The 56677-nt window shown below is 33.2% G+C and carries 55 protein-coding genes, 1 pseudogene and 3 riboswitches; of the genes and pseudogenes, 11 read left to right on the forward strand and 45 right to left on the reverse strand.

Annotation, left to right across the window (positions count from 1 at the left end; genetic code table 11):
* Positions 1-135 precede the first annotated feature (135 nt).
* From BUB32_RS10130 to BUB32_RS10170, 9 genes are all read right to left on the reverse strand, one after another.
* Positions 136-822, reverse strand: a complete 687-nt coding sequence (locus tag BUB32_RS10130) for an anaerobic ribonucleoside-triphosphate reductase activating protein (protein ID WP_072969281.1) — start codon at positions 820-822, stop codon at positions 136-138.
* Positions 819-2897: a ribonucleoside triphosphate reductase gene (locus BUB32_RS10135; protein ID WP_072969282.1), complete on the reverse strand. Its 2079-nt coding sequence runs from the start codon at positions 2895-2897 to the stop codon at positions 819-821. The genes BUB32_RS10130 and BUB32_RS10135 overlap by 4 nt, the downstream gene beginning before the upstream one ends.
* A gap of 106 nt (positions 2898-3003) precedes the next feature.
* A riboswitch (cobalamin riboswitch) is annotated at positions 3004-3222 on the reverse strand.
* Positions 3223-3625: 403 nt separating this feature from the next.
* Entirely contained in the window at positions 3626-4087 is a 462-nt protein-coding gene (locus BUB32_RS10140; protein ID WP_072969283.1) for a Fur family transcriptional regulator, read from the reverse strand.
* Positions 4088-4200: 113 nt separating this feature from the next.
* Positions 4201-4803, reverse strand: coding sequence for a DUF1847 domain-containing protein (locus BUB32_RS10145; protein WP_072969284.1), 603 nt, complete (start codon positions 4801-4803; stop codon positions 4201-4203).
* 180 nt (positions 4804-4983) lie between these two features.
* Positions 4984-5400, reverse strand: coding sequence for a tRNA (N6-threonylcarbamoyladenosine(37)-N6)-methyltransferase TrmO (gene tsaA / locus BUB32_RS10150; protein WP_072969285.1), 417 nt, complete (start codon positions 5398-5400; stop codon positions 4984-4986).
* Positions 5401-5511: 111 nt separating this feature from the next.
* Positions 5512-6264, reverse strand: coding sequence for an ABC transporter ATP-binding protein (locus BUB32_RS10155; protein ID WP_072969286.1), 753 nt, complete (start codon positions 6262-6264; stop codon positions 5512-5514).
* Positions 6261-7322 (reverse strand): FecCD family ABC transporter permease, encoded by a 1062-nt coding sequence (locus tag BUB32_RS10160; RefSeq protein ID WP_072969287.1) that lies wholly within the window; start codon positions 7320-7322, stop codon positions 6261-6263. The genes BUB32_RS10155 and BUB32_RS10160 overlap by 4 nt, the downstream gene beginning before the upstream one ends.
* Before the next feature lie 65 nt (positions 7323-7387).
* A complete protein-coding gene (locus BUB32_RS10165; RefSeq protein WP_072969288.1) occupies positions 7388-8530 on the reverse strand; it encodes an iron ABC transporter substrate-binding protein in 1143 nt (380 codons plus the stop codon).
* A gap of 247 nt (positions 8531-8777) precedes the next feature.
* Positions 8778-10118, reverse strand: coding sequence for an FAD-dependent oxidoreductase (locus BUB32_RS10170; protein WP_042833969.1), 1341 nt, complete (start codon positions 10116-10118; stop codon positions 8778-8780).
* A 200-nt stretch (positions 10119-10318) separates the two neighbouring features.
* Here BUB32_RS10170 and hydE point away from each other — a divergent pair, with 200 nt between their 5' ends.
* The gene (gene hydE, locus BUB32_RS10175; protein ID WP_072969289.1) at positions 10319-11368 is read left to right on the forward strand and encodes a [FeFe] hydrogenase H-cluster radical SAM maturase HydE; all 1050 of its coding nucleotides are present in this window, start codon (positions 10319-10321) and stop codon (positions 11366-11368) included.
* An 18-nt stretch (positions 11369-11386) separates the two neighbouring features.
* Here hydE and BUB32_RS10180 read toward each other — a convergent pair whose 3' ends face one another.
* The 8 genes from BUB32_RS10180 to BUB32_RS10215 form a co-directional block, all read right to left on the reverse strand.
* A complete protein-coding gene (locus BUB32_RS10180; RefSeq protein WP_072969290.1) occupies positions 11387-11845 on the reverse strand; it encodes a 4Fe-4S binding protein in 459 nt (152 codons plus the stop codon).
* Between the two features lie 17 nt (positions 11846-11862).
* Positions 11863-12198, reverse strand: a complete 336-nt coding sequence (locus BUB32_RS10185; RefSeq protein WP_072969291.1) for a NifB/NifX family molybdenum-iron cluster-binding protein — start codon at positions 12196-12198, stop codon at positions 11863-11865.
* Between the two features lie 19 nt (positions 12199-12217).
* Positions 12218-13036 carry an MBL fold metallo-hydrolase gene (locus tag BUB32_RS10190; protein ID WP_072969292.1) on the reverse strand — a complete coding sequence of 273 codons (819 nt, stop codon included), beginning with the start codon at positions 13034-13036 and terminating at the stop codon, positions 12218-12220.
* 19 nt (positions 13037-13055) lie between these two features.
* Positions 13056-13400 (reverse strand): NifB/NifX family molybdenum-iron cluster-binding protein, encoded by a 345-nt coding sequence (locus BUB32_RS10195; protein ID WP_029688253.1) that lies wholly within the window; start codon positions 13398-13400, stop codon positions 13056-13058.
* Entirely contained in the window at positions 13397-14272 is an 876-nt protein-coding gene (locus BUB32_RS10200) for an ATP-binding protein (RefSeq protein ID WP_072969293.1), read from the reverse strand. Before BUB32_RS10200 ends, BUB32_RS10195 begins: the two co-directional genes overlap by 4 nt.
* Entirely contained in the window at positions 14269-15117 is an 849-nt protein-coding gene (locus tag BUB32_RS10205) for an ATP-binding protein (protein ID WP_072969294.1), read from the reverse strand. The genes BUB32_RS10200 and BUB32_RS10205 overlap by 4 nt, the downstream gene beginning before the upstream one ends.
* 14 nt (positions 15118-15131) lie before the next feature.
* Positions 15132-15494, reverse strand: coding sequence for a NifB/NifX family molybdenum-iron cluster-binding protein (locus tag BUB32_RS10210; protein WP_003870835.1), 363 nt, complete (start codon positions 15492-15494; stop codon positions 15132-15134).
* Between the two features lie 193 nt (positions 15495-15687).
* Positions 15688-16047 carry a DUF5320 domain-containing protein gene (locus BUB32_RS10215; RefSeq protein ID WP_072969295.1) on the reverse strand — a complete coding sequence of 120 codons (360 nt, stop codon included), beginning with the start codon at positions 16045-16047 and terminating at the stop codon, positions 15688-15690.
* Between the two features lie 415 nt (positions 16048-16462).
* Between BUB32_RS10215 and BUB32_RS10220 the strand changes: the two genes are divergently transcribed.
* On the forward strand, positions 16463-17092 hold the full coding sequence (locus tag BUB32_RS10220) for a class I SAM-dependent methyltransferase (protein WP_072969296.1): 630 nt from the start codon (positions 16463-16465) through the stop codon (positions 17090-17092).
* Positions 17093-17109: 17 nt separating this feature from the next.
* On the opposite strand, the gene BUB32_RS10225 is transcribed toward BUB32_RS10220, so the two are convergent.
* From BUB32_RS10225 to BUB32_RS10300, 17 genes are all read right to left on the reverse strand, one after another.
* Complete coding sequence (locus BUB32_RS10225; RefSeq protein ID WP_072969297.1) at positions 17110-17535, reverse strand: hypothetical protein; 426 nt, start codon at positions 17533-17535, stop codon at positions 17110-17112.
* A gap of 27 nt (positions 17536-17562) precedes the next feature.
* Complete coding sequence (locus BUB32_RS12855; RefSeq protein WP_159428541.1) at positions 17563-17712, reverse strand: hypothetical protein; 150 nt, start codon at positions 17710-17712, stop codon at positions 17563-17565.
* A gap of 213 nt (positions 17713-17925) precedes the next feature.
* The gene (locus tag BUB32_RS10230; protein ID WP_072969298.1) at positions 17926-18900 is read right to left on the reverse strand and encodes a LacI family DNA-binding transcriptional regulator; all 975 of its coding nucleotides are present in this window, start codon (positions 18898-18900) and stop codon (positions 17926-17928) included.
* Positions 18901-19056: 156 nt separating this feature from the next.
* On the reverse strand, positions 19057-20025 hold the full coding sequence (locus tag BUB32_RS10235; protein WP_072969299.1) for a carbohydrate kinase family protein: 969 nt from the start codon (positions 20023-20025) through the stop codon (positions 19057-19059).
* Between the two features lie 66 nt (positions 20026-20091).
* Positions 20092-21567, reverse strand: coding sequence for a glycoside hydrolase family 32 protein (locus tag BUB32_RS10240; protein ID WP_072969300.1), 1476 nt, complete (start codon positions 21565-21567; stop codon positions 20092-20094).
* Between the two features lie 19 nt (positions 21568-21586).
* Positions 21587-22414: a carbohydrate ABC transporter permease gene (locus tag BUB32_RS10245; protein ID WP_072969301.1), complete on the reverse strand. Its 828-nt coding sequence runs from the start codon at positions 22412-22414 to the stop codon at positions 21587-21589.
* Positions 22414-23298: a carbohydrate ABC transporter permease gene (locus tag BUB32_RS10250; RefSeq protein ID WP_072969302.1), complete on the reverse strand. Its 885-nt coding sequence runs from the start codon at positions 23296-23298 to the stop codon at positions 22414-22416. The genes BUB32_RS10245 and BUB32_RS10250 overlap by 1 nt, the downstream gene beginning before the upstream one ends.
* Before the next feature lie 80 nt (positions 23299-23378).
* Complete coding sequence (locus BUB32_RS10255) at positions 23379-24698, reverse strand: ABC transporter substrate-binding protein (protein WP_072969303.1); 1320 nt, start codon at positions 24696-24698, stop codon at positions 23379-23381.
* A gap of 138 nt (positions 24699-24836) precedes the next feature.
* Complete coding sequence (locus BUB32_RS10260; protein ID WP_234949272.1) at positions 24837-25109, reverse strand: hypothetical protein; 273 nt, start codon at positions 25107-25109, stop codon at positions 24837-24839.
* 64 nt (positions 25110-25173) lie between these two features.
* Complete coding sequence (locus BUB32_RS10265; protein ID WP_072969304.1) at positions 25174-25584, reverse strand: HEAT repeat domain-containing protein; 411 nt, start codon at positions 25582-25584, stop codon at positions 25174-25176.
* Positions 25581-25910, reverse strand: a complete 330-nt coding sequence (locus tag BUB32_RS10270) for a hypothetical protein (protein WP_003870821.1) — start codon at positions 25908-25910, stop codon at positions 25581-25583. Before BUB32_RS10270 ends, BUB32_RS10265 begins: the two co-directional genes overlap by 4 nt.
* A complete protein-coding gene (locus tag BUB32_RS10275; RefSeq protein WP_072969305.1) occupies positions 25903-26559 on the reverse strand; it encodes a DUF6062 family protein in 657 nt (218 codons plus the stop codon). Before BUB32_RS10275 ends, BUB32_RS10270 begins: the two co-directional genes overlap by 8 nt.
* A gap of 52 nt (positions 26560-26611) precedes the next feature.
* Positions 26612-26671, reverse strand: a riboswitch (Fluoride riboswitch).
* A gap of 64 nt (positions 26672-26735) precedes the next feature.
* On the reverse strand, positions 26736-27722 hold the full coding sequence (locus tag BUB32_RS10280) for an ABC transporter ATP-binding protein (RefSeq protein WP_072969319.1): 987 nt from the start codon (positions 27720-27722) through the stop codon (positions 26736-26738).
* Positions 27723-27739: 17 nt separating this feature from the next.
* Complete coding sequence (locus BUB32_RS10285; RefSeq protein ID WP_072969306.1) at positions 27740-28741, reverse strand: ABC transporter ATP-binding protein; 1002 nt, start codon at positions 28739-28741, stop codon at positions 27740-27742.
* Positions 28742-29674 (reverse strand): ABC transporter permease, encoded by a 933-nt coding sequence (locus tag BUB32_RS10290; protein WP_072969307.1) that lies wholly within the window; start codon positions 29672-29674, stop codon positions 28742-28744.
* Between the two features lie 11 nt (positions 29675-29685).
* Positions 29686-30696 carry an ABC transporter permease gene (locus tag BUB32_RS10295; protein ID WP_072969308.1) on the reverse strand — a complete coding sequence of 337 codons (1011 nt, stop codon included), beginning with the start codon at positions 30694-30696 and terminating at the stop codon, positions 29686-29688.
* A gap of 47 nt (positions 30697-30743) precedes the next feature.
* Entirely contained in the window at positions 30744-32300 is a 1557-nt protein-coding gene (locus tag BUB32_RS10300; protein WP_072969309.1) for an ABC transporter substrate-binding protein, read from the reverse strand.
* A gap of 83 nt (positions 32301-32383) precedes the next feature.
* Positions 32384-32518, reverse strand: a riboswitch (cyclic di-AMP (ydaO/yuaA leader).
* 183 nt (positions 32519-32701) lie between these two features.
* Here BUB32_RS10300 and BUB32_RS10305 point away from each other — a divergent pair.
* On the forward strand, positions 32702-34309 hold the full coding sequence (locus BUB32_RS10305; protein WP_072969320.1) for a peptidoglycan D,D-transpeptidase FtsI family protein: 1608 nt from the start codon (positions 32702-32704) through the stop codon (positions 34307-34309).
* Positions 34310-34325: 16 nt separating this feature from the next.
* On the opposite strand, the gene BUB32_RS10310 is transcribed toward BUB32_RS10305, so the two are convergent.
* The 4 genes from BUB32_RS10310 to BUB32_RS10325 all read right to left on the reverse strand — a co-directional run bounded on the left by BUB32_RS10310 (position 34326) and on the right by BUB32_RS10325 (position 39374).
* On the reverse strand, positions 34326-35639 hold the full coding sequence (locus tag BUB32_RS10310; RefSeq protein WP_072969310.1) for an ABC transporter substrate-binding protein: 1314 nt from the start codon (positions 35637-35639) through the stop codon (positions 34326-34328).
* Positions 35640-35735: 96 nt separating this feature from the next.
* Positions 35736-36386 (reverse strand): fructose-6-phosphate aldolase, encoded by a 651-nt coding sequence (fsa, locus tag BUB32_RS10315; protein WP_042833519.1) that lies wholly within the window; start codon positions 36384-36386, stop codon positions 35736-35738.
* 119 nt (positions 36387-36505) lie between these two features.
* Entirely contained in the window at positions 36506-37831 is a 1326-nt protein-coding gene (locus tag BUB32_RS10320; protein ID WP_072969311.1) for an ATP-binding protein, read from the reverse strand.
* A gap of 130 nt (positions 37832-37961) precedes the next feature.
* The gene (locus BUB32_RS10325; RefSeq protein WP_072969312.1) at positions 37962-39374 is read right to left on the reverse strand and encodes an ATP-binding protein; all 1413 of its coding nucleotides are present in this window, start codon (positions 39372-39374) and stop codon (positions 37962-37964) included.
* A 421-nt stretch (positions 39375-39795) separates the two neighbouring features.
* Between BUB32_RS10325 and BUB32_RS10330 the strand changes: the two genes are divergently transcribed.
* From BUB32_RS10330 to BUB32_RS10340, 3 genes are all read left to right on the forward strand, one after another.
* Entirely contained in the window at positions 39796-40695 is a 900-nt protein-coding gene (locus BUB32_RS10330; RefSeq protein WP_072969313.1) for an acetamidase/formamidase family protein, read from the forward strand.
* A 13-nt stretch (positions 40696-40708) separates the two neighbouring features.
* Complete coding sequence (locus tag BUB32_RS10335) at positions 40709-42070, forward strand: APC family permease (protein WP_072969314.1); 1362 nt, start codon at positions 40709-40711, stop codon at positions 42068-42070.
* 529 nt (positions 42071-42599) lie between these two features.
* Positions 42600-43970 carry an SEC-C domain-containing protein gene (locus tag BUB32_RS10340; protein WP_072969315.1) on the forward strand — a complete coding sequence of 457 codons (1371 nt, stop codon included), beginning with the start codon at positions 42600-42602 and terminating at the stop codon, positions 43968-43970.
* A 180-nt stretch (positions 43971-44150) separates the two neighbouring features.
* On the opposite strand, the gene BUB32_RS13375 is transcribed toward BUB32_RS10340, so the two are convergent.
* The 3 genes from BUB32_RS13375 to BUB32_RS10355 all read right to left on the reverse strand — a co-directional run bounded on the left by BUB32_RS13375 (position 44151) and on the right by BUB32_RS10355 (position 45736).
* Positions 44151-44306 carry a stalk domain-containing protein gene (locus BUB32_RS13375; RefSeq protein WP_143152809.1) on the reverse strand — a complete coding sequence of 52 codons (156 nt, stop codon included), beginning with the start codon at positions 44304-44306 and terminating at the stop codon, positions 44151-44153.
* Between the two features lie 101 nt (positions 44307-44407).
* The gene (locus BUB32_RS10350; RefSeq protein WP_234949273.1) at positions 44408-45442 is read right to left on the reverse strand and encodes an ABC transporter permease; all 1035 of its coding nucleotides are present in this window, start codon (positions 45440-45442) and stop codon (positions 44408-44410) included.
* A 63-nt stretch (positions 45443-45505) separates the two neighbouring features.
* Positions 45506-45736, reverse strand: coding sequence for an AAA family ATPase (locus BUB32_RS10355; RefSeq protein ID WP_234949274.1), 231 nt, complete (start codon positions 45734-45736; stop codon positions 45506-45508).
* A gap of 37 nt (positions 45737-45773) precedes the next feature.
* Between BUB32_RS10355 and BUB32_RS12735 the strand changes: the two are divergent.
* The 3 genes and pseudogenes from BUB32_RS12735 to BUB32_RS10370 all read left to right on the forward strand — a co-directional run.
* Positions 45774-45914: pseudogene (locus BUB32_RS12735) on the forward strand (acetamidase/formamidase family protein); the annotation flags it as partial.
* A gap of 217 nt (positions 45915-46131) precedes the next feature.
* Positions 46132-46455 (forward strand): DUF4258 domain-containing protein, encoded by a 324-nt coding sequence (locus tag BUB32_RS10365; protein WP_084727012.1) that lies wholly within the window; start codon positions 46132-46134, stop codon positions 46453-46455.
* Positions 46448-46681 carry a type II toxin-antitoxin system MqsA family antitoxin gene (locus BUB32_RS10370; RefSeq protein WP_004403501.1) on the forward strand — a complete coding sequence of 78 codons (234 nt, stop codon included), beginning with the start codon at positions 46448-46450 and terminating at the stop codon, positions 46679-46681. The genes BUB32_RS10365 and BUB32_RS10370 overlap by 8 nt, the downstream gene beginning before the upstream one ends.
* 140 nt (positions 46682-46821) lie before the next feature.
* On the opposite strand, the gene BUB32_RS10375 is transcribed toward BUB32_RS10370, so the two are convergent.
* Positions 46822-49053, reverse strand: coding sequence for a glycoside hydrolase family 2 TIM barrel-domain containing protein (locus BUB32_RS10375; protein ID WP_072969316.1), 2232 nt, complete (start codon positions 49051-49053; stop codon positions 46822-46824).
* A complete protein-coding gene (locus BUB32_RS10380; protein WP_072969317.1) occupies positions 49046-51247 on the reverse strand; it encodes an alpha-galactosidase in 2202 nt (733 codons plus the stop codon). The genes BUB32_RS10375 and BUB32_RS10380 overlap by 8 nt, the downstream gene beginning before the upstream one ends.
* Positions 51248-51614: 367 nt before the next feature.
* On the opposite strand from BUB32_RS10380, the gene BUB32_RS13140 reads away from it, so the two are divergent.
* Positions 51615-52031, forward strand: coding sequence for a transposase (locus BUB32_RS13140; RefSeq protein ID WP_234949276.1), 417 nt, complete (start codon positions 51615-51617; stop codon positions 52029-52031).
* Positions 52032-53224: 1193 nt separating this feature from the next.
* Here BUB32_RS13140 and BUB32_RS10395 read toward each other — a convergent pair.
* Entirely contained in the window at positions 53225-54100 is an 876-nt protein-coding gene (locus tag BUB32_RS10395; RefSeq protein ID WP_084727013.1) for a carbohydrate ABC transporter permease, read from the reverse strand.
* 450 nt (positions 54101-54550) lie between these two features.
* Here BUB32_RS10395 and BUB32_RS10400 point away from each other — a divergent pair, with 450 nt between their 5' ends.
* Positions 54551-55792 (forward strand): IS110 family RNA-guided transposase, encoded by a 1242-nt coding sequence (locus BUB32_RS10400; protein ID WP_072969318.1) that lies wholly within the window; start codon positions 54551-54553, stop codon positions 55790-55792.
* Positions 55793-55949: 157 nt separating this feature from the next.
* Here the strand turns inward: BUB32_RS10400 and BUB32_RS10405 are convergent.
* A partial coding sequence (locus BUB32_RS10405) for a Mu transposase C-terminal domain-containing protein (protein ID WP_143152808.1) occupies positions 55950-56677 on the reverse strand: 728 nt, incomplete at its 5' end.

Genomic DNA, 56677 nt, shown 5'->3' on the forward strand with positions numbered 1-56677 from the left:
TTCTGTGTTGTTTTGTTTTCCATAATCTATTTTATCACAGGGGTTGTCTCTTGTTTTTTTTCACTTAAAAAATCCTACGATAATTTTACACTATCATTTAGTTTTACAAAAATAAAAAAGAGAGAAGCACCTCTCTCATACTCTTATTAATATTTCGCCAAAATTTTCATTCAGTTTTTCTTTTATTTTTTTTAAAAAGTTAACATCACATTCTTGAATTCCACTTTTCTCCTTATCTAATACTCCTTCATCATACTTGTACATTTGTAAAACATACCTTTTCGCAGGAAAAATCCAATCAGCTAAAGCCTTAAAATCTTCTAAAGTAAGTAGTTTATCATTTACAGTAGTTCTAAATTCGTAATCTATATTAGAATTTTTAACTATCTCTACACTTTTTTTAACATTATCTATATCCTTTTTGTTTTTTAAAAATATGCCATATTTTTCTATTGGCGCCTTTATATCCATAGCTATATAATCGAGCAATCTTTCATATAATAAATTTTCTAACACTTGTGGCCTTGATCCATTAGTGTCAAGCTTAACCTCAAAATTTAAGTCCTTTATATTTTTTATAAAATCTTTTAATCCTTTCCAAAGAGTAGGTTCTCCGCCTGTAATACATACTCCTTCTATCAAATTTGCTCTCTTTTTAAGGTAGTCAAAAAACTCCTTTTCACTCCGTATACCTTCCCTTATTTGAATTAAATAAGAGTTATGGCAGTAAGGACACTTAAAATTGCAGCCACTTACAAAAACAGTGGCTGCAATTTTTCCTGGGAAATCAGAAAAAGAAACAGGCATAAAATCGTACATCATATAACAAATTCCTTTCTGTCCTTAAACTCTTTTTTCTTCCCTTCATTCCAATTCTTTACTGGCCTATAATATCCAACTACGCGGCTGTAAACCTCACATTCTTTCCCACAGTAAGGACATTCAAAATGTTCCCCAGAAATATACCCATGGTCTTCACAGATTGAAAAAGTTGGAGTTATAGTGTAATAAGGAATTCTATAATTATAAGCTATTTTTTTGACTAGAGCTTTGCAGGTAGTAACATCATTTATACTCTCTCCAATAAATCCGTGAAATACTGTACCTCCTGTGTATTTTGTTTGTAACTCTTCTTGTAAGTCTAAAGCAGTAAATATATCTTCCGTAAAGTCTACAGGAAGCTGTGTTGAATTTGTATAGTAAGGCACATCGCTACCTGCAGTTATTATATCGGGGAATAATTCTTTATCTTTTTTAGCCAATCTATAGGAAGCTCCTTCTGCAGGGGAGGCTTCTAAATTATACATGAAATTAGATTCTAATTGATATTGTTCTAATTTATGCCTCATAAAATCTAATACTTCAAGTGCAAATTTCCTTCCCTCTTCACTGACTATGCTCATTCCTATGAAATTTAATAGTGCTTCATTCATTCCAATGAGTCCTATCGTGTTAAAATGATTTTGCCAGTAAAATCCAAATCTCTTTTTTATATCTCTTAAGTAAAATTTTGAATAAGGATACAATCCCATTTCAGTCATCTTCTCTAAAATTTCTCTTTTTATTTCAAGGCTTGTTTTTGCAATATCCATAAGTTTTTCTAACCTTTGGAAAAACTCTCCTTTTGATTTGGATAAATATCCAATTCTTGGCATATTTATTGTTACAACTCCTATTGATCCTGTAAGAGGATTCGCTCCAAAAAGCCCTCCCCCACGCTTTCTTAATTCTCTGTTGTCCAACCTCAACCGACAGCACATACTACGCACATCATTTGGATCTAAATCACTATTTACAAAATTACTAAAATAGGGTAAACCATACTTCGCAGTCATTTCCATTATTTTATTTATGACAGAACTATCCCAGTCAAAATTTTTAGTTATATTATAAGTTGGTATTGGAAAAGTAAATATCCTGCCACTGGCATCTCCTTCCATCATAACTTCTGCAAATGCTATATTTAACATGTCCATTTCTTTTTGAAATTCTTTATACGTTTTATCCATCAATTGACCGCCAATTATAACAGGTTCATCTGTCATAATCTCCGGTACCACAAGATCCATAGTTATGTTTGTAAAAGGAGTTTGAAATCCCACTCTAGTTGGAACATTTATGTTAAATATAAACTCCTGTAAAGCCTGTTTGACCTCTTTGTAAGAAAGATTATCGTAATATATAAAAGGTGCTAAATAGGTATCAAAATTAGAAAAAGCTTGTGCACCGGCTGCTTCCCCTTGAAGTGTATAGAAAAAATTTACAATCTGTCCAAGAGCGGACCTAAAGTGCTTTGGAGGTTTGCTTTGAACTTTCCCCTCTACCCCTGTAAATCCAGAAAGCAGTAAATCCCTTAAATCCCATCCACAGCAATACACAGATAAAAGGCCTAAGTCATGAATGTGCAAATCTCCATTTACATGGGCATCTCTAACTTCTGGAGGATATATTTTGTTTAACCAGTAATGAGCTGTTATCGTACTGGAGATATGATTATTTAAACCTTGAAGTGAATAACTCATATTGCTATTTTCATTAACTCTCCAATCTTGTTTCCCTATGTATTCATCCACCATTTTTTCAATGTCCATAAACATTTTTTTAAATTCTCTTATCTCTTGATGCTGTTTTCTGTACAAAATATAGGCCTTTGCCGCTTTAGCATGACCATGCTTTATTAAGTATTGCTCTACAATATCTTGAATCTGCTCTACACTGGCTATTCCTTCTAAATTATTTTCTACGTACTCTGTTACTTCATCTGCTATTTCAAGGGCATCTTTGTATTCCCCTTCTTCCACTGCCTTAAAAGCTTTGTATATAGCATTTACAATCTTTATCTTATCAAACTCAACTTCCCTTCCATCTCTTTTTATAACCTTCATAGCAATTTTCATGATTTTAAACCTCCATTCTTTTGTAAAAATAATTAACCCCCTTAACTTCTACGTCAAGTTAAGAGGTGTACAAAAGTACCTCACCTCCTCTATCAACCGTAGAGCAAGTGTAATACAAATACAGGCAGGTCTCCTGACTTAGGTTCATCACTCTTTACGCCTTCCCACCTTTCAAACATCGGGGACAGTTCCTTTTGTTTGAGCAGACAGTGGCATATTGTAAAGAGCTCACCATCACAGTGGCGGGACCGTGCAGGATTCTCACCTGCTTCCCTTTTAACCCAATTCCCCTTTGAAATTGGGCACCTGTATCTGTGTATATTCTATTTTGCACAAAATCTAGTATATTATTTATTAATACCATCAATATATAGTATACCACTGCTTTCTTGCATTGTCAATATAAAAAATAAAATAGGCAATTATTTTTGCCCATTTCAAACTGTAGACAAACTTTCGTAAAGGAGATATTTTGCAATCGATGCGACTTGTTACAAAGCGGCAACAAAACTTAGCAAGACCGAGGGTGGAGGCAGGGCCGAAGCCACGGATGGCGAAGGCGGGCACCTTAAGGCATGGATGCCGATTGTGCCCGGTACCCTGCCGGAGCTCGAAGGTCGAGCGTTAGTTTTGTCGCTTTTGAACATCGGAGCGACGATGCAAAATATCTCCTTCGAATATTTCTTAACTTTATCAACAAACTGAAATAGACAATTTTTTTGCCTATTTTAAATCATTTTTACAGTCCTTTTACAATTACTGCATATTCCATAAAAATTCAATTCTCCATAATATACTTCAAAGCCATATTTTTTATCTATCATTTTTATATACTTTACCAAATCTGGACTGTAATATTCGTCTATATTACCACAATATTTGCAAATTAAATGAGCGTGAATCTTTTTTTTGTTAAACATTTTAAGTTCATAGTATTTTTTGTTTCCTATTATATTTTCTGATAATATTCCCTTGCCTACCAAAATTCTTAAATTCCTATAAAGAGTTGCTACACCATAATGGGACCATTCTTTCCTAACTTCCTCAAGGAGTGTATCAAAATCAAAATGAATATTAGGGCTCTTCAAAAATACCTCTATCAAAATTTGGCGTTTCTCAGTTATCTTTAAGCCATTTGCTTTCAATGTTTTTATTATTAATGACATCAAATCGTTTTTGTTTTTATCCATCATAGACCACCATATTTTTAACATATGTTCAATTCAAATATACACCTTTTATTGACATATGTCAATAAAAAAAGAGGCTTCATACAAAAAGCCTGATGCCTCTTTCCACTAAATTACACATTAACAGCTTCTAATCCTTTTACAGGACAATGAGCGTATTTTCTGTCCTTTGCCACCAGTGTTGTAACTAGTCCTTTAGAATATTTATTAAAAAGTATATCATGGCCTACGCAAAGACCTATTACTACATTGAGTTCTGTGTTTTCTTGGTTCATTATCTCTGCCTGTGTTATAGGATTGCAAGTAGCAACAAATCCCTCTTTATCTTTTTGAATGTCTATATCTTCTATATCAATAGAACCGACTTTACAACAAACAGGAACAATTTTTAAATCATACTGTTCTAATAATTTTACAAATTGTTTCGCCTCTTTACTCGTAGAATAACAAAATGCAACGCCAATATTTTTAAATCCCATCTGCTTAATAAACTCTATTATTTCTTCAGCTCTACTTCTCAACTCTCCATTTTTCTTTTTAGGAAGAGTATTGGCAAAGTTCATTATTTTATGAACCATTTCATCTTGTTTATATATTGCTACTGATTGTTCTACTATATCCCTTCTTTCAACGGTAGGACAATTTTTGGGAAAATTAGTCTCTCCTTTAGCACAAGGCTTTTTTGGACATACTCCACAAGTATATATTGATTTCATTTAATTCACCTCTTGTATACTGTATACAATATTCGCTAAAAAAATTATAGCATATCCCTCTCCCCTGTGCAAGGGGGTTATTCTTCAAAGCAATCTCTACAGACCTTTTTCCCTTCCTTAAATCTTATCTCATTCTCCACAACATATTGCTACATATTTCACATTATATTAAAGTGTATATTACAATGTATCCTCTGGACCTTCTATGCTGTCAAGTTCATAAACATAAGGCTTTATATCTAGTATAGGACTTCCATCTAAGGCATCCACACCTTTTACATAAAGTTTATTACCTTCCACCTTTACAAGGTCTGCCACACAAAAGGCTATAGGATTGGGTCTATTAGGCGAACGCGTAGCAAAAACTCCCTTTATCTCCGGTCCCCACGGAGTAGCTGTTTTTATCACGTCTCTTCTCCCTAAATGGCACCAGTAAAGAACTATTATGTGCTTCTTCTCTTCTATATTTTGAATTCCTTCCTGAAACTCAGGATATATTTCCAGTATAGCTTCCTCATTCATAACCCTTCCTTGATGAGGAGCTTCCCCTTTTCTTTTATAAGGACTGTGTATCACACCTATAGATATCAATTCCACGTCAATTACCCCTTCCTTTCTGTTAAAGTAGAATAAAAATTCAGACGGGAGGGACAGTTCCTCCTGTCTGAAAACTCAGACGGAAGGAACCGTCCCCCTTGTCTTAAGCTGTTAAAGTGGAATGACAACGGGTACTCCTCGGCAGGTTTCTACTGCAACAGGAATCCCATATACAGCCTCTATGTTTTCTTCAGTCATAACTTCCATTCCACCATAGGTAAAAATGGTATTGTCTTTTAAAAGCAAAAATTTATCTGAAAATCTCAAAGCCAAATTCAAATCGTGAATTATTACAATTGCGGCGATATTCTGCTCTTTTACAGTATCTTTTATAATTTTTAAAACCTCAATCTGGTTTTTTAAATCCAAATTATTCGTAGGCTCATCTAATAGCATAACAACTGGTTGCTGCGCCAAAGCCCGCGCTATAACCACTTTTTGCAATTCTCCACCGCTTAACTCATTTAAGTATCTCAAAGCAAGTTTTTCTAAATCAAACTTTTTTAAAACCTCATTTACAATTTTTATGTCCTTTTCAGTAATGTCCCACTTTATATAGGGCTTTCTCCCCAAAAGCACAGCATCAAATACTGTAAACCGAGCATTTTCATTTTTTTGAGAGACATATCCAATTTTCTTTGCGATTTCCACTCTGCTGAGTTTTGAAACCTCGTATTTTTCAATATATATGGTGCCTTTGTGGGGCTTCAAAATCCTGTTTATACACTTTAAAAGAGTAGACTTCCCAGCTCCATTATTCCCCAAAATAGACAAAACTTCTCCTCTTCCAAGATGAAATTTTACATTTCTTAACACAGGAACGCTGGTGTAACTAAATTCTATACCATCTATGTTTAAAATCACCTTCTATACCCCCTAGAAAGTACATACAGGAAAACCGGGGCACCTAAAAAGGAAGTGATAGCTCCAACGGGCAGAACTATCGGAGATATTATTGTCCTGCCCAGAGTATCTGAAGCAAGAAGTATCAGTGCACCTATTGCAGAAGACGCAGGAATTAAAAACCTGTGGTCTCCTCCAATTAATCTTCTCATTATGTGAGGTCCAACAAGTCCAATAAAGCCTATTATGCCTACAAAAGATGTAATCACTGCAGCAACAAGAGAAGACATAAACATGCCATAAAGCCTTATCTTCTCAACTTCTACGCCTAACCCCTTTGCCGTCTCCTCTCCGCTGTCTAAAGCATTGTAATTCCATCGGTTTAACATAAAATATACAAGTGAAATCCCTACCACAACAGACATTATAGTTAAATCTCTCCAGGAAGCCCTTCCCAAATCGCCAAAAGTCCAGAAAACTATTGAAGCAACTTTTACATCATCTGCAAAGTACTGCAAAATCATTGTAATAGCAGAAAATAAGGACCCAAGTGCAACGCCAGCGAGGACCATCGCTTCAGGTGTAACTCTAAAATTTTTCGCCAGAATAAGCACAACTAGAGTGGAACCCATAGACCCCAAAAAAGCAAAGATGACCACAAGATAGGGGTTGTTTATTATTACAGAATCAGGATTTGTAGTGCTTCCTGCCCCAAATAAGATAATGGCAACTGCCGCTCCAAAAGCTGCACCCTGTGATATGCCTAAAGTAAAAGGTGACGCCAAGGGATTTCTTAATATGCTTTGCGTAACACACCCAGCTACAGAAAGACCTATTCCAGCCACCATCGCCGACAAAACCCTTGGCATCCTTATATTCCACACAATTATCCTGAATCTTTCTTCCCCTTGTCCTACCAAAGTTTTTACCACATCCTTCACACTAAGTCCTGCAGAGCCAGCATTTATGGCATATAAAGCAAGGAGAAAAATTACTAATATGGTAAGAAGTATTATCCATATTTTTCTTCTTATATAACGATTGTAACTTTCAGGTACCGCCTCTAATATCAACTTCAAGACTTCATCCCCTCATCTTTATAATTCCCCCACACAACGTGGGGGAATTTATCTTTGATTATACCCTAAAATTTAATTTTTTCAAAACCGCCATATACTTCTTTCATCTTATCATATAGAATTTTCCCTTTATCTCCAAAAAACTTGCTATATATTTCTGTAGCTTTATTCACAGGATCTATATCGCTAAATTTCTCCGGGTATAATACCTTACCAACCCAATAAGCATCAACCAAAGCAGTATCTATGTTTGTATTGTATTGATTGTAAGGAAGAATTCCATATATGTTGTCGCTTTTAAAAGCCTTTAAGCTTTTATAAAAATCGGGATTTTTCTGATAATCTTGCTTGACCAAATCAAGATTTCCCTCATCAATGAAGATTATATCTGGATTCCAAGCCAATAACTTCTCTTTTTCTATCATTACACTACCTTTTTGCCCTAAAGTATCAGCTACATTTTTAGCATTAACCGCCATAAAAGGGGGATAATTTCCTTGGGTGCTTTCTACACCGTGACCGCCTTTAAATCCTAACGCCCCTACATAAACTGTTGGTTTTTTATCATCAGGAATATCTTTAGTTCTGTCCTGCAAATCCTTTTGTACTCCCTTTATATAATCAACCAGCTCTCTTGCTCTATCCTCTTTCCCTAAAACTTTGCCTATGATCTCTAGGGATGTATATACATCTTCTTCAAAAGTTCCTAATTTGCCATAACTTAAAACAATCACCGGAATGCCTGTTTTTGCTTGTAAGTCATCGGCTTTTGATTTATCCAGCAAAGAAATGACAAAAATTACATCGGGACTTACCTGTACCAACTTTTCCGCATCCGGTGTAGAATCAGGACCTCCCTGCCCAATGGTGGGAAGCTTCGCAAACTCTTCCTGGAAAAGCATATTGTAGGTTCTACCGTTAGCCAATTTTTTGTCTATGTTTTCAACCCCTGCAATTCTGTCAATACCATCAACATAAGTCACAAGCCTTAAAGCTCCAGGACCAATAGCAACTACTTTATGTACAGGAGTCTTTATCTCTACCTGTCTTCCGATTAAATCTGTAACTGTAATTGTTTGAACTGTTTCATTGGAAATTTGGGAAGTTTGAAATTGATTTTGTGAAGCTTTACTACAAGCTGTCAAAGAAATGATAATCACTAACAAAATAGTAACTATCCACTTAAATTTTTTTAATTGTTTTGGCATTAATTATCCCTCCATTAATAAATTTTTATTATTATCAGCCCATGTATAAAGTATACAAGTACATAATGTGGTGTTTGTTGACAAAAGCAAAAATTTTTAAATACCCTATTTTCAAAATTTTGTCTACAGCCTGCAAGTAGCACAACGTGGTGTTACTTTTTTAAAAATTATAACACGAAAAAAGAAAGAAAACAATAGTGATAAAAAAACAGGCCAAATTTGGCCTGTTTTTTCATTCTTAAAATTCTCATATTTTTGACATAGCATCTAAAGCCGCTGAATTTATTGGGTATGACACAGGAGAAGATGTGAGTAATGGATGTGTCGCCACTTGGAAGGTATTTAATTCTGACGCTGTTGTTCCTTTTTGTATCGCAAGACTTAAAATATTTATCATTTCACCAACATTTTCTCCACCTGCTATTTGAGCTCCTAATATAACTCCAGAATATCTAGAAAAAATCAATTTTATCTTCACACTTTTCGTATTAGGCAAAGTTCCAGGATGCTTGTCCATTGTGCTAAATTCTCCGATTACTATATCAAACCCTTCAGCTTTAGCTTGCGTTTCTGTAAGACCTGCAGCAGCAAAAACAGTATTGTATATCTTTGTAGAAAAAGCACTTATTGTGCCTTTATTTTCCCTAACCAATCTTAGTTGAAATACATTTACACCTGCAATTTTTGCTTCATTAGCAGCAATAGAGGCAAGAAGTATAGGTACATTCTTTCTTGTGAAAAAGCATTTCTTTTCTGCACAGTCACCAACAGCAAATATGTCTGGATCATTAGTTCTCATGTATTCATCAACTGTTATTGCTCCTTTTTCATTAAGTTTTATACCTGCAGCTTCAGCTAACTTAGTATTTGGTTTTACGCCCATAGCTAATATGACAACATCAGCTTTTATTTTTTCACCTGTATGCAGTTCTACTTCTTTTACTTTTGTATCCCCTATAAGTTTTGTAACTTTTGTATTTGTTTTTATTGTTATACCATGTTCTTTTAATGTAGCTTCTGCCATATCACTGTATTCAGGGTCAAAGGCTTGCCACAAAAGCTTGTCAGCAACCTCAATTATTGTTACATTTTTGCCAAGAAGTTGCACCTGCTCTGCCATTTCAACACCAATAAATCCGCCTCCAATTACTACAACGTCCTGAGCCTCGTTAATCTTTTGCTGAACAAATTTTAAGTATTCTTCGTCTTTTTTTATTGTAAATACATTTTCTAAGTCATGCCCTGGTATAAAAGTAGGAACTATTGGCAAAGAGCCTGTCGCTAAAATTAGTTTTTTGTAGGAAATTTCTCCACTCTTTTTAGCATTAACTTTTTTGTTTTCCCTATCAATTGAAAGAACTTCATCTATTATTACATCAATACCAGCATTGGTAAGCATTGCATCTGGTATAACATTTTTAGACGTGTCTTTTAATGTTCCAAAAATGTATGGAATACCGCAAGGAACCATTACCCGCTCTCCCATTCTTACAACAGTAACTTTCTTATCTTTGTAAGTTTTTTTAGCAGATAAAGCTGCTAAAATTCCACCCGCACTTCCTCCAATGACCAAAACATCAGTTTCCATCACTTCTATTACCTCCTATATTTTGCATTTTGCTAGATACTACCCCCTACCCTGTAGGGTACCTCTACGTAAATTATAGGATTATAATAAACTTATGTCAATAAAATATCAAAAATTTGTTAAGAAAATAGTTTAACAATTTTATTGATTTTTTATTAACAATTGTTTTATACTAATTAGGGAAAGAGAGAGTGATATTCATGATAAAAGAAAAAGATATTGAGGAATTAATTGAAAAATTAGAAGCACATCACAACATTGATAAAGAAGAACTTGTGACACTTTTAGCTTTAGAAGATCCTTCCAAGATTTATCAAGCTGCGGATAGAGTTAGAAAAAAATATGTAGGAGATGAAGTACATTTAAGAGGTCTTATAGAATTCAGTAACTACTGCAGCAATACTTGTTTTTATTGTGGCCTTCGAGGTCCTAACAGGACAATTAAACGATACAGAATGGAACCCGAGGAAATCTTACAATGTGTAAAATATGGAGCGTCAGTTGGACTAAAAACAATAGTCCTTCAAAGCGGCGAGGATAAATATTTTAAAATAATTACTTTATGTAAAATAATAGAAGAAATTAAAAAATTAGATATTGCAGTAACTTTAAGTATTGGGGAACTTCCCACTAAAGACTACGCTGAATTAAAAAAAGCAGGAGCCGATAGATATCTACTCCGCATTGAAACTACAGACAAAGAGCTTTATCAAAAATTACATCCCGGCATGAGTTATGAAAATCGCGTAAGGTGCCTTATGGATTTAAGAGAATTAGGTTATGAAGTCGGAACAGGAAGCCTTGTAGGCCTCCCGGGACAAACTTTAGAAATGCTGGCGCAAGACCTCATATTCTTTAAAAAAATAGATGCAGATATGCTAGGAATAGGTCCTTTTATACCTTGTGAAAACACACCTTTAGAAGGGGAAAAAGGCGGTAATGTGGAAATTGTATTAAAAATGTTGGCTTTATCAAGACTAATATTGCCTGACATTAACATACCTGCTACTACTGCTTTGGCTGTTAAAGACAAAGCAGGTTATATTAAAGGACTAAAATGTGGAGCTAATGTAATAATGCCAAATATAGGTATAGATGAGTATAAAAAATTATATAAACTTTATCCTGGAAAAGTGCCCGACAATCCATCTGAAGCTGTAAATAACATTGAAAATATCAAAAAGCTTATTTTATCGCAAAATAGGACAATTGGAAAAGATAAAGGCTATCGCAAAAAAATATTAAATTGATATGCGATAGCCTTTTTTCTATGAAATTGCTCCTACAGGGCAAATATCAATACATCTGCCACAGTCTCTGCACTTGTTAGAGTCTATATAGGCAACTCCATCTTTTAACTCTATAGCATTAAAAGGACATATTCTTACACAATTGCCGCATCCAATGCAAGCCGATTCATCCACTTTAGGCTTATGTGGTTTTGTGTATTTGACATTGCTATCTTTCTTTTCTTCTGTTACAGGTCTATTAGCAGTAGGAGAATTACGATAAGTTCCACCATAGCCTGCAACTTTTCTTATCATTGGACCACCGCATACAGGACACCTTAGAGTATAACAAGGTACACCTCTTTGATGAGGCACTTCATGGCCACAGTTTTCACACACACAACTACCATCAGGTCCGAAACCTGCTCCTCTTCCAAAACCACCTCCGCCGCCAAATCCTCCGCCTCTACCTCCAAATTCTCTTCCAAAACCAGGCATAACAATCGTTCCTTTCTTTACAAAAACTTTTTAGAATAAAGTTCTATAGCTTCCTCAACAGTGTCTACATCTTTCGCTACTATAGGAGTTTTATTCCATTCTTCTTTTATTCTCCTTTGGCTCTCCTTACCCATTGCCTTGCCAATAAAAACTTGACAGTCATTTAAAACTTCCATTATCTCATCTGTCTCAGCATGTTTATGTTTATCTCCCCCGTAGGGATTTTCCCTTTCTTCAACTTTTTTGTAGCTATTATTTTCATCTACTTCAAAGATTATAAAATACTTGCTCATGCCAAAATGCTTATCTGATAAATGTATCTTGTCGTTAGAGCCTATTGCTACTTTTATCACAAAAAGTCCTCCTCTTCTGTTAAACAATAATTGATGAACTGGTAGTCAAATAAGATAGTTTGTCTTTTAAAACAGATTTTAGGATTCCATATTCGTCTATTCCCGTGCAATGACCTGTATATATTTTCTTTATTCCATAGCTATCTATTTTTTTGGCTATTTCTATGATTTCTTCTTCTGGCATACCTCTTAAATGAAAACCTCCAATTAATGACTTGAGAGAACTTCCTTCAAAACGTCTTTTTGCCGTTCCCAAAATATTTAATATACCTGCATGGGAACATCCTGTAATTACATTAATTCCATCTTCTTCTTTTACTACCACAAAAACCTCATCTAAAAAATCATCCTTTATTTTTTCTCCTTTTTCTTCAATTAAAAAATTCTTAGTAGTGAATTCATTGTCATAAACTATGTCAGTGCTTGTAATCACAAAAAAATCTTCTTCTATCTCTGTATCCTCATCTATTAACAGGAAATTGTCTTTATACTTATTATAGACCGTCAAACTAAACCCTATCTCATCTATATTTCCATTTTTCCTCAATACATATTTTTTATCTAAAATCCTCTTATGAGCATATATTTTTACATAGGGATTCTTTTCAAGCAAACCTTTGAGCCCACCAATATGGTCATAATGCCCATGAGTGAGAACCACTTTTTGTATTCTTCCCACATCTATACCCATTAAACCGCAATTTTTTATAAAGTTTTCACTCTGGCCGGTATCTACCAAAACTTCTTTATCATCTTTTTTTACTAAAATTGATAATCCATGTTCTGCTACAAAATTTTTATTAAAAACCACATTTTCTATAAGCACTTGTATTTCCAATTATTCTCTCCTCCCTTCTTTAATGGTGATGTTCGTGTTTTTCACAAGGGCTGTTAGAAGATATCAAAGTACCATTGATGTACTTCTCTGCCACTTCTGTAGCATTTCCTTCAGCGCCAGTTATTACATCTATTCCATAACTATTAAAAAGCTCAATAGCACTGGTCCCCATTCCTCCAGAAATTATACAATCAACTCCTTTGTCTTTTAAAAACTCCGGAAGAAATCCTGGCCTATGACCGGGATTAGGTAAAAAAGTAGAGTCTTTTATTTTACCATTCTCCACATCAAAAATCCAAAAACCTTCACAATGTCCAAAATGCATTGAAACTTCTTCGCCTTCTGAAGCAACAGCAATTTTCATTTACCTTCCACCCCTTCATCTAAAATTTCTTTAATCCTAAGCCACATTTTATAAATTTGCTGGTAAGCAGTGCTGTCAGGATAACTACTTAAGCTTTGTAAATTTTTTAAAGCTTTTACAACCGTTTCATCAAAATCTATTTTCCCAACAACCACAAAGTTGTTTTCCTCACAATATTTTTCTATTTGTTGTGATACTTCTTTATTTAAATCCCATTTATTGACACACACCACAGAAGGAACTTTAAAGCTTTCTATCGCTGACAATACTCTCTTCATGTCAGCAAAACCAGAAAGTGTAGGTTCTGTAACAATTAATACCAAATCAACACCCGTAGCAGAAGCAAGGACAGGACATCCTATTCCTGGAGTGCCATCAATTATCAAATACTCATCGTTATCGTCACTTACTTCCTTCGCCTTCTTTCTCACCTCTGTCACCAATTTCCCTGAACCATCTGCTCCAGGAAAAAGCTCTGCATATACTACTTTTTCTCCCGACTTTGTCTTGGCATATACTACATGGCCTGTTTTTTCCTCTACCAATTTAATCGCTTCAACAGGGCATTTATACATGCAAAGGCCACAACCTTCACAATAATAAGGATTTACTTCAAAATTAGAAATCGCATTAAAGCGGCAAAGCTCTTCACACATCCCACATTCTATGCACTTGTTTTTGTCAATCACAGCCGTCTCTTTACCGTAAAAGTCTTGCTTTTCTATTATTTCTCCTTGCAAAACTATATTTAGGTTAGGAGCTTCTACGTCACAATCCGCCATAATCTTATTTTTAACAATGGTGCTCAAAGTAGTGGCAACTGTTGTCTTCCCTGTACCACCTTTCCCGCTTAAAATTGCTAACTGCTTCATTTTTTTATCAACTCCAATGCATCAGTCGTCAATTTCTCAAATATTCCTTTTACCTCTTCATTAACCTCAATCAACAATTTACCTTTTGAATAGGCCTCTGCAAACTCTTTTTTAAAAGGAATCTTCGCTAAAACTTTTATGCCTTCTTTTTCGCAGTATTCCTCGATAATATTGTCCCCTTCCCCAGCTTTATTAATGACGGCGGCCATAGGAATGCCCATCTGTTTTACAAGCTGTACCGCTAAATCAAAGTCGTGCAGACCATAAGGGGTAGGTTCTGTAACCATAATGCACAAATCACTTCCTTCAATAGAATGTATAACTGGACAGGAAGTCCCTGGCGGGCTATCCACTATTACAGGTTTATCTACATTCTCAATCAATTTATTAATCTCTTTTAAAATAGGCACTCCAGTCGCTTCTCCATAATTTAATTTTCCGTCTATAAAATCTACGCTTTGGGCTTTGCCCTTCCTTATCGTTCCAATAGGTTTGTATTTTTCTACTATGGCATCATAAGGACACATCTCAAAACAAGCTCCGCAGGAATGGCATAAGTGGTCAAACACGAGAATTTTTTTGATTAATTTTGTCAAAGCTCCAAATCTACACGCTTTTACACACTCACCACATAATGTGCATTTGTCGTAGTTTATTTCAGGTATTATGACTTCAACCGTTTTTTCATCTTCTATTTGAGGATTTAAAAATAAATAGCCGTTAGGCTCTTCTACATCGCAATCAACATACAGGCTATTATTAAAAGTTTTGGCAAGGTTAACAGAAACAGTTGTTTTTCCTGTTCCACCTTTACCACTCAATACAGAAATCTTGACTCTTCTCATCTTCAATGCTCCTTTTAATGATGGTGATGTCCTTGATTTGTCGCTTCTGTTATCTTTTCAAGGCTTCCATTTTTAAAAAGCTCTATGTTTGTTTTTACATCTCCTTCTATTGCTTTATATACTGGAATTTCTGCTGCTTTAAATACTTCCATAGCGTTTGGTCCTACACTGCTTGAGATGAGAACTTGTACACCTTCATCTATAAGAGTCTGTGCCGCTTTAGTGCCCGCACCACTGCTTTGGGCTACCGCAGCGTTGTCAATAACTTTATAATCCATTGTCTCACTATCAACTATAATAAAATATTGAGCTCGTCCAAATCTTGAATCCACCTTAGCTTCAAGAGTTTTTCCTTCTGAGGAAATAGCTATTTTCATATTGCATCCTCCATTTCATTATTGACATATGTTACTTACATTTATTAATATATTATTATTTTTGTCATATGTCAATAAATTTATTAAACAAAAAGCACATTAATCTGTTTTACTATAACACTTTAGCCAAATTATATCAGATTAAAGCATAAAAATAAGCAGCCACTTGCGTGACTGCGACTTTTAAAACTAATTATTCCTCTTTTTTATCGTCTTTTTTCTCTAATTGGTCCATTCTTTCTTTTATATATTTTAATTGGTCTTCCAAATATTTTGCTTCGGCACTTAAAACATCTTTTTCATTTATATTGTAGCCAGGATATTGAGGATACCCATAACCATACCATCCTCTTGCCCAACCAGGAAGTCCTGTTAAATAGTACATATGTCTAAATCCTCTTCCTCTACCGAACCAACCGAAGCCTCTGCCAAATCCCCAGTATGCTCCTACAGGATTTAAATAACCAGGTACATTATATCCTGAACAATATCCTAAGCCTCTTCCTGTTCTTGGGCCTAAACCCATTGGACCTGTTCCATCTCCTCTTGGCATATCAATCCCTCCTCTTTTATTTTGGTCATATGACCATTACCTAGTTATATAATATCACTGTTATGGACTTATGTCAATAATATTTTACCCAAAAAAATATTTTTTATTGTTGAATTTTTAAATTCTTTTACTTTCAAAATCTTATCTATCTAAAACCCTTTTAAAATAATTTTACTGTTAATTTTTTTAAGTAAAAGACAGTAAAATATCCATTATAAAATTTTGTAAGATAATAAAAGTTAAAAGTTAAATGATATATGCACAGTATATTACTATATTATATGATATAATAAGGTTGGATAAGATTTATTAAATAGTATATTTGACTTTTAAGGTATAACTTTCGAAGAATAAATATGAGTTTTGAAAAACAAAAAGAAAAAGTAGAAAAAAGTTTCAGAAGGGATGAGAAATTATGCCTAAAATATCTGCTTTTGAAAAACATTTTGACAGATATGAAGAATGGTTTGAAAAAAATGAATACGCCTATCAATCGGAATTAGATGCTGTAAAATTGCTTATGCCGAAATTTGAAAAAGGGTTGGAAGTAGGAATCGGAACTGGAAAGTTTGCAGTACCTCTAGGTATAAAAAGCGGAATAGAACCTTCTTATCAAATGAGAAAAATTGCTTTAGAACGGGGTCTTAATGTGGTAGATGGAGTAGCAGAAAATCTTCCGTTTGAAGACAATTCTTTTGACCTTGTTTTAATGGTGACGACTGTATGTTTTGTAGACGATGTGCTAAAATCCTTCAAAGAATGTTTTAGAGTACTTAAAAATAGCGGTACGATTTTAATAGGCTTTGTAGATAGAGAGAGCACAATTGGCAAAATATATCAAGCAAATAAAGAAAAAAGTCTATTTTACAAAGAAGCAATGTTTTACTCTACAAGTGAAATAGTTGAATTGCTTTACAAAGCAGGATTTAAAAATTTCAATTTCTCACAGACCATTTTTAAAAAACTTGATGAAATAAAAGAAAAAGAACCTGTAAGATATGGCTTTGGCAAAGGCTCCTTCATAGTAATAAGCGCTAAAAAATGATATTTGAACTACACTTTTTAAAACAAAGCTTTTATTACGTTGTCTAAAAAATCCCCTTCTTTGGGTTGCGTATCCTCTTTTGATTCTATTTTTTCTACCAATGTACCTGATAAAACAATTTGCACATTTTGATTTCTATCCACAATTATTGAGATAGGTTCCAAAGCTCCACTAAGTATGCCTAAAATAACCATTATCTGTGAAGGAGTTAAGACTCCCTTCTTTTTTTCATCTCCTCCTTTTCCACCTGTATTATCTTTTTCACCATTTTCCCCATTCCCTTTATCACCATTCCCTCCATCTACATCAGGATGTTCTCCACCTTCTTCATCTTTATCCTCCTCCTTATTTTCTTTTTGGCCATTATCTTCGCTATTTTCCCTTAATCCTAGCTTTAATAGCAAATCTTTCAATTGGGATTCTAAATTATCCGATGAAAACATGTATTTTCTCCCCCTATAACTTTTATGTCATCTTATTGGCAGTGGAAAAATTATTATTGCTGGCTCTTCAGGTCTTGCATAACCCAAACCGAAATAGAGAATCAACGAAAGTACAATTACAAGCAAATAAGCATTTAATCCTTCTTTTTCTTCTTTCATATCGATCACTCTTTTCATAAAATTTTATATACTCATTTTTATATATGATTTTATAGTTTGTCTTGTGCTTGTACTGAATAATAAATATAGGCCTCCACATTAGTATGGAAGCCTTTGCTTGTTGGCAAAATCAGAAATTTATAAATAGGGTATATTCCATTTAAGCCAATATTTAGGCCATCACATAGAATTATACATTTAATTGAATAAAAAAGTCAAGAGAGGTCAAAATTACGTAGTCTCCCTCTCTATCAAAGTTACAGGCAAAATATTTTCTTTTTCCACCTTTTCACCATCTATTTGGCGTAACAAAAGTTCAATAGCTTTTCTTGCTATTTCTTTAATTGGTTGTCTTACGGTTGTTAAAGAGGGAACTACCAAATTAGCAACATTTATATCATCATAACCTACAATTTTCAAATCCTGAGGTATTTTTTTATTTAACTCTTTAGCCACACTTATTACAGAAGCAGCGATTAAGTCACTGCTGGCAAATATACCATCAATGTCTGGATGTTCTTTAAAAAGGCCTCTTACTATTTTTTTATATTCTTCTATTTCAAATCTATTTAACTTTGTTTCTACAACAAAATACTCAACATTCTCTTGTGTTGCTACCTCTTTAAACGCTTTATAACGGTTATTAGCCGGTGTATTCAAAATCAATGGTCCGCTTATGTGAGCGATTTTTTTACATCCCTTTTGTATCAAAAGTTTTGTAGCCAAAATTCCACCTTTATAATTGTCTGAAGCTACATAAGGTATATTGGAATAATATCTATCAATTGCCACTATAGGAAGTTTCACATTTAAATATTGCTCTGCTTCTAAGGTATGACTGCCAATAATTATACCATCAACTTGATGTCTTTTCAGCATATCTATATATCCTTTTTCTTTGCTACTATCTTGCCCAGAATTACACAGTAAAATCTTATAACCTTCTTGATAAGCATAATATTCTATATAACCGGTCAATTCTGCAAAAAAAGGATGTGATACATTGGGAATTAATAAACCTATTAAATAGGATTTTTTTCTGTATAAGGACCTTGCTAATTCGTTAGGCTGGTAATTTAATTCTTTCATCGCCTCATAGACTTTTTTTCTCGTTACCTCGCTTATATAACCTCTGTTATTTAAGACCCTTGATACAGTCGTAACAGTAACTCCTGCTTTTTTCGCTACGTCTTTTATAGTTGGCATGTCTATCACCTTCTATTACTACTTTTTATCTCCTCTTCTATTATACCTTTATCGTCATTACAATGAAAGTTTTCTTTGAGACAGTATGTGTATTAAAATCGCTTTTCTTTCGTTTAATTTAGCCTACAAAATTTTTATATGGACTAATGGCATATTTTACAACGATTTTACACCATGTACTAGTAAATATTTTACTTCTTCTAATGTTGGCATTGCCGGAATTGCTCCTCTTTTAGTTGTGCATAGTGCACCGGTAGCATTAGCAAAGTCAATAATTTTTTCGAGTTCTTGAGCTTCCAATTTCTCTAGGGAATAATCCATTTTTGATATATTATAAAGAACTGCTCCTAAAAAAGCATCTCCAGCTCCTGTTGTATCTACCACATTTACACGATATGCAGGTATATGTCCTGTGCCCGATGTATGTCTATAATAGCAACCTTTTGCTCCTAAAGTTACTAAAACTAGTTTTATCCCCATATCAAATAATGTTTTACTGCCATATTCCAAGTTTGATTCTCCAGTTAGAAATTGTAGTTCGTCTTCAGATAATTTCACTATATCTGCATATTGTAATCCCAAAACCATTTCTTTTTTCGCAACAGTTTCATTTTCCCATAAAGGTGGTCTCCAATTTGGGTCATATGAAATAATTTTTTTATTTTGTTTTGCATATTCAATAGCTTTTAATGTGGCACTTTTTGAGGGTTCATCTGTCATAGATAAAGACCCAAAATGAAATATTTTTCCTTTTTCTATTAAATCCAGTTCAATATCCTCTTCTTCCAACATTGTGTCAGCTCCCGGATTTCGATAAAAAGTAAAGCTTCTGTCTCCTTTGTCATCAAGATGTACAAAAGCAAGAGTTGTATTTGCTTTTGTAGCAAATTTTAAACCGTCAGTATTAATTTGATTATTTTCAAGCACTTTTTTTAAAAAATATCCAAATTGGTCATCACCTACTTTACCTATAAAAGCACCTTTTCCTCCTAATTTTGTAACAGCAGTTAACACATTTGCAGGTGCTCCCCCAGGATTCATTTCAAATAGTGTATTTCCATTATCAGAAAACCCTGCAGGAGTAAAATCAATCAGCAACTCACCTAAAGCTATAACATCATACATTATAATCACCCCACACAGATTTTATTTTACACTGTGGTAACGCTAACTTTAAATTTATCAATAAATTTAATCTACAACAATATCCCATTTATTTAAATAATTAATTTTGCATTCCCCTTTGGAATATACAGATATATTTACCGAATTTTTGCTAGGATATATCCTTCCACTCATTACTTTTTCCCCATCATTAATAAATATCTCAACCGAACTTACATCTACAAATACTCTGAGTTTAAGTTTATTATTTTTTAAAGCTACATTTATTTTCCTTTCTCCTTTAGGCCCTATACCTGATTTATTGCGGTCAAATATAAATAATGATTCATCTCTTTTATATGATAAAATAGTTTCTTCATTGTCTCCTTTTCTTATTTTTAAACCAAATTCCTCTGCTTTACCCCCCTCAAACTCAACTTCAAGTTCATAACAGTCACCATATGTGTCTAAGTTTTTTTCTCCATCTATCTTTAAGTTTATAAGCTTATAATGATTTTTTCTGTAGTTTTCTATTTCTTTAATCGGCCTAAAATATAATTTACCATTAACCATTAAAATTTCCCTTGGTAATATCATGGCTCCAGCCCAATTATGGCCTCTTTCTTGTGTTGGCATAACTTCCCCCCACATATCCATCCATGCAACTATAAGCCTTCTTCCCAATTTATCACTAGTAGTTTGTGGAGCATAAAAGTCAAATCCATTGTCAATCTGTTGATAATCATCAATATCAAACTTAAATATCCCTTTGTTTATGTCTAAATCTCCAATAAAATATATAGATGAGTGAGTACTATTAAAATCATTCCCTCTAGTCTTTATATGTTCTGCAGATACCATTAGTACATACTTACCTTGTAATTCAAATAAATCGGGACATTCCCAATTGTAACCTGTGTTTTCATTCCCTCTCGCAAGTATATTTACAAAATCCCAATCTTTTAAATTTGTTGATTTATACAATAATACCTGCCCGTGTTCATTTCCATCATTTGAACCCAACATCATGTAATAATATTGTCCGTTTTTAAAAACTTTAGGATCTCTAAAATCCTTTTTACTTGCTTCTTCTGGAATTTGTTTTTCCCCAATTACAGGATTTTTACTGTATTTTATGAAATTAATGCCATCTTTCGAGTAAGCCAAATTTTGCACCTGCTTATAATCTTTACTCTTATCAGGTCCTGTATATATGTGTCCAGTATACAGTAAACATAACATATCGTCTTTTTCAATGGCACTACCTGAAAAACACCCATCTTTGTCAAAATCATCTCCCGGCACTAACGCTATTGGAAGATAAGACCATTTAACCAAATCCTTACTAATCGCATGCCCCCAATGCATTGGACCCCAAACTGCTTCATAAGGGTTGTGCTGATAAAACAAATGGTAATTACCTTTGTAATATATAAATCCATTAGGGTCATTAATCCAACCATATTCACCCATTAGATGGTATTTCAATCTATACTGTAAATTTAATCTACTCTTATTTGCTTGAATATACTTATTTGCATCATTTATATTTTTAAGTTCCAATTCTACTACCTCCAGACCTTTATTTTATTGAACCCTTTAAAACGCCTTCTATAATCTGCTTTTGCATTAGTAAATATGCAATTATTACAGGAATTGTAGCTAACATAAGAGCTGCCATAGCAGGCCCATATTCAATCGTGTAAGTTCCATAAAAATAGAAAACAGAAAGCGGTAAAGTTCTCTGCTCTGGCGCCATGAGTACTAAATATGGCAATAGAAAGTCATTCCATATCCACAAAATATCCAATATAGCTATTGTTGTTGTTACTGGCTTCAAAAGCGGAAAAACAATTTTAAAGAAAGTCTGAAGCTGGCTGCACCCATCAATAGTAGCAGCCTCTTCTAATTCCAATGGTATACTCTTTATAAAACCGTGATACATAAATACGGCCAAAGATGCACCAAAACCTACATACATATAAATCAATGCCCATTTGCTATTCATCATGCCGATAGAACCATATATTTTTACAAGGGGTATCATTATCCCTTGGAAAGGAATAATCATAGATGCCACCATAAAAAAGAACATAAACTGATTAAATTTCCACTTTTTTCTTACAAAAATATAAGCAGTCATTGATGACAGCAATGTAATCAAAAATACACTAAAAGCAGTTATAATCAAAGAATTCAAAAAAGCATGTAGATAATTCATTTTTGTAAAAGCATCAATATAATTGCTTAAATTCAGCACCGACGGAAGCTTGAGTGGGTTTTCTAGGATTTCCTTTCTCTCTTTAAAGGAATTAATTAAAACTATAAAAAATGGAAATATATAAAGTACCAAAAAAATACTTAAAGCAAAAAATTTTATTCCACCAAGTAGGCGATTTTTCTTTTCCATCAATTTTCCACCTCCAGCTTTTTGCTAAAATACACCTGAAGCAACGTGACAGCCGCTACCACAAAAAAGAGAAAAAACGCCTCTGCTTGACCAATACCATACTGCTGACTTAAAAAAGCAGTGTTATATATGTGAAGTGATATGAGTTCGGTGCTTTTATATGGTCCTCCATTTGTCAAAGCCAAGTTTATATCGTAAACCATAAACCCTCTTTGTAAAGTCAAAAAAACACTTATAGTAAAAGAAGGCACCATTAATGGAAGTATCACGTTTTTTAATCTTTGATAAGTATTTGCTCCGTCTATACTTGCTGCTTCTAACAAATCTCTCGGTATATTCATAAAACCTGAAATATATATCACCATCATATAACCAGTATACTGCCAGACTGTAACAATCACCAAAGCCCAAAAAGCTTTGTCAGGATCTGACAACCAAGAGCCTGACAAAATTGGTATATTATACGATTTTCCTAAATATACTAAAATGTTTGAAAAAATAAATTGCCATATAAAGCCTAACAATATTCCGCCTATCAAATTGGGAGTAAAAAAACCTGCTCTAAAGAAATTTTGGCCTTTTGCGCCACTCGTTAACATATAAGCCAAGAAAAAAGCTATGATATTAATTAATATTACTGTGAAAAATACATATTTTAATGTCAATAAAAAAGATGTCCAAAATATTTTATCTTTAAATACTTGTAAATAATTTGAAAAACCTACAAAAGCATGTGTAGCAGAAATACCATTCCAATCAGTAAAAGTTAAATATATTCCATATAAAAACGGTAATATTATTACTGTGAGAAAAGCAAAGGTAGTAGGTCCTGCAAATATCAAGTACGTTTTGAGTTTAGCCAACAAAGTTTTTTCTTGTTCCACACCCATATCCTCCTTCACTTTTATATTGAATAACGGATAGGCAATAACATTCTATCCGTTATTCAATCAAATCTTACGTATTATTGAACATTTTTCCAATAATTTTCTATTTCATTAATCAAGCCTTTTCTGTCAATTTTTCCTGCCAAATACTTTTGCATTGAAGCTCCTAACTTTGACCAGTGGTCAGGCGGCAATGTAGTCATAAACTCTAAAGTATTACCACTCTTAACATACTGCAGAATAGATTTAGCAAGGGGATCTTGCGGTTGTAAAGTTATATTTTTAAATGCAGGTATAATGTTAAGTTTGTTCACAAGCATATCTTGACCTGTAGAGCTGTATACCAACCAATCTAAAAATTTCTTAGCTGCACCTTGCTGCTCAGCACTATTTTGTGTTTTATCTATGCCGATAAATTTTGTTACACCTACAGGTATACCTGAATTACCATAGTCATCTTGGCTATTGCTGATTGGTACAGGTATAAAGCCGTATTGTCCATTTGCAGTATCAAATTCTTTTATCTGTGGCCATGCCCAATTTCCCATAAACCAAAATCCAACTTCACCTTTACCAATAAGCTCTGGTCCTCTATCATAAGTCGGAGATAATGGATCATTTTTATCTATGTTATGCTTTTTCATCATGTCAAAAGTATCCATTAAGCCATTAAACACTTTATTATTTGCTAAATCAACTTTTCCCGCTTTTAAGTCTGATAAAAATTGAGCTACTTGAGCAGGATCTTTAGATTGATCCGCATACGTTATTGAAAGGAAATGGGCGCCTAAAGACCAATCCATTGGAGAAATTTCTAGTGCTTTAGCACCTGTTGCTTCTACTTTTTTAAATGCTTCTTCTAAAGCATCTCTCGTCTTTATAGAACTCGGATCAAAGTTTCCACCATAAGCCTTGTCCAATACAGCCTTGTTGTAAATAAGTCCATATCCTTCAACAGCAAATGGGAACGCTATAACCTTTCCATCCACTGTAGCTGCATTTAAAGCACCATCTATTGCATCTGAAACCCATTTTTCACTGCTTAAATCTAAGAATTTATCTTTGAATTTTGCTATATCACCTGGATCTAACATTGCCATTGTTGGTGCATTACCAGATGCATACATGGATGTAACCTTTTCAAAAGGTGACTGACCGGCTGCTGCAGGAATGACTTCTACAGTAATATTCGGATTTTCTTTTGTAAAAGCTTTAGCTGCATCTTCTAATTGAGCCTGAATTTCCCCTTTAGAATTTAGCAAAGTAATTTTTACACTCTTTGTTGCCGTGGCAGTACTATTACTTTCTCCATTATTGCTGCTTTTTGTACCACAGCCTGCCATGAGCGAAAAAACCAATGCAAACGTCAACATAATGGATAAAATTTTTCTCTTCATGACAATCCCCTTTCTTTAAATTTTTTGATTACTCTTATTATACTTGATTAATTTTTATGTGTCAACCGTTTGACATAAATTTTTTGATAAAATGTCAACCGTTTATAATGCGGTTGACATTTTTGAAACTTATTAATATTATAATAGATTGTATCTTGCTATTTTATTAATTTGTTCAATCAATCCTTCTACCTTCTCCTTTTGGGAAGATTCAAATCGTGACTTAAAAACATTAGAGCCAGATACATTAATAGATAAATTTAAAAACCCAGTTTCTTCCTCATCAATGTACGCATTTAAAATCTTATGTATAGGAATATAAATCCATATACCACCATATTTTACATCTTTTATAGACTTTGCATTTTCTTCTTGTAATATTATTAATTCTTTATTTGTAAATATAATCATATGAGAAGTGGATTTTATTCTTGTAAAAAATTTTAGGTATGGTACTATGATTTTGTTTCACAATTTACATCTCCTTATTTACCACTTTTGTTTTAATCTTCTCCAAAGAATTTTTAATGATATTTTTTGTTAAAACTGAGAATTTATCTTTGTTTTCTAAAAGAAAACTGTGAGACTCTTCTCCACCAATCTCTCCAAGAGCCCAAACAATAATCTGTTCAATATATGGGTCCTTTTTACCCCCATTATTGCGTAAATGTTCTATCAATACTTTTTCTGCTTTTTTTATTTTAAGTTCTCCAATTATTTTTGCTGCCATATAAGCGACATTATAATCCGGATGATTTATGGCTTTTATAAGTTTTTCACTGTAATCATCATCTGATATATTTTTAAAATCATATCCGCAATTTGAGCACTTTTCTTCTCCAATTTCAGCTATTTTAAAACACACAGGACATATATATCTCATCATTCATCAACCCTTATACCTAAAGTTTTTTTAAGATATCTATTTTCAGATTCATAACCTTTTAATCTTATTTCAAGTGTTTGGTTGTCACGCATCAACTGGAAATTTTTAAATTTCATTGCAGAGTATTTAGACGCCATAGAAATCAGCTGTCTTCTTAAATCATCTTCATTAGGATTATCCCTTTCTATTTGATATGCTTTAATCCCCATTTCAAAAATAGCTCTATATGCGTCTTCTTCTGTAAAACCATCTTTTTCAAAGTCTGCAACTAACTCTTTGATTTCTTCAAAGCTTTCATCAGTAATTTCAAAAGAAATCCTAATCATAATAGCCACCTCTCAATAATTTCAATGCTCTTTCAATCGAATCCTTGGAGTCATACCATGGTTCATCATGAAATCTATAATCAAATTTTGTTATAAACCATTCGAGGTCAGTAATATTTTTTTCAATTGCAGCTTCATTTATTTTAAATATTTTCTCAATTTGTGGTGTAACATCCTTTGCACTTTCCATAAGCATATTTAAGTGGTGGAAACATAATCTAGACAAGCCTTCAATGTGCCTTTCAACAAAATCTTTATCAGCATGTAAGATATCTATCAATATATGCATCTGGTATTTATCCCTTTCACTTAAATAATCACAAACAAGGCATTTGTTTTTTGTTTCTTTCCCTCTTTTTTTCTTTAAAGATTTACGTTTGTCTGCAATTTGCTGCAATTTATAACTGATATTTGCTTTTAATGCAATTGCCAAACCTAATTTATCATATGAGTTATTCAATAATTCCAAATGATAATGGCAAAAACTTGTCTCTCTTATTTTGACATACATTTCAGGGTCTTTTAAAACCTCATCTTCAAACAAATGCTCACAATAGGCTTTTTCTTCGTCTTTTATAATCTTACATATTGGACAACCTCCCTTATATTTTTCAAAAACCTCATACAATGGAATAAATTCTAACTTCATGCAGATTCCCATCCTCTCTTTTTTGTCAAATAAACAAAAATGGCTTCCACGAAAGTACGTAGAAGCCATTAGCCTTCACGGCAATAAGGTGAGCTTCATCACCCTTAAATATGCTTTTTTCCAATTTTCAATATTATTATACTATTTCTTTGGAGAAAATACAAGTATCAAATCCATTAATACAGATGACAAGCTATAAAATGTCCATTTTCAACTTCTTTTAGTTCTGGTTCTACCTCTTCGCATATTTTCCCTTTTTTCATAAAGCATCTGGTACTAAATCTACAGCCTTTTGGCGGATTCGCAGGAGATGGTACAGTACCTTCTAATATTATTCTTCCCCTTCTTTTTGATTTATCAATAGAGGGAATGGCAGAAAGCAAAGCTTTTGTATAGGGGTGAAGGGGGTTGAAGAAAATATCCTCAGTTTTTCCCATTTCTACAATTTTTCCTAGATACATCACCGCAACTCTATCGCTTACATGATATACAACACTCAAATCATGAGCTATAAAAAGATACGTCAGGTTTAATTCTTCTTTCAGTTCCTCTAGAAGGTTTATAATTTGCGCCTGTATTGACACATCAAGGGCTGAAACTGGCTCGTCAGCAACTATAAATTCAGGATTCATTGCCAAAGCTCGCGCTATTCCTATCCTCTGCCTCTGCCCACCTGAAAACTCATGGGGATATGAGTCCATCTGCCTAAAATTCAGTCCAACTCGATCTAAAAGATATTTGATTTTTTCTTCTCTTTCATGAAGATCTTTTATGCCAGAGGCAATCAAAGGTACTGACAAAATCTGCCTTACTGTCTTCCTGGGATTTAAAGAAGAATAAGGGTTTTGAAAAATTATCTGAGCTTTCTTCCTGTATTCTTTTAACTTTTCTCCTCTTGCCTCTGTTATGTCTTCCCCTTCAAATATTATCTTTCCCTCTGTAGGTTCATAAAGCCTTACAATTGTACGCCCTAGTGTAGTTTTCCCGCAGCCACTTTCTCCAACCAGCCCCAGAGTCTCCCCCTTGTTTATGTCAAGGCTTATATCATCAACAGCTTTCACAACCCTTTTCTTTTTCTTAGCTACAAGCTTCATTAACAAGTCTGGCTCTTCTATGAAATATTTCTTGAGATTTTTTATTTGAATAAAAGTGCCATTTTTCATATCTAACACCCCATCTTTTAGAGGTACTTTATACACCTCACAAATTCTCCATCTGAAACCTCAATTAAAGGAAGTTCAGCTTCTTTGCATTCTTCCACTGCTTCTTCACACCGCTCATAAAAAGGACAGCCTTTAGGTGAAAGAGAAGCCAAATCTGGGACATTTCCCGGTATAGCGTAAAGTTTTTCTTTTTTTCGGGTTATTTTAGGTATAGACTTTAAGAGCCCTTTTGTATAAGGATGTTTTGGCTCTTCTATTACTTTGTCTACAGGTCCTTTTTCTACTATTTGCCCAGCGTACATAACTGCTATTTCATCACAAAATTCTGCTGCTATTGCTAAGTCATGAGTTACAAAAATTATAGAAGTACCGTTTTTTTCATTAATTTGTCTTAATAAATCCAAGATTTGCGCCTGAATTGTTACATCAAGTGCAGTTGTAGGTTCATCTGCTAAAAGTATCTTAGGATTACATGAAAGAGCAATAGCAATTATGGCTCTTTGCTGCATTCCACCGCTAAATTGATGTGGATATGAAAAGTATCTTCTTTTAGGATACGATATTCCGACTTTTTCCATAAGTTCTACCACTTTTTCATATTCTTTTTTTCTTCTTTCTCTTTCCCTTCTAGAACCAAAAAATCTGCTTTTTTCAAGCTTTATTATATTGTGAACCCTCAAGGATTCCCTTATCTGTTCTCCTACAGGAAACACCGGATTTAATGTGGTCATTGGGTCTTGAAATATCATGGCTATGTCCTTTCCTCTTATTTCCCTCATCTCTTGAGCCGATTTTTTAAGAAGGTCCTCTCCTTCAAAAAGAATTTCCCCTTCTACAATTTTGCCCGGATAAGGGACAATCCCTAAAATAGAAAGCAAAGTCATGCTTTTTCCTGAACCTGATTCTCCTACTAAACCTAATATTTCTCCTCTTTTAAGTGTAATGTCAATTCCATTTACCGCTTTAACTATTCCCCTGTCTGTCTCAAAAGTCACTTTCAAATTTTTAATCTCAAGCATTTACTCACTTCCTTCCACTTTAAGCCTTGGGTCCAATATATCTCTTAATCCTTCTCCAAAAAGGTTAATACTAAGTACCAGTATTACTAAAGCTATACCTGGTAAAGTAGATATCCAATAAGCGTCAAATATGTAGTTTCTTCCAGAGTTTATTAAAGAGCCCCATGTAGGAATATCTGGCGGTACCCCTAACCCTAAATAACTTAATGATGCTTCCATTATTATCATGTATCCTATTCTAAGTGTTGAAAGAACAAATATAGATTGGAATATATTTGGCAGGATTTCTGATATGATTATAGCACTGCTGCTTCTTCCTAAGGCCTGAGCAGCTTCTACATATTCTTTATTCTTCTCCTCCAAGACTTCACCTCTTACCAGCCTGAAAAATTCCACCCAGCTTTTAAATGTCAAAGCCAAAATCAAATTCCAGAATCCGGGCCCTAAAACTGCCATTACTCCAACTGCAAATATTAAGAAAGGAAAAGAAAGCAAAAAATCAGCGAAACGTGAAAGTATTGTGTCGATAGTTCCTTTATAATATCCTGCAATTGCTCCTAAAATTGTTCCAATCAATGCTGAAATTAAAACAGTCAAAAAACCTATCATTATTGATATTCTAGAACCATATATGATCTGAGTGAGCAAGTCTCTCCCTATTTGATCAGTACCTAAAGGATGTGACCATGTCCCTCCATTCCATACAGGTGGCATTAGTCTTTCTGAAAGGTCTGAGTATTTAATATTGTATGGTGAAATAAAAGGTGCAAATATAGCCATTAAGATATATGCTATAATTATAAGCATTCCTACAAAAGCTGTTGGATGCTTTTTAAACTTTCCAAGAATACTTAAAATATTAGTAATTAAATTTGGTTTTTTGTACAATAGGTTATAATAGTCTGTAGGTACTATCCCATTTTTTATAGTCATAAAAACACCTCCTACAGCTCAATCTTGGGATCTAGATAAGTATAGAGTATATCTACTAAAAGATTTGCCATAACAAATGTGAAAGCATAAAACATCACTACTCCCTGGACCAAAGGATAATCTCTGTCAAATATCGCTTTAACCACAAGTCTACCTATCCCCGGCCATCCAAATACATTTTCAACTATCATATTGCCTCCCAAAAGTGCACCCACCTCCATACCTAATACTGTAACTGTTGGAATTAAGGCATTTCTAACAGCATGTTTAAGTATCACCAGTTTTTCAGGAACACCCTTGGCCCTTGCAAAGACTACATAATCATTTCTTAAAACCTCCAACATGCTAGACCTCATAACCCTTGCCAAAACAGCCGCTAAAGGTGCCGATAAAGTAAGGGCTGGTAAAAAAAGGTGCCTTATACTACTTACAAAAGCTTCCCAATTTCCAGCAAGAAGTGAATCAATCGTATAAAAACCAGTTACTTTAGGAATGGAAATTAAAAAATTTATTCTACCTTGACTTGGTAACAAATTTAAGTTGGCAGAAAAAATTAAAATAAGTATTAAACCTAACCAGAAAGATGGCATTGAAATACCCGTAAAAGATACTGCCATCATAGTTCTATCAACCCAGGAATTTTGTTTGACAGCAGATATAATTCCTATAGAAATACCTATTAACACACCAAGAACCAATGCTGCCAATGCAAGCTCAATTGTAGCAGGTAGGGTCTGTTTAATAAGGTTTATTACTGGGACATTTTTAGTTATAGATTTTCCTAGATCTCCTTTTAAAAAATCTATAAGAAAAATGTAAAGCTGAGTATATATAGGCTTGTCAAGGTTAAACTCCTCTTTTAATAGTTCTATATCCTGCTGTGATACCATACTCTCTTTTCCCATCATTATATCAACGGGGTCTCCTGGAGTAAATCTCATAAAAATAAACACTGTTATAGCTATAGCCAGCATAATCGGAATCGTGTATAATATTCTTTTTAAAACCTTCACTTCCCTCATAAAAATTCCCCCTTATATTTTAGAATAAAAAGGGGTATTACCCCTTTTTATTCATTAGAAAGTTTTACTCTGTGCATATTTTCTCTGCCATCCATACTTGGTTGCCAATTTTCTACATTTTTAGTCGCTGCTTCTACAGTCTTCAGAGAATATCCAAATACCCATGGAGCATCGTCATATATTATCTCCTGAGCCTTGTAATAAAGCTCTTTTCTTTTAGCATTGTCGGTTTCTTTTGCAGCTTCATCTAAGAGCTTATCAACCTCTTTATTGCTGTAAAAAGAAAAATTACCTCTTTCACCTGTCTTGAGCTTTGGATTTAAGAAATCAAATGGGTCAAGATATGCATTTCCCCAGTCAGTAAGGTATAGCTGCCTGGTACCTTTTTGTATTTCAGACTGCAAAACTCCCCATTCCCATGTCCTGACAGATGATTTTATACCTACTTTTTCAAGCATATTCGCTATAGCTAAAGCCTCCCCTTCCCTAAAAGGCTGTGTATCTATGACAACTTTCAAATCAGAAACTCCAGCCTCTTTTAAAAGCTCTTTTGCCTTGTCAGGATTGTACTCATAGGGTTTTAAATCTGTATTTGCAGCAAAGGCATATGGTAGCATTGGACCTGCCAGCCTTACACCATAACCTCTATAGATTTCTTTTACAATAGAATCCATATCTATTGCGTAATTTAAAGCCTGCCTAACTTTTGGATTATCAAAAGGTGGCATTTTATTATTTATCTCAAGAATATATACCCTTGTTCCTTCATTTTCTTTTACTTGTACATTTTTATTATTTTTTAATTTATCAATCATATCTGACGGTATGTATTGGACTATATTTACTTCTCCTTTTTCTAAAGCAGCTATCGCAGTAGAAGGTTCTGGTATCATCCTAAATATAACTTTTTTTAAGCTTGGTGGCCCAACAGGGGGAATGTCTGGAGAACCGCCGTAATATCCATCATACCTTTCTAAAACTATCTGCTCATCCAATTTTCCAGATACATATTTAAAAGGTCCTGCTCCTATAGGATGTTTTAAAAATTCCTCGTATCCCACTTCTTCATAATACTTTTTAGGTATTATTTGCTGATGAACTAATGCTTGGAGTAAAACTGGAAAAGGCTCTTTTAGTATAAATCTAACCGTATAGTCATCGACCTTTTTAACATCTTCCACAGGTCCCATTAAGCCTTTTCTTGGAGAAGTTTTCCCTTCAAGTCCCCCCTCTTTTATTATTCTATTAAATGTAAATACCACATCGTCTGCTGTAAGAGGGTCTCCATTTTGAAAAGTTACACCTTTTCTTATTTTAAATTCCCACTCAGTAGGTGATATTATCTCCCAGGACTCTGCTATCTCTGGAACTACTTTTCCATCATATGTCCTTGTAACTAATCCATCAAATATGTTTCTTAAAACTGTTTCGGTTTCTCTATCTCTGTAATCAGCAGGATCCAATGTTACAATGCTATCTTTATTTAAAGCTATTACAATGGTTCCTCCATCTTTTTCTGAAGTTACTTTCTTAGAAGATGTACATCCCCCTAAAGCGAGCAAAAGCGATAAAAGAAGTGCCAAAAGGATAGCAGTTTTTTTCATAATAAAATATACCCCCTTTAAATGTAAAATTATGGTAAGGACGGGGATATAAAAAGGCCGCTGAAATATCCAGCGGTCCTGGATATTTCTCCTTCCCACGCTTGCGAGGTTAGCTGACGGGCTCGGGTCGAAGGAGTAACCCTACTCTTCCCGTAGGAAGAGATTCGCCCCAAAAGTGTGGGTCCCCCGCCCCTTTTCGGGTTCAGCGATAACGATTAAGTTGTTTATTAAATTGTACCATAAATTTGCCAGTGAGTCAAATTAGCTTATTCTCAATCTCAAAAAATTTATGGTATAATTATATCAGTTATTATCCTAATTCTTTAATAAAAAGGAGTTAGAAAAAAGTGACAAAATCTTTGAAAAGAAGGACTTTCATTGTCCTTATCTTTTTCTTTATCATGACCTTCGCTTTAATTGGGAGACTTATATGGATACAGAGTATAAACTCTGAAAAACTTGCCATGGCAGTCGAAAGACAAAGTACTGCTGATATCATATTAAAGCCTCAACGGGGCAATATTTATGATGTAAATGGGAATATTCTAGCCTGTAATGTTCCAGCAGGAGATGTGTTTGCTGCCCCTAAATTTATAAAAAACCCACAAAAAGTTTCAGAAGAACTCTATAAATACTTAAATATGGACAAAGACTCTCTTTATAAAATTCTTTCAAATAAAGACTCTGAATGGGCTGTACTTGGTAGGTCCATTCCTTTAGAAAATATAAACAAAATAAAAAGTCTTAACATACCAGGGATATATATAGAAGATACTTTTATGAGAAACTATCCCAACGGTAAAATGCTATCACAAGTATTAGGATTCACAGGAATTGATGGCAATGGCTTGTATGGCCTTGAATATTCTTTAGATAAATATTTAAGTGGTATCCCTGGTCGTGAAATCTCTCTTGTAGATGCAGAAGGTAGAAAAGTAGGAGTCCCAAGCAAGCTTTACAAACCTACAAATGGTGATAATATTGTCCTTACAATTGATTCTGTAATACAAAGTTATACAGAAAAAGCTATAAAAAATGCTTATGAGAAATATAAACCAGAAAATGGTATAACAGCAATAGTCATGAATCCCAAAACAGGTGAAATCCTAGCAATGGCAAATATACCTGATTTTGATCCTAATAACCCTCAAAAAATATCCTCACAAGACTATTGGTCAAACCCGGCAGTCTCTAGCATTTATGAGCCTGGTTCCGTCTTTAAAGTAATTACTGCTTCTGCTGCTTTAGAATCAGCGGTAGTAACACCTGATGAACAATTTGATGACCCCGGTTATTATATTGTATCAGGGCATAGAATTAATAGCTGGACAAAATTAGGTAAGATAAACTTCGAAGAAGCTATAGAAAAATCTAGTGACACAGTTTTTATGCAGGTAGTAGAACGATTAGGTGTCGATGCCTTTTATAAATACATACAAGCTTTTGGTTTCGGTACTCCAACAGGAATTGAGCTTCCTGGAGAAGCCAGTGGAATGATTTTGCCAAAATCAAAGATATATCCTGTAGACCTTGCTACTATGTCCTTTGGCCAAGGAATCGCTGTAACTCCAATCCAAATGATTACAGCTTTTTCTGCCGTGATAAACGGTGGAAACCTCATGGCTCCACATATTATAAAATATATCGAAAACGGCGATAAAATAATTAAAGAATATAAGCCTCAAATAGTTAGACAAGTTATCTCTAAAAAAACTTCCGATACAATGAAGTATATACTTGAAAAAACAGTAACAGAGGGTACCGGCCAAGCGGCACAAGTACCTGGATATACAGTAGGTGGAAAAACAGGTACAACGGAAAATTATGCTCCAGGAAAATACGTAGCATCATTTGCTGGATTTGCACCAGTTGAAAACCCAAAAATTGCCGTATTAGTTCTTGTTAAAAATCCAACGCAAAATGGTCATATGGGAGGAGAAGTAGCCGCACCAATAGCCCAGGAAATATTAGGAAATACTCTTAGATATTATGACACAGTAAAAAAGTAAAAAATAACAATACCCGTTATTTGTACTGCACCAACTGACTTACACTATTTTTTATTTCCTCTATTATATCAAAGGCATTTTTGCTATTTTTTATTCCTTCTTTTATTTTTGCCATCACTGTGTTGTTTATTTTTCTCCATCCGCCAAATTGTGGGATGATATTTGTATAATTAATAGCTAATTCAATTCTTTTCATTTTATCGTCTTCAATAATTTTGTCTTTTTTAACTGGTACATAACCTAATTCAATCACCTTTTGTTGGTCTTCTGTAATAAACTTTATAAATTTATACTCCATCTCAAGCTTTTTTTCATCTTTTTCCTTCTTTATGCCATAGGCATATATTTTAGGTGATAATGTCAGTGGTATGCCACTTTCACCTTCAGGGTACATAGCTACATCAAACTCAAACAGCTTTCCTTTTGACTGTAAATTTTTAAGCTGTGTTATTTTATAGCTTTCTTCTACTAAAACAGCAGTGTTTTTAGTAGTAATAAAGTCTTGCCATAATTTTTCTCTGTCTCCCTCAAGTGAAACAGGATTTACCACCTTATATTTATTGAATAAATCCAAAACTTTTTGCACCCCTGAAACTGCTTGAGGGCCAAAAAAAGAATACCTTTCTTTGTCAAAAGCCCTCGCACCATCTAAAAGTAAAAATCCCCATAAATTATAGCTATCAGGCGCGAGAGAAAGACCTAATCCATAAAAATATTTTTTATCCTTTTTTCCTTCAGTGTAAGTGAGTTTTGTCATACTATCAACAAATTCTTCGTAATTCCATTCCCCATTTTCAGGCAATTGAATTTCTTTTTCGGCAAACATATCAACATTTAAAAAAAGAACATTAGTATATATTCCTAAAGGCATTCCATAAATATTGCCTTTATAACTTATAGCGTCAATAACGCCTTCCTTGTATTGCTTCTTAAACTCTTCATCTACATATTTATTGATAGGACTTAAATAATCCTTTGAAATAAAATAAAAGTCTGCCCCAACAGGTAAAATATCTGGCAAAGAGCCATCTTTAGAAGAGTTAATCAGTTTTTCATATCCGTCTTTGTATGAAAGAGGCTCAAAATCTATTACCACACCCGGGTATTTGTACTGAAATAATTCTATTTTCTTTTTTATAAATTCAAATCCTCCTGGGTCTTTAATTGAAGGATGAGGGAAATCCCAAAATGTAATTATTCCTCTAAACTCCTCTTCTACCTGATTTTTTTCTTGTATTTGTTCTTTTTCATAAAGATTCATATAGTAAGGCCAATATATAAGAAAAAATATCACTAACAAATATAACAAAATAGTAAAAGGCTTTCTCACATTAACCACCTCTTACTATCTATATTCTCAAAATTACTCTTAAATAACTTAAAAAGCAGGATAGAATTCCTAATTCTACCCTGCTTTTTTATCAATTTATATTTTAAGCCCTGCTTTTCTCCAATCCTCTTTGAATCTTTCTATTCCCGCATCTGTAAGCGGATGTTTTACCATCTGCATGAGCACTTTATATGGTACTGTCGCTATATGTGCCCCTAGTTTTGCTGCCTGTAAAACATGTATAGGATGTCTTACACTTGCAGTTATTATTTCTGTATCTATGTCGTAATTATTGAATATCGTAACAATATCCTCAATAATCTGCATCCCGTCTGTATTTATATCATCAAGCCTTCCTACAAAAGGACTTACATATGTCGCACCTGCACGAGCTGCAAGTAATGCTTGATTTGCTGTAAATATTAACGTCACATTTGTTTTAATCCCTTCTTTTGAAAGAACATTTACTGCTTTTAGACCTTCAGCCGTCATAGGAATTTTTATTACTATATTTTTATGTATCTTTGCCAATTCCCTTGCTTCCTTAATCATACCCTCATGGTCATCGCTTATAACTTCTGCACTTATAGGACCATCTACAATTTGAGTAATTTCTTTTACTACCTCAATAAAATCTCTTCCTTCTTTAGCAATAAGAGATGGGTTTGTAGTAACACCTGCTATTACACCTAATGCATTAGCTTCTCTTATTTCGTCAACATTTGCAGTGTCAAGAAAAAATTTCATTATTTCATCCCTCCGTTATCAATTTACTTACCTTTATTATATATCTAATTTTCAAAAATTAAAAGCCATGCTTTATAGTTATGCAATTTTATTTTATTTGTAAAACAAGCTTCAAAAACTCAAACAGTATTCTTAGATAATTCATACCTTAAATGGTCTATAAATTGTTTTGCACTTCTTGGAGACCTTCCATTATGCCATATAGCCCATTGCAACGCTTTTTCTTTTAAAAAATTCCATTCTATTTCTATATTGTGCTTTTGAGCTAATCCTTTAACAATTTTTAAATACTCTTCTTGGCTGGGTGAAACAAATGTAACAGTTATTCCAAATCTATCACTTAAAGAAAGTTTCTCTTCTCTTGCATCTGTATTATGAAGTTCATTGTCTTCTATATTCTCTGTGACAATATGCCTTCTATTTGACGTCGCATAAATTACCACGTTTGAAGGTAAGACCTCTACTCCACCTTCTAATATCGACTTAAGTTCTTTATACTGCACTTCACTTTCATCAAAAGATAAATCGTCAAAAAACAATATAAATTTCATTCCTCTGTCTTTAATTATATCAATTATGTATGACAAATCACCTACATCATTTTTGCTAATTTCAATAAGCCTCAAGCCTTCTTTGTAAAATTCATTGAGCAAAGCCTTAACAGTAGAAGACTTTCCAGTACCTTTATCGCCGTATAAAAGCACATTATTTGCAGGAAAACCTTTTAAGAGAGCTTTCGTATTTTCTATAACTATTTTGTGTTCTTCTTCATATCCTATCAAATCCTCAAAGGTTATAGGGTCAATATTTTCTATTCCTTTTAATTGTCCTGACCTATTTTCTGTAACCCAGCGAAAAGCTTTATACTTTCCAAAAATGCCACATCCGTTTGAATGGTAATAATCAGACAGATATTCAGCAAATTTATCTTCTCTCAGTTCCCATAAATCCTCTAATGTGTGACTAGTGTTGACAATTTCCGTGAAACTAATCTTTGACTTGAAAAAGCTCCCATCAATATACCTCTCAAAGTCAGGCAATTCCGTATTTAATGAATTATTTACGCTTTCCGCTATGTTTATAGAGCAAAATTCCTTTAAAATCCCTATTTCTTTTTCGACAGCCTTAATCATTAAATCGCTTACGGCATCAAAACCATATTTTTCTGAAATACGGCTAAAGGGGTTTTCATCGTAAGCAATTTCTTCTGCTAAAAAAGTAGGCCAAATGTTTTTATAAATTCTCCTTTTAAAAGCATATCTAGTAATATCTTTGTAAAAACTGCTATATTCAGCATAAATAAACTCAATAGAAGGTTTTTCTTTCGAAAGCTCTTGTAAAATTTTAATTGCTTTTCTTATCAGACTATGATTAATGATATTTCTATAAATCACTATTTTATTTAGCCTATTTAAAATATTTCTTAATTCTTCTTTACTTTCCAATTATATCATCTCCTATACCGTACTTTGAAAAATTTCTACTTTATCTCTTTATTTTATTAAATTATATCATAAAAAGATATTTTCTAATCAACATTACAAAATAAAAAAGGCTTAATTAAGCCCTATAACTTCAAAAATTGAAAATTGTTCTTTCAGGAAAAGTGATAAGAATCAAATTTTCAATTTCTTCGGCAAAACTCAAGAATCTTTCTGTAAATCCTGATTTACTAAATATAATATAATACTCCTCGGCTTTATTTTTTGCATTTACTTTACTTGCTTTTTGCTTTAGAGAGTAGAACAAATCAATATCTACTTTAGAATTTGTATATTTGCATTCGCCATAGAGAAGAGAGCCAGTTGTTGTATCTATTCCTACAATATCAATTTCATTGTTTTTATCCCACCACTTTCCGATTTTGCTTATCTTCAAATGTAGCTCTCCTTTTTGTGACAATTCCCAAACATATTCCTTGCAGATATCTTCATATACGAAACTTATGTGCTCAGTTATAATTCTTTTCTTTATGTTTTCTAAAACAAATTCCACATTATCAAGTTCTAGTTGTTCCTTGAAAGGATAAACAAATTTAAACCAGAAATTCAAAAAATTATCATTTATAAAATATAATCCTTTTTTGCTTTTTTCAGGATATTCTTCTGTTACAGGAGTATCTCTCCGCAGTATATCCAAGTCTATCAGTGTATTTATATATTTTGTCAGTCTTGTCTGAGGAACGGAAAGGGTTTGAGCTATTTGTTGAAGTTTATGATTGCCCAAAGAAATACTCTTAATGAGAGAGAAATAAGTACCAATGTCTTGAATCTCCCTTTCAAGCAAAAACAAAGGTTCTTCATATAAAAAACTTTGCCTATTTAGCATATTTTCTCTTATAGCCTCATAAATATCACCTTTGTAATTAAATACTTCCAAATACCTTGGAACTCCACCCAATATAGCATAAAGCCAGATAAGTTCATCCTCTGTCGACTGTGGGAAAAACTCTTTTAAATATTTAAATTTTAAGGGCTTTAATTTTATTTGACCAGTTCTCCTTCCATACAATGGGCTTGAATAATTTAGAACATGCTGTTCCATCATATTTACTAATGAACCGCAAACAATAAAAAAGATATTCTTTCCTTTTAACTTTTCATCCCATATCTTCTGCAAAATTGATGCAAAAGATGGATTTACTTTGCAAAGATATTGAAATTCATCAATAACTATGACCAGCTTTTCATTTTTTACGTTATTAGCTATAAATTCAAAGATTTCATCCCACATAATATTTTGGGCTTTTTCTAGTAAGCTATTATTAAAAAACTTTGCCACCAAAATTTTAAAATTATTAATATTTTGACTCTCTATTTCTTCAGTTGCTAAAAAATATATAGCTTTTTTGTCTTTTATAAACTCCTTAATGAGCGCAGTTTTGCCTACTCTTCGCCTTCCATAAATAACAACAAAAGAAGACCCTTCTTTAGAGAATTGAGTTTCTAGAAATTGAATTTCAGCTTCTCTATTAACAAATTTTTTCACAATTTTTCACCTCAATATTATTATACCACAAATTATTATACTTAAAAGTATAATAATTAAGATATTACATATGAAAAGATATTTTTCAGTTTCTTATCTGGTACTGTTTTATATGTTTCATAAATTTCTAAATACATCTTTTCTACCCCTTTGTAAAAAGTCTCCATCTTTTTACTATCCGCGTTCTTTATTATTCTTTTATAGTTTTTATTATACTATAAATTACCATATTCTTTTATAAAAATATAAAAAATATTTACGCATTTGAAAGTTTAAAAAATTTTATTTTTTAATAGAAATCAACCAAACACTCTATAATTAAAAAATTTTAGTAATTTAAAAACTTTAACCTTGAATAACAAATTTTTAGGTAGTATAATGGTCTAAAATTCACTCTAAAACGAAAAGGGGGATTGAGAATATGATACACAAATTATCTAAAGAAAACCACATATTTAGTTTTTCCAAAGATAATACACCTGTACTTTTTGTAAAAAACGGAGATGAAATAGTAATTGAGACTTTGGATTGCTTTTCAAATCAAATCCAAACAAATGAGGATAAATTAGAACAAATGGATTGGAACAAAGTAAACCCTGCAACAGGCCCTATTTATGTTGAAGGTGCTAAAGAAGGAGATGTTTTGGAAGTCACAATTAAAAAGATTGAAATAGCTGATAAAGGTGTAATGGCCACAGGTAATGACCTAGGAGTATTGGGTGATTTAATGAATGGACTGTATTCCCGAGTGGTTAATATAAAAGAGGGGAAAATTATTTTTGATGAAAAAATTTCTATTCCAATTAAACCTATGATAGGAGTAATTGGCGTTTCACCAAAGAATGGTAATATAAACTGTGGAACACCTGGTTCTCATGGTGGAAATATGGACACTACACTTATCGGTGAAGGTTCAAAACTTTTTTTGCCAGTATTTGTAGATGGTGCTTTGTTAGCTTTGGGAGATTTACACGCTGTAATGGGAGATGGAGAAGTAGGTGTATCAGGTGTAGAAGTATCGGGCTCAGTTACAGTAGAAGTTAGAATTGTAAAAAATTTGAAACTTATAAATCCTCTTGTAAAAACACCAGAGGTAACAGCAACAATAGCATCAGATGAATCTTTGGATAAAGCAGTAAAAATAGCAGTTCACGATATGGCAAACTTATTTCAAAGTTTTACCAAATTATCAATAGAGGAGATAGCTACACTTTTTAGCATAGCAGGAAATGTACAGATTTCACAAGTAGTAGATCCACTTAAAACTGCACGCTTTAGTTTGCCAAACTGGGTATTGGATAGCTATAACATTGTGTTCTAAGGGAGGAAAAACTATGGAAAACAAGAATGATACATCATTAGAGAATTTTGGATATAAGCAAGAATTAAAAAGAGCTTTGACAATTTGGGACTTAATAATATATGGGCTCATCTTTATGGTTCCTATTGCGCCATTTGGTATTTATGGGTTTGTCGCTGATATATCAAAAGGAATGGTTGCGCTTGCCTACGCAATTGGAATAGTAGGAATGATATTTACTGCTTTTAGTTATGCATCAATGTCTGAAGCCTTTCCGATTGCTGGTTCTGTTTATTCATATGCAACCAAAGGTTTGAACAAAGTTATAGGATTCTTTACTGGCTGGGTCATTTTGCTAGATTATTTATTAGTTCCTGCGCTTCTTTATGTTGTCAGTGCAGCTGCTTTAAATGGTATATTTCCAGCTATTCCTGTAATAGTGTGGGCATTAGCATTTATTTTAATAAATACAATAATTAACATTGTAGGAATTGAAGTTACAGCTAAGTTTAATAAAATTGTACTAATACTTGAACTTATAGTTTTAGCGGTTTTTATAGGAGTTGGCGCTTTTGCAATTTCTCATGGTATAGGTGGAGCAAAATTTTCATTTAAAGCTTTTTATGACCCGCAAAATTTTAGCTTAGGTCTTGTAATGAGTGCTGTCTCTATAGCAGTTTTAAGTTTTCTCGGTTTTGACGGTATAAGTACCCTTGCTGAAGAAACAATCGGTGGTAAAAAAACTGTAGGAAAAGCAACTGTACTTGCACTTTTATTCGCTGGCATATTGTTTATACTTCAAACATGGGTAGCATCAATGGTATGGCCTGATTACAGAACTTTTTCTAATCTCGACGTAGCTTTTTATGAAGTTGCTAATCGTGCAGGAGGAAAATGGCTCATGCTTACTACTTCTTTGGCAACAGCTTTCGCTTGGGGAATAGCAAACTCATTAGCAGCTCAAGCTGCTGTTTCAAGGGTACTATTCAGTATGGCAAGAGACCAAAACTTACCCCAATTTCTTTCAAAGGTTCATCCAAAATATAAAACTCCTTATATAGCAACTATTTTTATCGCTATACTTTCGGCTGTCCTCGTAGCAATCTATAGTGACAGGATAGCTGACCTTACATCTGTTATAAACTTTGGAGCTTTAACTTCGTTTTTAGTTCTCCACATCACCGTTATAACATATTTTATGATAAAAAATCATTCTAGCAATATATGGAAACACTTAATATCTCCAATTTTAGGTTTTTTAGTTATTTTCTATGTATGGATAAGCCTTAATGTACATGCCAAAATCCTTGGCGCTGCATGGATTTTGATAGGAATAATTTACTACATCATATTAAAATTTATATTAAAACGTAAGCCAGAAGAACTTAATGTATAAAATATTTCTTTAACGTTTAAGTTGTAACCCCACTTTGTAATTAATACAAAAGTGGGGTGTTTTGCATACGCTTTTCTTATACCCATTCAAAAATCTTTTTTGATACTTCTGGAGTAACTTCATGTACTCCTTTTCCCTGCTTAATCACCTACTTAAATTTTGTACTATCAATTAAAATTAACGCTACATCATTAAAATCTATTTAGAACAAAAGGAGTATATCACATGGAGAACTTGAATATAAAAACTATAAAAAAGTTAATCTTGAACAGGAGGAAGCAAGTATTATTGAATAAATGTTTTAAGTGTGGTTGTGAAGAACTAATAAAAACAAAAGTCACTCTCAAAAAATTGCAAAATAAAACATCCTTTCTATAATATAGTTGCTCTCTGTTAAGCATGGAGGGTTGATACGAAATCTCTGTTTATGCATTTGAAAGTTTAAATATATATTTAAAAACAATAGACAAGAAAAAGACAATGTGATAATCTATAAAAAGAAAGCAAAAATCAATTTGGAGGGCTTTAAATGAGTAAAATTTTTGATATTGATAGAAATGATGAATGCATTTGTGGAAGTGGAAAAAAATATAAAAAATGTTGTCTTCCTAACATAGAAAAAATTGAAAAAAGCCTTTTAAAAGAAATAGAAAAAGAAGATGGATTTTTGCCTTATGATTATGAATTTATACGAATACTAAGTATAATGTATGGAATTAAGCTAGATAGTAAAAATGAAGCTGTAAATATAGAAAGATTAACAGTATTGCTAATTGATTCATTGAGAGAAAGAAAACAACAACTAGAGAAACTTATTGAAGAAAATGAAAATGAAGATGAAATAACCGAAGAGTTATTTAGAAGAATTGTAAGTATATTCAGAAAAAACGAAGGATTGAAAAACTTAAGAATCCCGGTTATTTCTATAATAAATGTAGATCTTGATAATGAGGAAGAAATGGAAGGAGTTTTAGATGAAATATCTAATACATCTTTTTTAGAAAACTATTTATTGGATTTAGCCTATTCTCTACGTACAGAAAAATTTACCGAAGAAGAAATGAAAAATATCTTTATCTGGCTTTCGCTAGCAGTTATAGATAAAACTTATAAATTATTTGCAACGCCTATCTTAGAAGCAACAGAATTTGACCTTATAGATGGAGAAGATGAATTAGAAAAAGTTTTAAATAATGCAGAAAAATTACCCCAAGATTTAATAAATAAGAAAATAATGGAAATATTCTACAAATATCCTATATTTGCCGAATATTTAAGTGCCAATATGTTTATGGAAATGGGAGATGATTTAAATTATCTTTTAGACCCTGAAATGGAAATTGAAATGCCATTTTATGTATTTTATATTTTTTATTTAAAGTTCCTTACAAAAGCTGCTGAACTCTTTAAAAAGAAAAACACAGAACAACAAGAACTTTTTGATTCTATATTTGACGAAGTGATAGATGAAATTTTTGATGAAGATATAGTTGCAGAAAAAGTGTATTCTTCTATATTAGGCAAAATAGTAGAAATAGAAAAAACTACAAAAAATAATGACCTCAAAGAAAAGCTTCAAAACATATTAGAATTTTTAGCTATACCAACAAACTTCCAGATCAATTTAATGAAAATAAGATTTTTTATATCCCTATCTAAGTATGTTAATAATTTACCTCAAAGAATAGATGATAGCAATATGATTTTAGAAAATCTTGAACAGCTATTATCAAGAAAATTTTTTAATGAATATATGGCCTATTTAGAGTCAAAGGATTTTGAAGAAGCACAATACTTAAAACAGCTTTACAATAAAATCGAAGAGCAAAAAGTGATTATATATGATAATATGAATGCAATCGTAAATGCATTGGTCAATTGTATATTATTAACAACATAATAAAAGTACAATTGCTTATATAGCAATTGGTGGGGATAGTTGATTATAGAGATGTTGTCTTTTTGAGAAAGAGTGGTAAGAAAGTATAAATGACTATAAATAAACACAACCCCACTTTTTATAGACAACAAAAAGTGGGGTAAAAAAGAAACAGAATAAATTTATATTATTTTTCTTTTTTTAATCACCTATTGTTGCAATTTGCCCTTCTTGATACCAATCTACATTTTTGCCAAACAGTTGACTTATTACTCTTAATGGAACCATAACCCTTCCATTAGTTTCAAAGGCAGGAGCATTGATTGTTTCTTTTTGGCCATTAGTTATCTTTTGAATGTTTAAGTTTAAGAATTTTTGTTATTGTATTAATTGCTTCATCTATTTGTCCACTTTGTAAGTAAGTTATAGCTTCTATCTTTAATTCTTAATTTCTGATTCTATGTTGTTGCTTTGGTTAAGTATTTTAAGTTATTTCCATCTCTCAAAATAACTAGAAAATACATAAGTAGGAAAATATCTTCAATTGCTCTTATGACAGTAAGCATTTGTTCCCTCGGAAAAATAAATCCTGACAATATTATGGTTGGAAGCAATACGAAAAATGCCCCCTGCATTGCTTGGGTTTGAGTCTGCGCTACTGTTGAGATAAGTATTCCTATTGCAAGAGCACAGGTTATAAAATCAAGTCCTAATAAAAACAATAGATATATATTACCTCTAACAGGCACGCCAAACCAATACATGCTAAGCCCTAAAACCATTAAAAAATCTGTGTAACCAATTAGAATGTAAGGTAAAAGTTTTCCAATCATTAATTCTGAAGATTTTATAGGGGTTACAATCAATTGTTCTATTGTGCCCCTTTCTTTTTCTCTCACAAGCGCAAAAGCCGTCAATATTATGGTGATGTTTTGCATGATTAGACCCAAAAGCCACGGAATTGTAAACACTTGCGTGTTGAGTTCTGGATTGTATTCTACTTTTGTAGAAAGGTCTATTCCAATGGAAGGCATTTTCATGCCTTTGACTTTCAATTCTTTTTGTACAATATTGTTTGAAAACATTTGAGATATCATAATACCGCTTGATAAAGCAGTCCTTGCTGTTGTAGGATCAGAACCATCAATTTTAAGTAAAGGCTGTACCATTTTTACTTTATACTGCGAAAAATCCGGCGGTATAATAACCTTTCCTTCATCCAGCAAACGATTTAACTCATCTATACTACTTACATAAAAATCCGGATTAAAATACAATGAATTTTTGTATGCTTCAATATAGTTTCTGCTTTCATAGGTCTTGCTTTGGTCAAAAACTGCCATTGGTATATGGTCAACTTCTGTTGCAATAGCATAGCCAAAGAGCAAAAGCATTGTAATAGGCATAATAAATGAAATAACTAAACTTATCCTGTCTCTTCTTATATGTATAATTTCTTTTTTAATAATTGCAAAAAGCCTCGTCTTATTCATTATTCATCATCCTTACGTATTTAATAAACACATCTTCAAGCGAATCAAGATTATTTTCTCTTTTTATCTCATAGAGGGGGTACCAAAAGCCATCAACTTCCCATTAAACATAAAAGCTGTGAGGCCACATATTTCTGCTTCTTCCATATAATGAGTAGTCAATAAAATTGACATACCATCATTAGCAAGGCTTTTTATGATATCCCAAAACATCCTTCTTGATAAAGGGTCCACTCCTGATGTAGGTTCATCAAGTATAAGCAATTTAGGATAAGGGATTATTATAAATAACAAAATTAAAAATTAAAATCAACACAAATACGAAAGGGAAATAATTGCAGAAGGCTTAAAACTTTATTTTTCAGTATTTGTAAAAGATGCTTTGTTCCCTTTAGGAGACTTACAGGCTGTAATGGGAGATGGAGAAGTAGGTGTATCAGGCGTAGAAGTAACTGGCTCAGTTACAGTAGAAGTTGTAACCCCACTTTGTAATTAATACAAAAGTGGGGTATTTTGCATCCGCTTTTCTTATACCCATTCAAAAATCTTTTTGATACTTCTGTAGTAACTTCATGTGCTCCTTTTCCCTGCTTAATCACCTACTTAAATTTTACACTATCAATTAAAATTAACGCTATATCATTAAAACCTATTTGTTGTGATATAATAGAACAAAAGGAGTGTATTACATGGAGAACTTGAATATAAAAACTATAAAAAAGTTAATCTTGAAAGGCCAATGGTTTTTAAGTGAACATGCTCTAGACAGATTAATCGAAAGAAACCTAAGAATATCTGATGTTTTAGTTTCAATTTTAAATGGTGAAATCATAGAAACATATCCAGAAGATCCACGTGGTGCTAGTTGTCTAATTTTAGGTAAAAAAGACAGCACTCCTATTCACACAGTTTGTGGTTTAATGAATGATAATTTGGTAATTATAACAGTTTATCTTCCCGAACCGCCCAAATGGATAGATGAGAGAACGAGAGGAGGTAAGTATTATGAATAAATGTTTTAAGTGTGGTTGTGAAGAACTAATAAAAACAAAAGTCACACTCGAAAAATGGATTAATGGAAAACTTATTGTTGTAGAAAATGTTCCAGCATGGGTATGTAAAGAATGTGGAGAAAAATATTTTGATGCGGAAACTATGCTAAAGCTTGATGAGTATTTTTACGAAGCAGTACCAGAAAAAATTATTGAAGTCCCTGTATTTGAATATAAGGAAGGATAAATATAAATAAACACAACCCCCACTTTTTATATACAACAAAAAGTGGGGGTACTAACAGTCTTAAAATTTTTAACTAAATTTAAATATGATTATATGATTAAACCATATTTTAGCATCTACTCCACCGCAAAGGGTGGGCTCTAATATCCTATTGATTTAGTTTTTATAGATATACTGTTTTCTCCCTCTACATAATGAGATTTAGCTTTTAAAATTATTTCTCCCGACTTTCGTGTCGATTTTACATAAACTGCTCCTCTGCCAGCCTCTAATGTCAACGGATTTTCTCCAATCAGTTTTCCTTCACCTTCTATTTCAAATGATACAGGTATATTAGCATATGGAAGAATAGAGCCGTTTTCATCTACAACACTTATAACAACCCGTGTACAATCAGCGCCATCTGCCATAATCTCATTATCATCACAAGAAAGAATTAATTTATGTGGTTTCCCATATGGCCTTAATGTATGTCTTGCTACTTCCTTACCGTCTATCAAACCTACCGCAGTAATAGAAGCATTATTAACTCTTACCTCCATATAGTTGATTCCGCATTCCTTTATTGAAAATTCAAAAGGCGGATGTGGTAAACTAGGAAAGTCAACTCTATTGGGCATTTGTCTTTTCACAAACTTATCGTTTATATAAAGTTCTACTTCTTCACAATTGCTAAATACAAGCAATTTGTCACCGTTCTCTTCCTCAAATGATGGTATTAAGTACGAAGCTATAAACACATAGGGTCCATATAAGTGCGGGTCGGCTTGACTCATGTAAAAATGAGCTGCAAATTTTGGAAGTCTAAAAATATCACAGACTCCGTGATAGCATATATTGTCTCCTGAACCAAAAGCACTCGTGGTATTATAATCAAATGCACACCAGCCTGATGCACCAGCCATGTTTGGTATCCCATATTGTTTGTCTTGAATAAGAGCATGCAACCTTGCATGAGTAATAAGTCGATTAAGGTTATCATAAGTTTTTGTCGGATACATGTGACCCATATATTCTGTTACCATATACTTTTTGTGATTTGGAAGTTGTATTTTGCCTTCTAAATTGTATATAAAGTCGTTATATGTAAATACATCCTCTAGCTTTTCACTATCTCTTAAATATCTAACACCACCTGTTGGTCTACTTCTGTCTAATTTATGAGCTATTTCATTCATTTCTTTATAAAAATCGTGGTCATCTAAAGACTCATTTATTCGCACACCCCACATAAATATACAAGGATGATTTCTATCTCTTAAAATCATTTCTTTTAAATTCTCTTTTGCAATGTTCTTCCAATTTTCATCGCCTATATGCTGCCATCCAGGTATCTCTTCAAAAACTAACAAACCTATCTCATCACATCTATCCAAAAATGAAACAGCCTGCGGATAATGTGACGTCCTAATATAATTTAATCCCAATTCATACTTTAGTATATCTGCATCTTTTCTTTGAACCCTATCCGGCATAGCACCGCCAACATAAGGAAAAGTCTGATGTCTGTTTAATCCTCTTAATTTTAAAGGTTCACCATTAATATAAAATTTGCCGTCATCTCTAAATTCAACTGTTCTTATTCCTATTCTAAAAGTATAATTATCTAAAATTTCATTCTCTGCAATAAGTTTTACAGACACATTATATAAATACGGATGATCTGGATGCCAAGTTAATGGATTCTCCATCTTTATTCGCTGTACAATCTCCTTTTGCATGTCTTTAACATCAGTAACAAAAGATGAACACACAGCACCTTCTTTATTTATAACCTCTGTCAATATTTTTGCATTTCTTACCTCTTTACCTTCGATGGTTGTAGTAATTGAAATTTCCGCAACAGAATCTTGCAATTTATCAACAACAAAATAAACATCTTGTATATAAGTTTCATTTAAAATTTTCAACCATACATTTCTGTATATTCCACCAAACAACATGTAATCTACAAGATGACCTTCTGGAGGAATATCTTTATGTTCTCTTGAATCCACTTGTACAGCAATTAAATTTTTAAAATCGCCATATTTGACATATTCTGTAATGTCAAATTCAAAAGGTGTATATCCTCCTTTATGTTCTCCTACGAATTCGCCATTTACATAAACCTTCGCAACAGTCATAACACCTTCAAAATGAATATAAACCTTTTTCCCTTTGTATCTCTCATCTACTTTAAAATGTTTTCTGTACCATGAAACAAACCTATAGTCTTCTTCTTTAAAATAGTGGTGAGGAAATGTTTTGTTTGCATGAGGAAGACTAACAACTTTAAAATTGCTCTCATCAAAATCAAATTTATGTGCATCATTTAAGTCTTCAGGAATATATAGCCAATCTACATTAAAATTCAATACTTTTCTACCCATTCTTAATACTCTCCTCCTTAAAATGCATCATAATACTCTGGAAGTCCCCTTTAAGTTCTGGAATTACTATCCCTGCATACATAAGTTCATCACCACTATATGCACTACCATCATCTTCTAAAACATAATTAAAATCTGGATTTATTCCTTTTAGACGAAGTCTTTTAATAGGTTCATTTGCTCCTTTCAAAACTTCAAAATAATAGAGCAAAAATTCTCTTTTATCCTCAGAAACAATCAACCAAGCATTTTCATTCCCTTCAAAGGGACTTAACAATCGATAAAAATCTCCAAATTGCACCAGTTTTCTAATATCTTTATACTTTTTTACATATCTCTTTATTTCTTCTTTTTCTTCACTGGATAGATTTGTTAAATCAAGTTCAAAGCCAAAATTAGCTGACATTGCTACATGTGCACGTATTTTTAATGGCGTAATTCTGTGAACTTGATGATTTGGTACAACAGATATGTGGCTTCCCATTGAAATAAGAGGATAAACTATACTTGTACCATATTGTATTTTAAGTCTTTCCACAGCATCCGTATCATCACTGGTCCAAGTCTGGGGCATGTAATAAAGCATTCCAGGGTCAAAACGACCGCCACCACCAGCACAACTTTCAAACAAAACATCAGGAAACCTTGTCGTTATTTCTTCTAATATTCTGTAAAGTCCAAGAATATATCTGTGAGCAGTTTCTCTTTGCCTCTCTGGCGGCAAAAGTGCAGAGCCTATCTCTGTCATATTTCTATTCATATCCCATTTTACATAACTTATATTGGCGCTTTCTAAAATATCTGAGACTACCTTTATAATATAATCTTGTACATCTTTTCGCGACAAATCTAACACAAGTTGATTCCTGCTTTCACTTCTCGGCCTATCAGGTACATGTATACACCAATCAGGATGCTTTCTATATAGGTCACTATCAGGAGACACCATTTCTGGTTCCATCCATAATCCAAATTTTAAACCTAAAGAATTTATGTCTTTTGCAAGGCCATCCAAACCACTCGGAATCTTTTCTTTATTTACAAACCAATCTCCCAGTGACGAATTGTCAGAATTTCTCTTCCCAAACCATCCATCGTCAAGAACAAACAATTCAATACCCAAATCTTTAGCTTCTTTAGCAAGTTCTTTAAGTTTTTCTTCGGTAAAATCAAAATAAGTGGCTTCCCAATTGTTTATAAGTATTGGTCTTTCTTTGTCCTTAAATTTACTTCTCATAAGTCTATTTCTGTACAGTTTGTGATAGGTATTTGACATTTTATTTAAGCCACTATCCGAATAAACCATAACGACTTCTGGTGTTTGAAATGTTTCACCTGGCTTTAGAAGCCATGAAAAATCAAATGGATTGATTCCCATAGAAACTCTTGCCATATTATATTGATCTACTTCTACTTGTGCCAAGAAATTGCCACTGTAAACCAGGCTAAATCCATAAACATCTCCATGCCATTCATCAGCATCTTTCCTTAAAAGTGCTATAAAAGGATTTTGCTGATGACTGCTTGCACCTCTTCTGCTTTCAATAGACTGAATTCCTGGTACAAGCGGTCTTTTTATAACATGTCTTTCTCTCGCCCAAGCTCCTGACAATTGAAGCATGTCAAAATTACTATCATTAAAATCAACATTCATAGACAAAGCTCTTAACAATCTTATGTCTTCTTTTCCCATGTTTTCAAATCTCACTGACCTTGTTATAACATCATAATCCCTAAATGCTGTATAAATTAAAGTTACCTTTAATTTAGCTACTTTATCATACAATTCTAACTCAAGAGTATCAGCTTCATCTTCATTTTCAACATAAGTAGCCGGAAGCCCTTCTAATTTAGGCTTACCTTTATAGATTTTGTGAGACAAGTACCTTAGATCAGAAACAGTAGAACCGTTTTCAAGCTGAATTTGATATGCAGGACTCCTAAAATCAGTATTACCATACGCAGGATACTCCTGTGGTAAAAAATCTAACTTTAACTGATTCCCAAAGTTAATAATATCATTATCTATACTTATATGGGGTAATTTTAATAAATGGTATATATTAGGAGTCTTTATTATTTTGCCAAAATATGCATGTAAAACAGCGCCATTTTTTAAAACATGTAAAATATAACTTGTATCTTTGGCAGTTAGGTAAAAAGTTTTTGTTTTATCATTAAAATGAATAGACATAAAAACCGGGTATAACCCTTTCCCTCCTTAACAAATTATTTTTTAGGTTTTTGCAGAACCCCAAAATCCTCATAAATTAAGGGGTTCTGCTATATATTTTCAAAGGAATTACCCCCCCTTTTTTTGTCAAATTCTTATATAGAGAAATACAAAATTCACAAAACGTAAGAAATCCTATGAAAAACAAAGTAAGTAATTATCTCTTTACGACATTTATGACCATGTTCAATCTTTTTTTGAAGAAGACAAACCTTAGTTTATCAAGCTCTTTGAGTCTTTCGTCGATTTGTCTGAAATCATTTCACCTTCTTTCTACGACCATTATTACTCTCACACCAGTCGCCATAGGGAATTTAGACTCGAATCTATGCTCTCTGCACTTATCATCCAAAAAATCCTTTCCATCCCTACTATTCAATTGCTCATCTATATCCTTAATCTATCTAAAGAATTGAGAGAGCTTTGTGGTTTCCCCAGAATCCCTAGCCCATCTCAATTCTCTAGATTTAAATCGCTTTCAGAACTCTTCTTCAATAATCTCGTCAATATTACTGAGCCTATTTGCCGTGAAATTAACTCTGCTCTCTCTAATATCTTAATTGCTGATACTACCGGCTTTGAACCTTATGTCAGTGAAAATAACACCAAATTCTTTGACTCTCTCTATCGCAATGTTAAAAAACTCTCTAAATCAAATCCAGATTTTGATGCTCATTCTCACGCTTGCTCTAAAAAATGCCTAAATATGCTTCTTCTAATCCTGATGCTAAAATTCTTAATATAAATGGTCATTATTGTTATTCTATTAAAGCTGCTGTTGTTACTAATAGCTTGGGCGTTGTTCAACATATCAGCTTTTATGATAATGATTTTTTTTGATATTGAAAATGCTAACCGCTGTTGAATCCAAAGATATATATGATTCTAAAACGTTAATCCCTCTCCTTGAGGATTTCTTTAAGCTGCATCCCCATTTCTCCTATAGATATTTTTTGGGTGATGCTAGCTTTTGATGCTTTTGATAATTATAAATACCTCTTTTTAGAACATAGGATAATCTCCATCATCCCTTTAACCCTCTGAAATTCTAAAAACCTACCTCATCCTGATATTGACTCTAATGGTATCCCTACTTGTCCACGTGATCCTTCTCTTAAAATGGTATGTGATGGTATTAAGCAGGAAAAGGGTAGAGCTACTCGCATTAAATGGTTGTGTCTTAAAGTCAGAAAAACTACATTAAATAGTAAAACCTCTTATATCCTGGAATGTAATAACCTTTGTACCTCTTCTAAATGCGGTAGGATTTTTCACACTTTCCTTGATGTCAATTATAGAGCCAATACCATTATCCCTCGTAATTCTAAAAAGTAGTCTAAGCTCTACAAAAATCGCACGGTTATTGAAAAAACTATTGCTATTTTGAAAGAGTCCATGTTTGTTAATAATTTTAGGCTTAGAAATACCAAGTCAATTAAAGCTGACATTTTGCTTGCATGTATAACTCAGCACATTGGGTTAATTATTGATTTCTATTCTTCTATGTTTGAAAATCTTGATTTGTCTCCAATACCTGAATTCCCTTCTTCTAACTCTGGCCGTAAAGGCTCTTACCACGCTCTATTTAGATCTGTTATCGTCATGAGGTCTGAAAAATTTGGTGAAATTTCTGATATTTAGTTCTCAATGTTCAATTGTGTTTTTTGTGTGTTTGTGTTTTACATCTTCTATATATTTTAGTTTTTATTCCCGATATTTTTATTTAACTACGCTCATGTCTATAATTTATATTGAAATAAAAACAAATAAATTATCCTTCGGAAAACAACTACTATATCCAGTAACGTACAGAATAATAATTATGCTGTAATTTTACTTTATTTTACTTTATTTTACTTTTAATTTCTTTACAACCATTTTAGCATTAATAAACTTATTTCAAAGGCGTTAGCAAAAAGAAAAGAAAATAATTATAACTCATGCTTTAATACCCGTTAAAGCAACACCTTCAATTATATATTTCTGTCCTATGAGATAGACTATTAATACAGGAATAATAGCAATTGCAGATGCAGCCATCATCAACGTCCAATCTGTAATATACATACCTTTAAAGAAATTTAAAAGTAATGGTACTGTAAATTTTTCAGGCGTGTTCAAATAAATCAAAGGTCCCATAAAATTATTCCAGGTACCCATAAAGGAGAAAATTCCCAAAGCAGATAAAGCAGGCGTAATTAAAGGAAGACTTATTTCCCAATAAATAAACCAATGATTTGCACCGTCAATAATTGCAGCTTCATCTAACTCTTTTGGCAAACTTAACATAAACTGTCGTAATAGAAATACACCAAACGCGTTAAACAAAGAAGGAGGAACTATTAATGGCAAATGTGTATCTATCCAACCTATGTATTTCATTAGAATAAAAGTAGGTATCATTGTCACTTGTCCAGGAACCATCATGGTTGCTAAAAATATAATAAATATTGTATCTCTTCCCGGAAATTTTATTTTTGCAAATGCATATGCAGCCATCGACGAAGTTAAAAGTGTAGCAGTTACAACAATAGCAGCTATTTTTATACTATTTATGTAAGCATTAGCAAATGGTAATGCTGTCCAAGCTTTTATATAATTTGACCATCTAATAGGATGCGGTATCCATACTGGTGGTATTATAAAAACTTGACCAATATCTTTCAAAGAAGTAGAAATCATCCAAATAAATGGTACTAACATTGTTATACTGCCGCAAATTAAAATTAAATGCAAAATAACTTGGGGTATTAATTTATTTAAATTAATAGTTTTTTTATGTTTATATAAATTCAAACGAACTTTACTTTCCATATAACCCACCTCTCGTATAATATGATTGTAATCCACATTAAAAATTTAATAATAAACACACAAATTAAATCCTTAAAAACCATTTTTACCCTGGTAAAACAATCTCATGATTAAATTTCTCATTTTTATTTAAATGGTCCTTTGTCTCTGATAAACTTAAAAGTGGAAGGTCCCTTTTAAGTTTACTGAGGTATTTTTGGCCTCACCTCTGTGGAATGCTGTCAAATCAGCATCACCACTTGGGAAAGACTGAACCTCTGGAGTTATTTGAGTAATACATACTCGTTTGTTGTGCCTCTTTAGCTTATCTGTCCATCGCTTGAGCATCGATGGTCAGGCACCCTATAAGCTAAATCTGAGCACTAATCACGGCGAGGGTGTATTACAAATAACTCTCAGAGACAAAAGACCTTCAAAAAACTTTTTACAAACAGGAGCGTGAATTTATCCATGAGCTCTACACTTATCGTGGGCATTGATATCTCTAGCGAATTAAATGCTGCTTCCTTTATTGATGAGGCCGGTAACCGCTTAGTTAAAAAATCTTTATTCTTCCCCAATGATTTAGATGGCGCTCAACAGCTTGTAGATTTCACTATCTCTCTTGCTCAACAGTTCAATATTTCATCCATTAAATTTGGCATGGAAGCTACTTCACACTATGCCTGGCATTTGCATACCTTCCTGGCTTCTTCTCCTGAACTTGCTCCCTTTAATCCTCTATTCTACGTCATCAATCCTTCTATCATTAAATCTTTCAAGGGTGCTTATATCCATCTCCCTAAAACAGATTCTGTTGATGCAACTGTTATCGCTGAATGTGTTAGATTTGGTCAAGTCAAACCAACTCCGCTGCCAGATTTAAGATACGCCGCACTGCAAAGACTCACTCGCATGCGTTATCATATTGTCCGCAGCTTGGTCCGTGAAAAAAATCGAGCCCTAAGCCTTATTTCTTTCAAGTTCTCAACCTATCCTTCCGAGTGCCCTTTTAGCAACATATTTGGTAAGGCTTCCTTAGCTATCATTGAAAATTTTACTCCTGATGATATTGCTTCCATGCCTCTTGATGACCTGATCGACTTTATTGTGAAAAACGGCAATAACAGACTCTCAGATCCTACTCAAATCGCCAAAACTTTAAAAGCTGCTGCTAACAGAGCTTATAGGCTTCACCCTGATCTTGCTGAAGCAAATGACTTAGCTCTTTCTATGACACTCGAAAATATTCGATTCCTTGAATCCCAACTTAAAAAGCTTGATGGCGAGATATCAAGACAGCTTAAAGCTTTTAATCAAACTCTAACTACTATCCCCGGCATTGGGGACGTCCTTGCTGCTGGTATCATCGCCGAAATTGGAGATATCAAAACGTTTAATAATGAAGCTGCTCTTGCCAAGTATGCCGGCCTCATCTGGAATAAATATCAGTCAGGTAATTTTAATGCCCAGGATACTTCTTTGGTTAAGTGTGGTGATCAGTACCTGCGATACTATCTTGTTGAAGCCGCTAACTGTGTTAGGGTGCACACAGTGAGGTTTAAAGAGTACTACAACAAGAAGTATCGCGAGGTACCTAAACACCAACATAAACGTGCCCTCGTCTTAACTGCTAGAAGATTAATCCCTCTGATCTTTGCAATGCTCAGCAAAGGTCAAATATATCAAGAAAGAGGTGTTGTTAGTATTTAAATACTCTTTTGTTAAAAATTAATAAAGAACTCTATTTTGGAACTTCCAATTCCATTTATTGGTATATTGGGAGAAGGGTATTTTTTTGTCTTTTTGCCCTTTAAATGTCTCAAAAAATTTTTAATTACCCCCTTGACATTTTACCGTTTGTCTTTTTTTAATCAATGATATCATTAAAGGATATTACTGGGGGATTAGGTTTTGCAGCAAAATCCACAGTATCTTCATTTTCGCTTACAACATTTCTGTTTTCGATATATTCTACAGGAATTTTAGCATTCTCATGAAAATTTACCTTATACGCTTCCCCTACTTTTTTGCCTTCATGAAAAAGTAGAAGGGGTGTATTATCCTTAAGCCACTGTGGGTCATATCTGACTTCTAAGCGCATACCTTTAAACTTTTCTTCTGTTTCATAAAGTATATTTTCCACTTTAAGTGTAGCATCTTTGTTTACTTTGCGATTTACTCTTATGAGAAAACATTCATTCAACATATCTATGTCACCACACATATTCACCCTTGATATTTGAGACATGAAAAAATCTAAAGGACTCATGCCAATACTGCTGTGTTCTTTTCGGTTGTAATCCTCCTCCAACCATTTAAAAAACATCATATTAAGCTCATCTATACTCTTTATGGATGTAGGATCTATTGTGCTTAAAAATCTCATTCTCACCGTATGAAAGAATCTTTCTACTTTCCCTTTTGAATGAGGTGAAAATGGCTCAGCATGAATAAGAGATGTACCTAGTGAGGCACATATATATTCAAATTGACTGCTTCTATATATCTTTCCATTGTCAGTGTAGAGCATTTTGGGTATTCCCCTTCTTAGCACTGCTTCTTTAAATGAGTCTCTTAAAGCTAAAAAATTCTGGG

The sequence above is a fragment of the Thermoanaerobacter uzonensis DSM 18761 genome, assembly GCF_900129115.1.
Lineage (GTDB): Bacteria > Bacillota > Thermoanaerobacteria > Thermoanaerobacterales > Thermoanaerobacteraceae > Thermoanaerobacter > Thermoanaerobacter uzonensis.

What these genes read in the sequence shown, in the direction of transcription:
- BUB32_RS13140 (WP_234949276.1), top strand. Translation starts at nt 51,615, where the DNA reads ATGCTCTCTGCACTTATCATCCAAAAAATCCTTTCCATCCCTACTATT.
- BUB32_RS10395 (WP_084727013.1), bottom strand. Translation starts at nt 54,100, where the DNA reads ATGGAAAGTAAAGTTCGTTTGAATTTATATAAACATAAAAAAACTATT.
- BUB32_RS10245 (WP_072969301.1), bottom strand. Translation starts at nt 22,414, where the DNA reads ATGGAAAAGAAAAATCGCCTACTTGGTGGAATAAAATTTTTTGCTTTA.
- BUB32_RS10135 (WP_072969282.1), bottom strand. Translation starts at nt 2,897, where the DNA reads ATGAAAATTGCTATGAAGGTTATAAAAAGAGATGGAAGGGAAGTTGAG.
- BUB32_RS10180 (WP_072969290.1), bottom strand. Translation starts at nt 11,845, where the DNA reads ATGCCTGGTTTTGGAAGAGAATTTGGAGGTAGAGGCGGAGGATTTGGC.
- BUB32_RS10265 (WP_072969304.1), bottom strand. Translation starts at nt 25,584, where the DNA reads ATGATGAGATATATATGTCCTGTGTGTTTTAAAATAGCTGAAATTGGA.
- BUB32_RS10200 (WP_072969293.1), bottom strand. Translation starts at nt 14,272, where the DNA reads ATGAAGCAGTTAGCAATTTTAAGCGGGAAAGGTGGTACAGGGAAGACA.
- BUB32_RS10225 (WP_072969297.1), bottom strand. Translation starts at nt 17,535, where the DNA reads ATGTTTTCATCGGATAATTTAGAATCCCAATTGAAAGATTTGCTATTA.
- BUB32_RS10290 (WP_072969307.1), bottom strand. Translation starts at nt 29,674, where the DNA reads ATGACTATAAAAAATGGGATAGTACCTACAGACTATTATAACCTATTG.
- BUB32_RS10275 (WP_072969305.1), bottom strand. Translation starts at nt 26,559, where the DNA reads ATGAAGTTAGAATTTATTCCATTGTATGAGGTTTTTGAAAAATATAAG.
- BUB32_RS10210 (WP_003870835.1), bottom strand. Translation starts at nt 15,494, where the DNA reads ATGAAAATAGCTATTTCCTCAGAAGGAAAAACTCTTGAAGCTAAGGTG.
- hydE (WP_072969289.1), top strand. Translation starts at nt 10,319, where the DNA reads ATGATAAAAGAAAAAGATATTGAGGAATTAATTGAAAAATTAGAAGCA.
- fsa (WP_042833519.1), bottom strand. Translation starts at nt 36,386, where the DNA reads ATGAAATTTTTTCTTGACACTGCAAATGTTGACGAAATAAGAGAAGCT.
- BUB32_RS10235 (WP_072969299.1), bottom strand. Translation starts at nt 20,025, where the DNA reads ATGTATGATGTTATAGCTTTAGGTGAGTTGCTGATTGATTTTACTCCT.
- BUB32_RS10260 (WP_234949272.1), bottom strand. Translation starts at nt 25,109, where the DNA reads ATGATTATATTTACAAATAAAGAATTAATAATATTACAAGAAGAAAAT.
- BUB32_RS10270 (WP_003870821.1), bottom strand. Translation starts at nt 25,910, where the DNA reads ATGATTAGGATTTCTTTTGAAATTACTGATGAAAGCTTTGAAGAAATC.
- BUB32_RS10305 (WP_072969320.1), top strand. Translation starts at nt 32,702, where the DNA reads ATGACCTTCGCTTTAATTGGGAGACTTATATGGATACAGAGTATAAAC.
- BUB32_RS10280 (WP_072969319.1), bottom strand. Translation starts at nt 27,722, where the DNA reads ATGAAAAATGGCACTTTTATTCAAATAAAAAATCTCAAGAAATATTTC.
- BUB32_RS10215 (WP_072969295.1), bottom strand. Translation starts at nt 16,047, where the DNA reads ATGCCAAGAGGAGATGGAACAGGTCCAATGGGTTTAGGCCCAAGAACA.
- BUB32_RS10230 (WP_072969298.1), bottom strand. Translation starts at nt 18,900, where the DNA reads ATGCCAACTATAAAAGACGTAGCGAAAAAAGCAGGAGTTACTGTTACG.
- BUB32_RS10220 (WP_072969296.1), top strand. Translation starts at nt 16,463, where the DNA reads ATGCCTAAAATATCTGCTTTTGAAAAACATTTTGACAGATATGAAGAA.
- BUB32_RS10205 (WP_072969294.1), bottom strand. Translation starts at nt 15,117, where the DNA reads ATGAGAAGAGTCAAGATTTCTGTATTGAGTGGTAAAGGTGGAACAGGA.
- BUB32_RS10145 (WP_072969284.1), bottom strand. Translation starts at nt 4,803, where the DNA reads ATGAAATCAATATATACTTGTGGAGTATGTCCAAAAAAGCCTTGTGCT.
- BUB32_RS10255 (WP_072969303.1), bottom strand. Translation starts at nt 24,698, where the DNA reads ATGAAGAGAAAAATTTTATCCATTATGTTGACGTTTGCATTGGTTTTT.
- BUB32_RS10365 (WP_084727012.1), top strand. Translation starts at nt 46,132, where the DNA reads ATGGAGAACTTGAATATAAAAACTATAAAAAAGTTAATCTTGAAAGGC.
- BUB32_RS10195 (WP_029688253.1), bottom strand. Translation starts at nt 13,400, where the DNA reads ATGAAAATTGCTGTTGCTTCAGAAGGCGAAGAAGTTTCAATGCATTTT.
- BUB32_RS10340 (WP_072969315.1), top strand. Translation starts at nt 42,600, where the DNA reads ATGAGTAAAATTTTTGATATTGATAGAAATGATGAATGCATTTGTGGA.
- BUB32_RS10285 (WP_072969306.1), bottom strand. Translation starts at nt 28,741, where the DNA reads ATGCTTGAGATTAAAAATTTGAAAGTGACTTTTGAGACAGACAGGGGA.
- BUB32_RS10300 (WP_072969309.1), bottom strand. Translation starts at nt 32,300, where the DNA reads ATGAAAAAAACTGCTATCCTTTTGGCACTTCTTTTATCGCTTTTGCTC.
- BUB32_RS10335 (WP_072969314.1), top strand. Translation starts at nt 40,709, where the DNA reads ATGGAAAACAAGAATGATACATCATTAGAGAATTTTGGATATAAGCAA.
- BUB32_RS10165 (WP_072969288.1), bottom strand. Translation starts at nt 8,530, where the DNA reads ATGCCAAAACAATTAAAAAAATTTAAGTGGATAGTTACTATTTTGTTA.
- BUB32_RS10380 (WP_072969317.1), bottom strand. Translation starts at nt 51,247, where the DNA reads ATGTCTATTCATTTTAATGATAAAACAAAAACTTTTTACCTAACTGCC.
- BUB32_RS10130 (WP_072969281.1), bottom strand. Translation starts at nt 822, where the DNA reads ATGATGTACGATTTTATGCCTGTTTCTTTTTCTGATTTCCCAGGAAAA.
- BUB32_RS10370 (WP_004403501.1), top strand. Translation starts at nt 46,448, where the DNA reads ATGAATAAATGTTTTAAGTGTGGTTGTGAAGAACTAATAAAAACAAAA.
- BUB32_RS10295 (WP_072969308.1), bottom strand. Translation starts at nt 30,696, where the DNA reads ATGAGGGAAGTGAAGGTTTTAAAAAGAATATTATACACGATTCCGATT.
- BUB32_RS10375 (WP_072969316.1), bottom strand. Translation starts at nt 49,053, where the DNA reads ATGGGTAGAAAAGTATTGAATTTTAATGTAGATTGGCTATATATTCCT.
- BUB32_RS10350 (WP_234949273.1), bottom strand. Translation starts at nt 45,442, where the DNA reads ATGAATAAGACGAGGCTTTTTGCAATTATTAAAAAAGAAATTATACAT.
- BUB32_RS10400 (WP_072969318.1), top strand. Translation starts at nt 54,551, where the DNA reads ATGAGCTCTACACTTATCGTGGGCATTGATATCTCTAGCGAATTAAAT.
- BUB32_RS12855 (WP_159428541.1), bottom strand. Translation starts at nt 17,712, where the DNA reads ATGAAAAGAGTGATCGATATGAAAGAAGAAAAAGAAGGATTAAATGCT.
- BUB32_RS10170 (WP_042833969.1), bottom strand. Translation starts at nt 10,118, where the DNA reads ATGGAAACTGATGTTTTGGTCATTGGAGGAAGTGCGGGTGGAATTTTA.
- BUB32_RS10140 (WP_072969283.1), bottom strand. Translation starts at nt 4,087, where the DNA reads ATGGATAAAAACAAAAACGATTTGATGTCATTAATAATAAAAACATTG.
- BUB32_RS10330 (WP_072969313.1), top strand. Translation starts at nt 39,796, where the DNA reads ATGATACACAAATTATCTAAAGAAAACCACATATTTAGTTTTTCCAAA.